The sequence below is a fragment of the Kribbella sp. NPDC050281 genome, assembly GCF_040655855.1.
Taxonomy (GTDB): domain Bacteria; phylum Actinomycetota; class Actinomycetes; order Propionibacteriales; family Kribbellaceae; genus Kribbella.
Genome location: NZ_JBFAKS010000057.1, coordinates 1 through 49,770 on the forward strand (window position 1 = coordinate 1; position 49,770 = coordinate 49,770).

Below are 49,770 nucleotides of genomic sequence, written 5' to 3' on the forward strand. Positions count from 1 at the left end.
GATGCCCCGCATCGAGGACGCTTCTCCGCCTTGCGATGCACGCACCTGGACACCGCAATCGCTCAAGGGATCTCCGACGCAGGGCACTAGCTCATCGCGAGAGCGGCCAGGCCTTTGGTGAGGATGCCTTTGGTTACTTGGAGGGCGTAGGCGTTGTCGGGGCCGGTGATGGCTTGGTCGGACCAGGTGAAGACGTCTTCGAACGCTCGGACGTGGCGGTAGTAGCGGACGGCCTCGTCGTCGATGGTGTGCGGGCCGTAGCCGGTGAGGAAGGCGTCGAGGTGTTCGGGGTGGGTCGGGCCGACGTCGCCCATGCCGCCGAGCATGAACATCAGGTCCTGCTCGGGCGGGGCGAGGATGACGTCGTCCCAGTCGATCAGATGCAGGTCGTCGTCGACGAGAACGTTGCCTAGATGCGGGTCGCCGTGGCAGATCACCCGGGGACCGACCGGCTCCGGCGGCCGCGCGGTCAGCAGGTGCGTGATCGTGTCCTCGTGCTCCTTCCAGACCGCCCCCAACTCCTCCTCGATCTCGTCCTCCGGCGCCTGCGTGGCGAGCCGTGTCTGCAGCTTCTCGGCGATCGCCGGGACCCGCGCGTCGATGTGACTGTGCCTGGGCAACGCATCCCGCAGCCTGGGCGGCGGCTCCGCGTCATGGACCCGCCGCAGGAGTACGCCGTACTGCGTCCACTGCTCGTCGGTCAGCCCAGTCTCGGCCGCGCGTACGCCGTTGATCCACGGCGTGATCGTGAGCCGCTTCTTCGCGTGGACGCTCCACAGGCCGCTGTCCGTCGTACGGATCATCTCCGGCACGCCCGGAAGCCCGCTGTCCGCCAGGAACGCCGCCACCTGGTGGCCGGTGTTCGTGCCGGCGCCGCTCCACTTGACGGCGTACGTGTTGGTCGCCGTACTCGCCTTCCACACCTGCGCGGCGATGTCCGCCCCGTGGGCCACGGGTGAGAGTTCCACCACATCCAGCCCGAAGTCCTCGGCCAGCCATCGCCGCATCAACGTGTCTCCCACGACCGCCAGCATGCCCGGCAACCGCCCGCCGAAGCGACCCGATTACCGGGCACGACCGTCAGGCCTGTATCGCGACTGCCGGGCTGGCGTCGCGACGGTCAGGCCGGCCTCGCGACTGTCAGGCTGGTGTCTCGCTGAAGCGTGACTCGACGGCGTCGTACTCGGTCACGCGTACGACGGTGCCGACCTCGGCACCGGCTCCGCGGACGAGACCAGGCACGCCCGACTCCATCTCGACGAACAGGCCGAACGGCTTCGACGACGTGACGACGACGTCGATCTCGGCACCGGGCCTCGGGAGGGTTCCGGTCATGCGGCTCACCCCCTTCCACCACTCAGGGTGAGGCGGGCAGGCGGAGCGCACGTCCGCCGGAGGCCCTTCCGTCAAGGCAGACGCGGCGGCCCGGAACCACCCGGATCTCACCAGGGGCAATGGTAGATCCCTGCCTGCTCGCCGGTACGACGTCGTGCGGGGCGTCGTACCGCGGCGTCTTGCGGACTAAGCGGTGTACGGAGGCTCAGCGGTAGTTGACGAACTGGACGGCGAAGTCGAGGTCCTGGCCCTTGATCAGCGCCTGGACCGACTGCAGGTCGTCGCGGCTCTTGCTGGAGACCCGCAGTTCCTCGCCCTGGATCTGCGCCTTGACGCCCTTGGGGCCCTCGTCGCGGATCAGCTTGGACAGCTTCTTCGCGTTCTCCTGGGTGATGCCGGCGCTGATCGAGGCGTTGATCTTGTAGATCTTCCCCGACAACTTCGGCTCGTCCGTCTCCAGTCCCTTGAGCGAGATCTGCCGCTTGACCAGCTTGTCCTTGAACACGTCCAGTACGGCGTTCACCCGCTCCTCGGTGTTCGCCTGCATGTCGATCGCCTCACCGGACAACTTGATCCCGGCGTCCACGTTCTTGAAGTCGAACCGCTGGCTGATCTCCTTGGCCGCCTGGTTCACGGCGTTGTCCACCTCCTGACGGTCGACCTTGTTCACGATGTCGAAGGAGGACTCCGAAGCCATGGGCACATCCTTTCCGATTTGCTGTCAGGGGCACTGTCTGTTGTATCGTCTCCCACGCCGGTTCACGAACCGGCACCACCCTGGCGGGTTGCCCGAGCGGCCAAAGGGAGCAGACTGTAAATCTGTCGGCGTATGCCTACGCAGGTTCGAACCCTGCACCCGCCACCAGCACCAAAAGAGCCTCTGACCTGCGAAAACCGCAGACCAGAGGCTGCTTCGTCGTGTCCGGCTGTGTCCGGCTGGCAACGGCGACCTACGGCGGTCTGTGCGGAATCCGTGCGGAAGTTCGTCGAGCGGCGCCCGCCCGCGCTCGTAGATCCGGCCCGCTACGACGCTCGAGGTAGTCACCAGCGATCGGGTAGCTGCGGGGCGTTGCCGGTCGATCTCGTCGGCTTCACGGGCGTCTCGACGTCCCAGCAGGCAGACGGGATGGCTGGACAAATGCCGAGCGTCGCTGGTGGTGAAGCGCTCCGCCATCGCGGTCTGGGTTTCACCAAAGAAGGTCGATGAGCTCGGTGACCTGGACGCATTCGGTCGGCGTGAACCGGGCCGAAGCCGTGTTGGGCGTGGAGTCCCGCGGACCCAGGCATCAAGCCCTGATCGCTCTACGTCGTCAGGCGCGGATCGGGTCACGCCCCACCGATTGTGTGTCGATGCGGCTCAGTCCGCGGTGCTCTTACCGCGTCCTATTCGTGCGACCCCTTGGCCGAAGAAGTATCCAAGAACGAGCAGGAAGCTGTTAGATACGACCTCTGTTACGGCCGTCCCAACAAACATCGCGACGATCAATGAACCCGCTAACAGAAGAAGGAGTACGGCTCCGACGATGCTAGCTATCGATTCACGCTCCAGGAATGTATGGTAGATAGCCGTACGTCTCTCCATCATCTCCATCTGGAGCTTCTGCCGACGCTCCTCGCTCTCAACCTCTTGCTTCTCGTGGGTAAGTCGCTCTTGCTCCTTCTTCTGATCGGATACTGCGTCATCCACGACCTTGAGGAGGGAGGCGCGTGCGGTGCTATCCGGCACCCTGGCTGTAATCGCCTCTCGGATCTCTCGGATCTTCTCTGCGGGCTGCAACTGTTGGAGCCGCGTCAAAATCAACGACTTCTGGTCGAGTAGCTTTTGCGAAATCGCCAATGAGCTTGGGTCTTTTTGATGACCTTGAATTACCCAGAAAGTGAGGCCGGCAGATCGCTCAGAGGACCTTGAGGCGTCGATCAACTGGTTCACTTTCTGCAGCGATTCTTGTAACTGCTCAACTGATTGAGTAGATATCTGTTCGCTGCTCAAACCCTGGGATTGAAGAAGGGATTCAATCATGTCAGTCGAAATCCGCATCGTCATATTCCAGGTCGTGGCGGGCCGCGGATCGGGTGTCTGCGTCAAGGTTCCTCCCCAAAGTTGATCTCGGCCCAACGAGGAGTCGCCAGGACAAACACGATTCAACTGTGGCTCAGTCTGCATCAGAGGGCCAACCTCCGAACAGCCCCAGCCGCAGCCGAGGATCTCGGCGCATAAGACCAAGAACCTCAGACAGTAGCGTTTGCTGCGGTCGGCGGTCGGAGCCTCATCATGAGGGCCGCGTGAGAGACGACCTCAGGGCAGAAGATCTGACGACACCTTCGATCGCCTCGGCGCCGGCCGTCTTTCACACCCGCCCTGTCAGCAGCCAGCCCAGGTCGACCATCTGTCCGAGTTCTCACCCTGCACAGCTGAAACGCCTCTGACCTACCAGGAAGGCAGATCAGAGGCGTCAGCCCTCTTGGGGCTACCATCAGTGCCCAGTGCGGTTCATTCTGGGGGATTACGCAGTCGGTCGGTACTCGGTCGAGAGCGCTGCTTCGATCCGGTGTCGGGCAGCCTCGTCCTGGCCGTCGAGGCACTTGGCGTAGACCTTGAGCAGGACGTTGACGCTGTGCCCGGCCCACTCAGCTACCTGGGACGCTGGCACGCCTGCGTTGAGCCACAGCGACACGGCCGCGTGTCTGAGATCGTAGGGTCGTCTCGCGAGCGGCGAGGCTAGCTGTGTTTCGCCTAGCGCCTGCACGCGGGCTTTTGCCCATACTCGGGCGTAGGTGTTCGAGGACACCGGGTTGCAGTACGGCGGCGGCAGTGGGATACCGGCCTTGCCTGTGCGGCTGACGAACAACCGTCCGTCGGGTCCGAGGCGGAATTCGGCGATATGCCGGCGGAGCAGTTCGACCAGCTCAGGGCATGCCGGAACGGGACGAGTCGCCTTGTCTGGCCGGTGCTTCAGACTCCGGTCCTCGCTCGCCTCGCCATCGTCGGTCCACCCGGCTCCCGTGTGCTGAGTCGAGCCCACCAGCAGCAGCTCACCCCAGCCTTCCGTGGGGATCTTGCAGTCCGCGGCACGCAGGTGCTTCGCCTCCGATGGCCTAAGGCCGGCGAAATAGAGACAGCCGAAGGACGCCTCCAACGCGGGGTAGATCTCCCGCACAGCTCGTAGCAGTGCGCGCGCCTGGTCGGGATTTGCGACTACTCGGCGGTCAACAAGGTCGGTGGTGGCGGGCTTCGTCCACTGCACCTTGTCAATCGGATTGGCCTCGAACAGATCCAGTTCGACCGCGTATTCCAGAGCGCTATAGAACGCCGATCGCTTGCGGGTAATCGTGGCCGGAGCAGCCGCTTTCCCATCTAGCTTCACAGCGAGCGCATCCAGGGCACGTCGCATCACCGGGGCTTCGCGCAGCTTGGACAGGTCCGGCGAGTTCTCAGCGACCCACCGCAGTCGGTCGACGTCCGTATCCGGCGGGCTTGCGTCCGTGACGGAGCTTCCACCGCGGGCGGCCTTGTTGAACGACCAGTTTCGGAGGATGAAGCGAACGCGTCGGCTTTCGTCGGCTGGCCGGCTGGGCAACAACGGGTCGTCACCGTTGCGATTGCCGACCGAAGCTCGAGCCACACGCACGCTCGACGGAAACCTGATTGCGGAACCTGAGTCAGACGAGCAGGTTAGGCAGCATGCCCGGAACGTCTGCGAACTTCGACCACTTGATCGACCTCTTCTCCGACATCGAGCGGTGGATGGCCGTCTCACAGCAAGGATCGCTAGGCGGGCCTGCCCCAGGGTCTGCGCTCGCGGAGGACAATCGCCGGCTCGGGATCTATCCGGGGACACACCTGGTACTCGCCGGACTGACTGGCGCGATCGACCATCTTGATGCATTTCGACAGCTGATCGTCAAGGCTCGGGCGTTGCATCTCGTCGCTCCTGTCACCTTGCTTCGCTCGGTGCTTGAGGAAGCTGGCTTCGCTCTGTGGCTCGTTCATCCAGGGGAGCGGCAGGAGCGCCTGTTGCGGGCGCTTAGGGCTCACCACCGCGATATGAACGACCGCGCCGAATACGAGAAGGTTCGCCCTCCTGTACTCGGCCCAAAGGGCAAGACCGCCTCAGCGCGGTGCAGGCAGATACGGGAGATCGCCGCCAGCCTCGGGTTCGATCAATCGAGGGTCGCGGGCACGTTGAGCGCATCTGTTGTCATCGACCAGGCGTGTGAAGCGTTGGGCCCGGCTGGAGCGGACGGGCCCCGGCTGTGGCGCCTGTCATCTGGCCTTGCCCACGGACGGCACTGGACGGTAATGCACGGGTACGAACTTCAGGATGCTTGGGATTCCGGCGGGGGGTATGCGGCCCTGCAGGTTGCGTCGAACGAGGATCTGGTGACAGGGCTGGCAACACTCGGCCATGAGCTTGTCGGAGCGGCCGTTGAGCGCTACCAACTCCTGGCACGCAGCCATCGCTGATGTACCCGGATCGGTACCCACGATGCTTCGAACTGCATGGCACAACCTGGCATCGATGAGACGAACCGGGACGCTAACCGGCCTCGAATTCGGGTGGCACTGGAACTCTATCTGGGCGGTGAGACACCTTCCGGGCTACTCATAACCCAGAGACTGCAGTCCGCGCCGGCCAAGCGTCGGCGCACGTGCCGCTCATGACTTCGCTGCTCCCCCTCAGTCGTGAGGGACCGCGAGGTGCCCCCGCGACTAGCAAGTTTGGAAGAGCGGCAACCGCAGCGCACAGATGGTCTCGACACTCGGAAGCCCATCCCCGATGCAACCCCGTGAGCGACCATCACTGACCGCTGGCAAGGGCACGTAGAGGGCACATGCTTCTGGGCGGCTGCCGCGCCCAAGGCGTGACCCGTCGACAAAAGTGACCGGTGGGTTGGAGTGTGCCATCATCGCGCTCGTGGTCTCCATCCTTCTCGCTGCTGCCGCCCCCTGGTGGAAGGTGTCGTGGGTCGATTGGGCCCAGGTCGTCGGCGCTGCGGCTGGTCTGGTCGGACTCTGGTTTACCTGGCGCCAGGCGCGCAAGGCCCGAACAGAGGCAACGGCCGCGAAGGAATCAGCCGACGCTGCCACGGCAGCAGTCGATAGGACCCAGCGCCAATTGCGTGCTAATCAGATATTGATTCTGATCCCGCAACTCCGGTGGGTTGCTCAGGAAATGGATGCCGCAATAGCGGAGAACGATCGGGCTCTTACACGCAGGCATCTTGACAACTGGCGGTGGCAAGCAGGCCACGTGAATGGACTGCTTTTGGATGACCGCCCCTCACCTCGGAAGGTTCTGAAGTCGTTGCAGGAATCCGTATCCTTGGCTACTACATCGACAAGCTCCCTGCTGAGTGATTCGCGCCCGATTCTGGATGCCTGTGGTCAGGCGAGGGAAGCGATCCATACAGCCTGCAACCTGCTAACCGTCTTCGTTGGCCAGAGCGCATCCCAGGTGACCAAGGACGAGCAGGAGGCAAGCAAGTGAGCACTGAGAAGAGCGTTAACGATCGTCTTCATGAGCTCGCCAAGAAATCACTGGAGCGAACGCTCGCAGGCCAGATCTCATGGCGGACCACAGATGACGAGGAGGCATTTCTGTTCGCAGGTGCCAAATCATCCTTGATCGTCGACAAGTGGCGCGATAGTGACGGTGATCTGAGTTACGTGCTTCGATTGCTAAATCCTCGTGGAACCCTTGTTGAAAGTTTGCAAACGGCCTATGTGGGGGAGCCGACTAGGGCCGATGATCCATGGGCGGGAAAGACATTCGAGCCTGCCCGGTGGAACGAAACGCTCGAATTGCTGTATGACGCAGCTCGCAGGAGCGCTCTAGACATCGATGCGGTTCTTGACGCTGCACTGAACGACCTTGACATCGAGGAACCACCGTTCTGACCCAGCGATTTGCCACGTCGCCCTGATAGCTGGCCGTACGATCGATAGGTCGTCGACCCGGCAAGAGGCGAGTGGCGGAGGCGGCAGATCGGGAGGCAAACCGGGAGGCAACAACCGCGCACCGGTCCGGACACGAGTGGACGCCAGTGGACGCGAAGGAACGGCGGACAAGCTGTCCTCAACGCACGGGAAATCCATGGCATGGAAGCGGTCTGAGGACCGTGCCGGACGCTTGTTGACTGCTCGCGGAGAGCGCTCGGAAGGGCGCCCACACCTCCCGGAGAGATGTGGGCGACGCGGAACTGGTGCGGAAGTCCGACTGACTGGTGACATCCGCGCAGGTCAGACCGTTGCAGGCGCCCTCTGTAAATCTGTCGGCGTATGCCTACGCAGGTTCGAACCCTGCACCCGCCACCAGCACCAAAAGAGCCTCTGACCTGCGAAAACGCAGTCCAGGGGCTCTCGCTGTTTCCGGCCAGCACCGGCGATCTACGACTGTCTGTGTCTAATAGGTGTCGAAGTTTCTCAGCGGTCTCGCTCCGGCGCCCGTCGCCGAGCGTCAGCTCGATCTGCCGCTTGACCGCCTCGTGGGTGGCCCCGGCGGGGGACCGCGCCCCAGCGCTGCGTTCAGTCCGAGACCTTCCCATCCCACAAGAGGCCGACCCGGATGAGCCCGGGTGGCGGGCTGTCCTCCGCCGACTGATGCGCGACGCTCGTCCGCCAACTGACGCGCGACAGGTCGGGGCGCGGATCGCGGCTGGGCGTCCCTAGTGAGTCCCGAGTCGGTGACGTTCAGTTTGCGGATGCAAAGAGACCCATTGGTCCGGGGACGTGCTGAGGGTCCTGGTTGACGAATTGGGTCGCGAGCTCGCCGAGTGCGCGGCTGAGTTCTGGGTCCTCGGCGCCCCAGTCGGCGAGCTCGTCGGCCAACCACGCTTTGAGCGCGGTGATCAGCTTCTGCACCTCGAGCGCGCCAGCTTCGGTGACGGCGAGCTGGCCATCGTGCCTGCTGAGGTATCCGTTGGCGGCAGCCGCTTCGAACGCCGGCGCGAGGACGTCAGGTGGCAGGTGGTACAGCGCGGCGATCTCCGCAAGCGTAGTGGTCCTGCCGAGCCTGGATCGCAGGTAGACCTGGCCGACGCTCCAGCCGTCAGACGCGCCGAACGATGCCGCTGAACGTTCTCTGACCTTGGGCAGCTCGGTGCGCCCCTTGTTTCGGACGAGGCGCGCGATCGCGGCCTGCAGCTGTTGGTTGGCGTCTGCTGCCTCGGGCACGCCAAAGCCTTCGCCGACGTCGGGTGCTGTGTCGCGGGCCGTGCCGCGCAGCGGTGTCTGCTTGAGGAAGAGCGCGACCACGAAGGCGATGAGGGCCACCGGTATCGCAGCCAGGAACACGACGTGGATGGCATGGGCGTACGCATCGACGATCGGCGCGATCTGCGCGTCGGGGTAGGCGTGGAGGGCTTGCGGGCTGGTCACCGCGGCTGGGTCGACTCCTGGTGAAGCGGCGACCGCTGCGGGCAGCCTGTCGTTGAGGACATTCGAGTAGACCGCCCCGAAGACTGCGGCGCCGAAGGAGCTGCCCAGCGTGCGGAAGAATGTGACTCCGGAAGTGCCGACGCCGAGGTCTTGGTAGGCGACGGTGCTCTGCACCACGATGGTCAGGATCTGCATGCTCATGCCGATGCCGATGCCGAGCACCAGCATGGCGACGGCCAGCTGCCAGTACGGAGTATCCGCACCGATGCGGGACAGCAGGAACATGCCGAGCGTAATGACGGCCGTGCCGACGACCGGGAAGATCTTGTACTGACCGGTCCTGCCCACCACAGTGCCGGCGACCATGGACATCACCAGCAAGCCGGCGACCAATGGCAGGGTCTGCAGGCCGGAATCGGTGGCAGACACGCCATTGACGTACTGCAGGTAGGTCGGCAAGAACGTGATCGCGCCGAGCATGGCGAATCCGACGGTGAAGGACAGGATGACGCAGACGACGAAGACCGAGGATCGGAACAGCCGCAACGGGAGGATCGGGTCGGCAGCTCGGCGCTCCACGAGCACGAAGATCGCCAAGGAGACCAGGGAGCCGATGATCATGGCGATGATGGTCAGCGAGCTCCACGCGTACTCGGTGCCACCCCAGGACAGAGCGAGGGTCAGACCGGCCGCGCCGATGGACACGAACACGATGCCGAGGTAGTCGATCACCGGATGCAGGCCCGGACGGATACTCGGCATGGTGAACGCGGCCAGGACGATAACGACGATGCCGACCGGCACATTGACGTAGAACGCCCACCGCCAGGACAGGTGATCTGTGAACAGGCCGCCGAGCAGCGGGCCGATCACCGTCGTGACTCCGAACACGGCGCCCAACGCGCCCTGGTACTTGCCGCGTTCACGTAGTGGGATGACGTCGGCGATGACCGCCATCGAGGTGACCATCAACAACCCAGCAGCGAAGCCTTGCACGGCACGCCAGGCGATCAGCCACTGCATGCCCTGCGCGAGCCCGCAGAGTGCTGAAGCGACGACGAATGTCGCGGCAGCGACCTGGAACACCCGCTTGCGGCCGAACTGGTCACCGAACTTGCCGGCCAGCACGGTCGCGATGGTGTCGGCGAGCAGGTAGGACGAGACCACCCAGGACAGGTGCCCGGCCCCGCCGAGATCGCTCACGATCGACGGCAGTGCGGTCGACACGATCGTTTGATCGAGCGCCGCCAACAGCATCCCGAGCGCCACCGTGCTGAAGACCAAGCGCATCGTCCGCCGCTCGACCGTCCCCGGCCCTGCCGCCGACTGCGACGCGGACTGCGTCTGCTCGACCGCCATGCGCACTCCAGGAGGATGGCTTCGCCGCGAAGATCGCCGCTCAGGGCACTCTATGAGCGCCTCAGACCACCGGCAAGCGTCGCGACAACGAGCCTCCGCCGCGGACTGGTCGGCGTCGCACCGGGGTTGGCCTCACAGAGTCGCCCGCTCATCGGGCAGGAGCGGACGAGCGCGCCGTACCGTCGGTCTCCTGGACGAGGGTGTCAACCATCAGGTGGCACCGAACCGTCAAGCGTCAACTGGCATACGACAGGCGAAGGTCAGTCATGCCCTCCGTCGACTGATGTGCGACACCCCGTCCGCCGGGTGATGTGCGGCCGTCAACAAACGAATCGCGGCATGAACGGATGTCAGCGATGATGAGGCGCTCGCTCGGAGAGGGATGATCATGGGGCAACCGACGCTGTTCCTGACTGTGGGGCTCCCAGGCACCGGGAAGACCACAGCTGCGCGGCGGATCGAGGTCGAGAAGAAGGCGCTTCGTCTCACGAAGGACGAATGGGTGAAGGCTCTCTTCGGACAGGAGAACCCCCCGTCGGCCCAGAGGGTGATCGAAGGACGGCTCATCCAAGTCGGGTTGCGCGCCCTCGAACTCGGCAACAACGTCGTGATCGACTACGGGTTGTGGAGTCGAGACGAGCGCTCCACTCTCCGGCGAGCAGCGCTGGACCTCGGCGCGATGGTAGAGCTGCGCTACTTCGAACTCACCCCAACCGAGCAGCGGACTCGGCTTGATCCGCGCCTCGCCGAGGCGTCACACGTGACCTGGCACATATCCGACGAGGAACTCGTCGAGTGGGCTGCCACCATGGACATTCCAACTTCGGGTGAACTCGACGGCAGCGAACCTATTGATGAGCCTCCGGCTGGGTTCTCGACCTGGGACGAGTGGCGCGGGCATCGCTGGCCGCCGTCGGTCTTCTGACGTCTGCTCCTCTCCACGCCTGCAAGCCGCGGCTACGACCCCTGGCCGAGGGCGCGGCCCGCGACCGCTCATCGGCTATGAGCGTGCGTTGGCCGGCTGCGCTGGCAGGGCATGGCCCGGATCGGGTGGTGGCCGGAAATGCGGCGGAGGCGGGAGCACGGCGCGGCTAGCATTCGGCGCATGAGCGAGCCGCACACAGATCCTGTCGCCCACAATCGCCGCGCCTGGGACCGCGAGGTGGAGAAGGGCAACGAGTGGTCGCGGCCGGTGACACCCGAGGTGGTCGCGAAGGCGCGGGCCGGTGAGTGGTCCATCGTCCTCATGGGGTACGAGCCAGTCGACCCGGCCTGGTTTCCTCCGGACATCGCCGCCTGCGACGTGCTCTGCCTCGCCTCCGGTGGCGGGCAGCAGGGTCCGGTGCTCGCCGCGGCGGGCGCGCGGGTGACCGTCTTCGACAACTCGCCCGGCCAGCTCGCGCAGGACGAGATGGTCGCCGCGCGGGAGGGGCTCGACGTGCGTACCGTGCTCGGCGACGCTCGCGACCTGAGCGGGTTCCCGGACGCCTCGTTCGACCTGGTCGTGCACCCGGTCTCCAACCTGTTCATCCCCGAGCCGGCCCCGGTCTGGCGGGAGTGCCACCGCGTGCTGCGGCCGGGCGGCACGCTGCTGTCCGGCTTCGTCAACCCGGACGTCTACCTCTTCGACGCGGAGGCGATGGACACGCGCGGCGAGCTGGTCGTGCGGCACCGCCTGCCGTACAGCGACGTCACCCATCTGGAGCCAGGCGAGCGGGAGCGGCTGTGGGGCGCCGACTCGCCGCTGGAGTACAGCCACACGCTCACCGAGCAGATCGGCGGGCAGACCGCGGCGGGGTTCGCCATCACCGGCTTCGCCGAGGCGCCACACCACTCGGAGGTAACGGCCGGCTGGCTGCCTGGCTACTTCGCCACCAAGGCGGTCAAGGGGTCCTAGGCCCGTGTCCAGTTGTGACGTCTGTACGCCGTACTCATCCTGGCAGTCGCAGATGGTCCACGGCTGGTCGTTGCCCACGGCACGCACTCGCTAAACGCTATTTGTGCTGGATCGAATCGTTTGCCTGGTCGTCGCGGCTGGTACTAGCGTGAGCGAGAGTTGCATTGGGCAACAATATAATTGACAGGAAGGCAGATTCTGCATGAGATCGATCGGGCGAATGGTTGCGATGGGCGCGGCCGCGGTGGCCGTGGTTGCGGGCGGCGCGACGGTGGCCCAGGCGCAGACGCAGACCATCCACACCGTCACCTGTGCGAGCCAGGACGAGTGCATTCAGAAGCAGAACGTGTACCGGCACTACGGGTACGCGGTGTCCGACGTCTGGTACCGGGATCCGAACACGACCTGCGCGCCCGAGTGGCCCTGTGCTCTGGGCTGGCAGTTCCAGTGGGAGGAATGAACTGACCGTTAGGCCGGTGCGGTGACATGGCGGGTGGCATCCCCTCTCGGAGGCGGGATGCCACCCGCTGCGTAACAGAACGGGGTGGAGCGCGATTAGTAGGTCGGGGCTGGAGGGGAAGAACAACGTGGGGGGAATCATGCAGTGGTTTGAGCTGTGTCGCGCCGATCGGTCCGCGCGAGGTGTCCGATGACCGTCTGCGGGCTCACGATGCAAGAGGCTGAGCGCCTCGTGTGCGCGCTTGAGCTGTTCACCGCCGGGTTCTCCAGCGTCGACGAGGCGCTGGTGTACGCCGAGCTGTCCGGGCCGGTCACTCACGTGCTCCGGGACCGGGGTGTGCTGCTGCCACGCTGAGCGAGGGAATATGGGTGGAGCAGCCGGGAGTTGGTTGTTGAGACGGCGCATGACCCGAGGAGAGAGCAGGCGATGAAGCCCACTGAGTTCGTGAAGGTGAATGGTCAGTTCTGGGGGGAGCACCTCAAGGGGGTGGGGGAGCACCTGGCCGGGAGTCACCGGAACGAGCTGCCGGGGCCGTTGCTGTTTCCGCGGATGATGGTGCTGACGGAGACGCCGGACTGGAACATCCTGGAGCTGGTCGGGGTGAGCCGGGAGTACCGGTCGCTCGAGGTACGGCGACGGAAGGCGGCGAGCGTCGAGGAGTACTTCGGGCTCGGTGATGGTGCGCCGGTGGTCACGCTGCCGGGGGAGAACCTGTTCAAGGACGCCACCGTCGCGACCGAGGTCGGCCGGCGGGAGCTGGTGGATCGGTTCCCGGGTGCGGACAAGATGATCGGCAACGAGTTCACCGGTCCGGGCGAGCAGATCCTGCAGTTCGCGCCGGGCAACTTCTCGACTTTCGACCGGGTCCTGCTGGTGCACACCGTCGGCGCGTCGATCCGGGTCCACTGGACGTTCTTCGCGCTCGCGATCCACCGCTCCGAGCCGGCCGACAAGTACCTCGCCTTCCTGCGGAACTACGCTCAGGCCGCCGACCACCTCGACCCGATCGGCACCCTGAGCGTTCCGGTGGGCGATCTGGATCTGAAGGGCTCGCCGTTCGCGAGCACGTACCTCGGACACGGCCTGCCGGACTCGACTGTCGACCAGTTCCTCGAGGACAACGAGAGCATCCTGCTGTCGGCGTTCGATGCGACCCGGCTGATCCGCCGGCCGTTCCTCGAGCGGCAGGAGGACGGCGACGCGTTGCAGCCGGACTTCATCCTCGAGACCGCGGACGGCAACCACATCGTCGGCGACCTCGGTCTCCCGCTGCTGGAGGGCAAGAAGCACCACCGCACGACGTCGGTGCACGACGGCGCGGCCGCCCTCGCTCGGTACGCGGACTACTTCACGTCCCCAGAGCACCGTGCCTTCGCCCAGACGAAGTACGGCGTCGACGTCAGCGACCCGCGCAAGCTGCTGGTGATCGGCACCCAGGACACGGTCAACCCCGCCGACGTGACCGACGCCGCCATCGAGATCGTCGACTACGACTCCATCCTCCGCCTCCATCTGGCGGCGAACTCCTGACCGGCTAAGGTCCGGTCCCGTGGAGTACTTCGTGTACGGACGGGACCGGCTCGGTGGGTACGACGTCAAGGTGAACCTCAACGAGGAGCACTGGGCGTTCATGGATCGGTACGCCGAGGAACTCGTCGCCCGTGGTCCCACGCTGACTGCGGACGGCGAGGAAACGACCGGCAGCCTGCACATCGTCGATCTGCCGGACGACGAGGCCGTCCACACCTTCGCGTACGACGAGCCGTACTACCGCGCCGGTGCCTTCGACTCGATCGTGATCCACCGATTCCGCAAGCACGTCGGCAGCACCATGTGGGACTTCGCGAACGCCGTCGAGGGGTACAACCGCTACCTCGTCATCACCGACGACGAGCCCCGGCCGCTCACCTCACCGCACCTCATCATGTACGGCGACCTCCTCAGCCTGGACGCCGGCAAACACCTGGGCCGCGCCGCGCTCGTCGAAGCTCCCCAGCCTGAAGCGGCCGCAGTTCTGGTCGAGGCACCCGACGCCGAAGTCCTCCCGTGGGAGTTCGGCGGCCGCCGCTGACCTCACCACCTGTCGGGCAGGTGGTCCACCACGGCCTCGACGATCAGCCGGCCATCCGGTGTGTCCACGCCCAGAGAAGACGCAGCGTGGTCGAGTCCCTCGAACTCCAGACACACACAGCCGATGCCTCGGAGGACCGGCTTCAGGCGCCGGACCCGGTTGATCGCCTGGTCCGCAGTCCCGACGTACACGATCTTGGTGCCGGTGAAGCACCTGAGCTCGTGATGCCAGTCATGGGATCGGTAGGCGCGCCAGAACTCCAACGGCGGGCGGCGTAACCGAGGCTCCCGTTCCATCCGGCGCATGTCGCCGTCGGTCGGGAATCCGATCGGCGGGACTCCGCCCATGACGAGGCCCGCCGCGCGGCTCGTCGAGCGCGCGACCATCGCCGCCATGCAGGCCGGCTGGGAGAACCCCCACACCACGAACCGGTCGATGCCCTCGTGGTCGAGTACTGCCAGCACCTGCTCGGCGATGCTCCCGAAGTCGTACTCCGCCGGCCGCTCACTCGCGCCGAACCCGATCGGATGCACCTGCACGACCCGGAACCGGTCGGCGAGCCAGTCGGCCGGTCGAAAGTCCCGCGGTCGCCGGTTGTTCCGGACCAGTACGACGGCCGGCCCGTCACCGCTCACCTCGTAGGCGATCCGGGCCCCAGCGCGGATGACCCCGGGCACTCAGGCCTCGGCGACGATCTTCTGCAGGGTCGCCGCGAGGGTACGACGGTCGGCCACGGTCAGACCCGTGGTCATCGCGCCGATGCGCTCGGTGAAGCCGTTGTGGGCGTCGTGCGCAAGGGCGAGGCCGGGGGCCGTCAGCTCGATCTGGCAGGCCCGGCGGTCGGTGGGGTTGGGGATTCGGCTGACCAGGTCGCGGCGTTCGAGGCGGTCGACCATGCTCGTCAGGCTGGAGCGTTCGATGCTGAGGATGCGGCTGAGCTCGGTCATCCCGAGCGGGCCCCCCAGCAGCACGCAGAGCAGGTGGGCCTGCTGCGGGGTGAGGCCGAGCGGCCGGCTGGTCTCGGCGTACAGGTCCTGCAGCACGTGCATCGTCTGGACCAGGGCACCGGCCAGGTCCGTGTCCCGCGCTGTCGTCGTGGCCATGCCCTCATGGTAGTCCGGTCAGCAAACAGTTTGCAGATCTCATAGTTCGTAGCGCTACTATTTAGGTCTACGAACTAAAAGGAGACCTCATCATGACCCCCAAGTTCGGCTACGGCTCCCCGGCCGACGTTCACGACGCGACCGCCCTGCTGCGCCTGGCCGCGCAGGCCGACCGGTACGGGCTGGACCATGTCTCGGTCTCGGATCACCCGTACGTCGCCGATCTCCTCGACGGCTACGCGACGATCGGCGTACTCCTCGGCCGCACCCAGCGTCTGTCCGCGTTCGTCAACGTCACCAACCTCCCGCTGCGCCCGGCCCCGGTGCTTGCGCGTACGGCGACCTCCCTCGCGGCGCTGTCCGACGGGCGGTTCATCCTCGGCCTCGGCGCGGGCGGCGCCTGGGACCGGATCACCACGATGGGCGTACCGGAACTGCGGCCCGCCGAAGCGGTCGAGGCCTTCGAGGAGGCGATGCAGCTCCTCCACACGATGTCCGACGGCGGTCGCCCCGAACCGACCAAGCACTACCCGATCGGGCAGCTCAAGCCGGCGAACGTTCCCGCGCCGCTCATCTGGACCGGCTCGAACGGCCCGAAGTCGCTCGCCGCGACCGGCCGGCAGGCGGACGGCTGGATCCCGGGTCGCGCGGCGGACTGGCTGAGCGACCGCTACCGCTGGTCCCGCCCGATCATCGACGAGGCTGCGTTGTCGGTCGGCCGCAAGCCGTCCGACGTCGCCACGATCTACAACTTCCCCGGCGCACTCACCGCGTCCCCGGCTCGCCGTACCCGCGATGACGAAGGCCGCTGGATCGGTGGTTCCCCCGCGCAGTGGATCGAGGAACTCACCGGCGCGATCCTCGAGCACGGCGCTGCCGGGTTCACCTTGTTCCCGCGAGGCGCCGACGCGTACGACGTCCAGGTCGCGAGGTGGGCGCAGGAGGTTGTCCCCGCAGTGCGGGCCGCGGTCGGCTAGTCAGCCCAGCGCCGCTAGCTCGGCGGGCGACAACCGGATGGCACCGGCGGCGATGTTCTCCTCGAGGTGAGCAGGGTTCCCGGTGCCCGGGATGGCCAGGACGTTCGGACCTTGATGCAGAGTCCACGCCAGGCGGATCTGTTGAGGCGAGACGCCGTGCTGGCCGGCGATCGCCTCGACAGCGGACGAGGCCTGCGGTGTCACGCCGCTCTCACGCTCCGCGCCGGCGATCGCGAAGAACGGTACGTAGGCGATGTCCCGCTCGGCGCACAGCCGGATCAGCGCGTCCTCTTCACGGCGCAGATCGATGGCGTAGCTGTTCTGCACGCACACGACCGGCGCGATCGCCAGCGCCTCGTCCAGGTGGTCGGCGCGCACGTTCGACACCCCGAGCTGACGGATCAGGCCGGCGTCGCGCAGGTCCGCGAGCGCCCCGAACCGGTCGGCGATGGAGTCGGCGCCCGCCTTCTTCATGATGCGCAGGTTGACGACGTCGAGGCGGTCGAGGCCGAGCTGGCGCAGGTTCGTCTCGACCTGCGTCCGCAGCTCGGCCGCGGTCGTCGCGTGGTAGAAACCACGCTCAGGGTTCTCACCCGGACCGACCTTGGTCGTGATGACGAGCTCGTCCGGGTACGGCGCCAAGGCCTCCCGGATCAGCTCGTTCGCATACCGCGCCTCGCCCTCGCCGACCCGCAGCGTCCCGCCCGGCGAACAGTAGAACGCAGCCGTGTCGATGTGGTTCACGCCGAGCTCGACTGCCCGTCGCAGGACCCGGATCGCCACCTGACGATCCGGGTTCGGGGTGATCCGCATGGCTCCGAAACCCATCCGGTTGACGGTGACGTCGCCCAGCTTCCAGGTGCCTGCGGTATCCGCGGTGCTCATTCCTCGATCGCTCCTCGAACTGCGCGTAGATGTTGCCGGAAAGTCAGTGAGGGATCGGTCGCCCGCGCCGTCAGGTAGTCCGCGAACCGCACCTGCTCCCGCAACGACCGTCCAGCCCGGATCTCGGCCGCCTGCCGATGTTCGGTGTCGCGGATGGACTCGGCCAGCTCGGCCACCTCGTCGACCCGATCGGCCGGCACGAAGACCACACCGTCCTCGTCACCCAGGACGACGTCGTCCCGGCTCACCGACCAGTCCCCGATAGTTGCCGTGGACAACGCGTCGTCGGGTTGCGGATCGAGCCGCAACGGCCCGGTCGGCATCGCGCCGAGGCTGAACACCGGCAGCCCGATCGCCGTGATGTCGACCGTGTCGCGATGCAGTCCCCAGATCACGATCCCGGCGAGTCCGGCGGCCTTGGCCTCGAGCGCGACCAGGTCGCCCACGCACGCCTCGTCCCGCCGTCCGCCGTTGTCCACAACCAGTACGTCGCCGTCCTCGGCCGACTCGAACGCCTCGAAGAAGACGTCGACACTACCCACATGCTGGGCAGGCAACACCCGTCCGGCCACCCGACCTCCGACCACAGCCGTCAGCGACGCGGTCCGCACAGGCACACCGGCCCGAAGACACGCGTCCGCGACATGCGCCGTCGTCAAACCTTCGAACAGCATGCTCGATCCCTTCTCACCGTACATATGGACAGGAGGTGTTCCGCCCCCCGCGCTCCACCCGAGTCAGCCGCGCCACGCAAGTCCGGCCCAGAGGCCGACACCTCCTGTCGATCTGTACGGCTACGACAGGAACGCGACGATCTCGGCCAACGACGGATTGTAGGCCTCGCTGGAGGTGTCGACCGTCAGGGACGGGACCGGCAGATCGACCGCCTGGAAGGCGTTGTGGGTCCGCAGTCGAGCGTCGGCGCTGATCTGTGCGTCCTCGTGCGCGGTCCGTTTCGGGTCGGTCGCCGTACGTGCGGTGATCCGGGCGAGCGCAACGTCGGCGGGGACCGTGCAGTGGATGATCCGAAGGTCGGCGCGGTTGAGCAGCGGGGTCAGGCCGGGACTCCAGATCCGGTCCTGGAACGCGGCTTCGGCCACGATCGTCGTACCGCGGCCGACCAGCAGCCCGATCACGTCGAAGAAGGTGGACAGCGTCCGCATCGTCAGCGGGTCGCCCGGGCCGGGTACGAAGCCGGGCGTCGCGTGCGCCATCCCCTCCTTGATCTCGTCCCGGCAGATCGCCGGGCACCCGATCGCGGCGGCCACCTGATGAGCCAGCGTTGTCTTCCCGGTCCCTGGCGGGCCACTCACCACTACGACAAGAGGTTTGGACTGCACCGCCGCACCCTAGCCACCCCCGACGTCCGCCCGCACCAGGATTCCGGGAGACGTCACCGAAAAGTGTCCGTGCGGGCGGTTAGCGTGAGGTCCGGATGTGGCCAGAACGTCGGTGGGCAGGGGGTGACAGTGGACGGATGACGACCTATTCCGCGGTTCGTACGACGGGCATCTACTGCCGGCCCGGATGCGGGGCGAAGCCCCGGGCGGAGAACGTGCGGACCTTCGAGCTGGCGGCGGCCGCCGAGGCGGCCGGATACCGCGCCTGCCTGCGCTGCCGGCCGTACCGGGTCGCGGGGACCGTGCCGGACGAGGCGCCCGAGCTCGTCTGCCGCGCTGTTCAACTGATCATCGCCGGTGTGCTGGACGAGTCCGGCGAGGCGGCGCTCGGCGCGCGGCTCGGGCTGTCGACGCGCCACCTACGCAGGTTGTTCCACGAGCACCTCGGCGTCACGCCGGACCAGTTCGCCCGCTCGAGGCGTGCCCACTTCGCCCGCAGACTCCTCGATGACAGCGATCTGTCCATCGCGGACATCGCGTTCGGGTCCGGCTTCGGGAGTCTGCGGCAGTTCAACCGCGCGATGCGTGAGATCTTCCGGGCGTCCCCGCGCGAGCTCCGCGACCGGCGGCGCCGGACCGATCGCCTGGTCGCCGATGGTGGCCTGGCGCTGCGGTTGCCGTTCACCACGCCGTACGACTGGGAGGCGATGAGCGCGTTCCTCGCGTCGCAGGCGATCCCTGGCGTCGAGTCGGTCGAGGACGGTGTCTACCGCCGGACCATTTCTCTCGATGGCGATCCCGGTCTGCTCGAGATCGGTCCCGGCGGGCCTGATCACCTGCTGCTGCACGCACATCTCCCGTACTGGGAGGGTGTCATCCACGTCGTCGAGCGAGCCGCGCGACTCGTCGCCGTCGAGGCCGACCCGGACGTCCGCGTGCCGGGCGCGTGGGGGCCATTCGAGGTCGCGGTCCGGGCGGTGGTCCGCGATCAGCTACCGCCTGAGGACGCGTACGACGTACTGCGCAAGCTCGTCGAGGTGTACGGCGTTCCAGTCGCGGGGCTCGGCCACGGCCTCACGCACGCGTTTCCGGGTGCGGAGGCGCTGACCGAGGCCGAGCTGGTCGGGCCGCTGGCGCAAGCAGTTGCTTCAGGCAATCTTGTGCTCGACCAAGACGCCGGGATCGGCTCCTTGGAGACCGTGCCCGGCGTCAGCGCCAATGCAGCCCGCCAGATCGCGATGCGGCTGGGCGGTCAGCGGAGGAGAGAGTTGAGCTTGCCGAACTCCGCCGCGGTGGACAGCGCCTCGTAGGTGCCGCTCGTCAGTAGTTCCTTCGCCGCGGCCGTCGCCAACCCGTAGGCGCCGGCGGTGATCGCCGGGCCGACGCTGATCCGCGTCACTCCGAGCGCAGTGAGCTCGGCAACCGTGGGCGCGCCCGGGCCGACCATCACGTTGAGCGGCAACGGCGACGCCGCCACCAGTTCGCGAATCGTCGCGGCATCAACGACCCCCGGGACGAACAGCACATCCGCGCCGGCTTCGGCGTACAGCTTTGCGCGTTCGATCGTTCCGCTCCCGTCGCCGAACAGATAGGTATCCGTCCGCGCGTTGATGACGAGCTCGCGGTCAATGGCTCGCGCGGCAGCGATCCGCTCGGCCTGCAAGGCCGGGTCGATCAGCGAGCCGCCAGAGCTGTCCTCGAGGTTGATGCCGACAGCACCGGCCTCGATGACGTCGGCAACCGTTGCCTCGACATCGCCGTAGCCGGACTCGACGTCCGCGGTCACCGGCACCGACACGGCCGCGACGATCGCGCGGACCGCCGCGATCGCCGCCGTACGATCCAACCCGCCGGCATCGGCGACGCCAGCCGCCCACGAGACGCCCGCACTGGTGGTCGCGATCGCCGCGGCGCCAGCCGCCTCGATCGCCCGCGCCGACCCGGCATCCCACGCATTCGGCAACACCAACGGCGGCCGCTCATGCAAGGCGCGCAACCGCCGTGCCAACTCGACCTGGCTGCTCACAGGCTCACCAGCAGTTCATGATCGATCTCGACGAACTCCACGATCAGCCCGGCGAACTTCCCCGCGATCAGCTCCCGGTACGCCGCCGACCCGGTGTGCGCGTCGTACGCCGCCTGATCCGCGAAGTGCTCGACGAAGAGCAAATAGTCCGGGTTGGCCGGATCGCGATAGACGCGGAACGACAACGTCCCCTCCTCGGCTCCCGGCCCCACCGGCGCGAACTCCCGCACCAGTTCCTCGGCCGCCGCCTGATTGCCATCCTTCAACTTGATCGGAAACACCTTGGCCAGCACTTGGTTCCTCCTGAGTCCGACTGAACAACCCAAGCCTCACTCGTCGCCCAGCTCCAGTCTGGCCATATTCGGCCATCTCCGTGCTTCCAATATTCGAGACGATATGTCTCACGAAACAAGATTCTGGGTTAGCGTGAGAAAGTCGGCAGAGGGCAAAGGAGCCTGGGATGAACAACGTGTACACGCATGGGCATCATGAGTCGGTGTTGCGGTCGCACAGCTGGCGGACCGCGGAGAACTCGGCTGGTTACCTGCTTCCGCATCTGCGGCCGGGGATGGCGTTGCTCGACGTCGGCGCAGGTCCCGGCACCATCACCGCCGACCTCGCCCGACTGGTCGAGCCGGGACCGGCCACGGCCCTCGAAGCGACGGACGAGGCGCTCGGCATCACTCGCGCGACCTTCGCGAAGCTCGATCTCGAGGTGGAGTTCGTGGTCGGCGACGTCCATGCGCTGGACCTTCCGGACGACACGTACGACGTGGTCCATGCGCACCAGGTGCTGCAGCATGTGGCGGATCCGGTGCAGGCGCTCCGGGAGATGCGGCGGGTCTGCAAGCCGGGTGGGATCGTCGCGGTCCGGGACTCGGACTACCACGGCTTCACGTGGTATCCGGAGCTGCCCGAGCTCGACGAGTGGATGGACCTCTACCAGCGGATGGCGCGCGCGAACGGTGGCGAACCGGATGCCGGCCGGCGACTGCTGAGCTGGGCCTTGGAGGCCGGCTTCGAGAAGGTGGACGCGACGGCGAGCACCTGGACCTTCGCCGACGAAGCGGGACGCGCGTTCTGGGGAGGAATGTGGGCCGACCGCATCCTGCAGTCGGCGATGTCCGACCAGGCTCGCCGAGCCGGCGTACCGGAGAAGACGCTCAACGCGATCTCCGCGGCCTGGAAGACCTGGGCAGCCCGCCCCGACGGCTGGATCTCCATTCTCCACGGCGAACTCCTCTGCACCGCCTAGCCGGACTTGTGGCACTCACCAAGTCGGCCTGATCCGGGCGCGTCACGCTCAGGCTCGGGGGAGCGGAGGCCCGGCGATCGGGTTGGTGAGTGGGACAGGTCCGCATCTAGGGACCAGGCGAGGCCAGGACCACGAGGTAGCCGTCCGGGTCGCGGAGCCACAGCTCGTCGTGGTCTGCGTTCGGGTTGTGGTGGACGTCGGTGTGCACTGTGGCGCCGAGCACTCGAGCGCGCGCGGCGGCCGCGGTCAGGTCGTCGGTCTCGAACCACACCGCGACCCCGTTCCCCAACGGATGCGAGGCATCCCCGAAGGGCCCGTGATGGTGATCGACGTCCAGATTGTGCAGTTGCATCACCAACACGCCGTCCACTTCGAGCCGTTCGTACTCCGGACCACCATGAGCGCTCACGGCTCCCAGGACCTCGCAGTACCACGCACTGCTCTTCTCGACGTCGCTCACCGCGATCAAGGTCTGTGGTCTCATACCGGCGACGCTAGGCGCCAGGCGGCTAGGTGGTCTTGAACGAATGGGAACGCTGCCGCGACACCTCGTAGAGGACGGCTGTGGCGGCGTTGGCGGCGTTGAGTGAACTGGCTGATCCGGTGATGGGGATCCGCACCAGCTGGTCCGCGGCCTCCCGCCAGCCGGCGCTCAGGCCGTTGGTCTCGTTCCCGATCAGGAGCAGGGTCGGCTGGGTGAAGTCGAAGTCGAACACGTCCACGGACCCGTGCTCGTCGGTGCCCACGACAACGATCGGTACGTCGGCCGAGCGTCGTACCCACTCGATCACCTCACGCTGCGACGGCGCGCGTACGGCGGGGATGCCGAACAAGGATCCGGTGGTCGCGCGGACCGCCTTCGGGTCGTAGACGTCGGCGGCATGCCCGGTGACGATCACGCCGTGCGCTCCGAAGGCATCGGCGGACCGGATGATCGACCCGATGTTCCCGGGACCGGTCGGCCGGTCGAAGACCACGCCGAGGAAATCCGGTCCCACTGGAATGCGATCCAGGTCGTCCGGTGGCAGTTCGAGGACTGCGATCAGTTCGGGCGCCGCCTCGTCCTTCTCGCCGAGTTCGGCCAGCAACGCGGGTTCCATCGCGACCCGCTCGACACCGGGCAACCGCTGCAGCAACTCCTGCGCCCACCGCGACAATGGTCGCGAGGCATCCTGGATCACCGCGCGCACCGGCCAGCCGTTGTCCACGGCAAGCGAAATCGGTCGCACTCCCTGCACCAGGAACTCACCGGCCCGTTGCCGCTTGGTCCGGTTGGTCAGGGACGCCTGCCACACCTGGAACCGGGCGTTCCGCGACGAGATCCGTTGCACGCCACCACCCTACGTGGACGGCGCTCCGGTCGACTCGCGGACGATCAGCTCGGGCCGGAACAGCAGCGACTGACCTTGGGTCGGTCCGGAATCGTCCAGCCGGGCCCGGAGCTGGCTGAACGCGGCCGCCGCCATCTCGCGCATCGGCTGCCGGACCGTGGTGAGCGTCGGCGCATACAGGTCGGCGAGCACGATGTCGTCGAAGCCGACGACCGAGACGTCCTTGCCTGGCTCGAGTCCGCCGTCGCGCAGTCCGCGGCAGACGCCGAGCGCACACATGTCGTTGATGGCGACGATCGCCGTCGGCGGCTCGTCGAGCGCAACCAGCTCCGCGGCGGCCGCGCGACCCAGCTCCGAGGCCTCGACATCGCCGAAGTCGTCGGCGCCGCTCCCGGTCGGCGCCCGCAGGGCAGCCTCCGGATCGAGCCCGGCCTGCTCCAGCCCGGCGACGAAGCCGCGGTACCGCTCCTTGCGGTTCACGCTCGCCAGCGCACCCGAGACGAACGCCAGTCGGGTATGTCCGAGCTCCGTGAGGTGCTGGGTGGCGAGTTGGCTGCCGATCGCGTTGTCGACGCTGATGCTCACCAGCGACGCCGGATCGCCGGCCTGCGACGTACGGTCGAACGCCACCAGTTGGAGACCGCGTTCGACGAGCGGCATCACGTGCTCGAGCGAAGGCAGCGAGGAGCAGAGCACGACACCGTGTACGCCGTCCGCCCACAGTTCGTCGATGTAGTCGCGCTCACGGCGGGGATCGCGCTCGGAGTTGCACAGCAGCACGTGGTAGCCCTCGGCCAGGGCGGCCGACTCCAGATACCGGGCTAGTGCACCCCAGAACGGGTTGCCGACCGACGGGACGACGAGCCCGATCGTGGTGTTGCGGCCGGTGCGTAGCTGCCGGGCGGCCCGGTTCGGCCGGTAGCCGAGTTTGTCGATCGCTGTCTCGATCCGCTGCCGCGTCTCCGGCAGCATCCGGTGGTTCCGCCCGTTCAGCAGGTTCGACACCGTGCTCGGCGAGACACCTGCCTCGGTCGCGACCTGCTGGATCGTCACCTCACTCATGCCCACCCGCGCATTCTTCCTCACCGTTCGCCCCGAACCTGCCGTCTCGCAGTGCAACGATGCATCAGGACGCGCCGAAAGTCCAGCCGAGATGATTCGGCGTCGACCTCTTGACGATCACGAAGAACGCTTCCTAGCATGCGGTGCATCGTTGCACCAGTCCGCATCAGCAGCGCCGCTCCGACTGGTAGATCGTTGCACCACTCCCCTTCCGCAGCACCACGAAAGGCGCGCCATGGAGTACACCCGCAGATCAGTCCTGACGGCCCTCGGCCTCGGCGCGTTCGCCGCCGCCGCCGGGTGTTCCGCCTCGCCGTCCGGTGACGGTCAGGCGGCCGCCGACGGTCCCGCCGAGGGCGAGATCACGTTGCTCACCCCGATCTTCGAGGGCAGCACCGGCAAGCAGTTGCTGGAGGGCAAACTGCTGCCCGCGTTCAAGCAGAAGTACCCGAACGTCACCGTCAAGGTCGACTACACGACGTACGCCGCGCTGAACGAGAAGCTGACCACCGGCCTGGCCGGCGGCCTGATGCCGGACGTGGTGATGCTCGGCGTCGGCTGGATCCCGCCGTTCGCGCACAAGAAGGTGCTCGCGCCGCTGCCCGACTCGCTGGCGACCCGCTTCGACTACGAGGACCGGGTGCTCGAGCCCTCCCGGTACGACGGCAAGCTCTACGCACTGCCACTCGTGCTGGACACCCGGATCGTCACCTACCGCAAGGACATGTTCGCCGAGGCCGGCATCAAGCAGCCGCCGAAGGACTGGGCCGAACTGCGGGCGATGGCCAAGGAACTGGCCCGCACCGACGGCTCCGGCAAGCTGACCAGGGTCGGGTTCGATCCGTTCTCGATCGACCTGCGGCAGTGCTGGGAAACCTTCCTGTTCGCCAACGACGGCAACCTGTTCGACGAGTCCGGCCAGCAGGTGCGGTTCAACGACGAGCGCGGCGTCGAGGCGTTGCAGCTGTTCCTCGACGTGATCAAGGACAAGTCGGGCGACTACTCGTTCAAGTCCGCTGCCGGTCAGCCGAGCACGCTGGCGCAGGGCCGGTCCGCGATGATGATGGCGAACAACTCGCTGTGGGTGCAGCTGAAGGAGCAGAATCCCGAGTTGCTCGCGGAGGACAAGGTCGGCGCGTTCATCCTGGCCAACAAGGTGCCGGCGATGTTGCAGGGCGGGACCCTGGTGGCCCGCTCGGCCTCGACCAAGCACGCGGCGGCCGCCCAGGCGCTGGTCGAGTTCATGGGTACGCCGGAGACGATCCTGCCGACCGCGACGCAGCGCGGTTCGGTGCCCGGCGTGCAGGACCTGCGGACCTCCGACTACGTGAAGAACAACGGGTTCGTGAAGCTTGCCCTGGACAACATGAACAAGGCCCGCTCCGAGGGTGGAACGCCGGCCTGGATGGAGATCCGGGAGAAGATCAAGACCACGCTGGAGACCGCCGTGGTGGGTCAGCGGACCGCCCAGCAGGCGATCGACGAGCTGGCGAACCTGAGCAAGCAAGCGATCTCGCGCCTGTGACCGAGACCTTCAGCGGAAAGGCTCCGCCATGGCTGTGATCTCCCCACCGGTCCGGGTGCGCGACGCCGCACCCGGCCCGGCCACCACCCCGCCACCCGGCCGCTTGCTGCGCAGTCGACGACGTGCCGGCCTGCTGATGGTCGCGCCCGCGTTGCTGCACGCACTGATCTGGATCGGCATCCCGCTGGTCGCGGCGGTCGTCCTGAGCTTCACGTCGTACGACGTGCTGACGCCGCCGCGGTTCGCGGGACTGGACAACTTCCGCGACCTGCTCGGCGACGACGTGTTCCGGCGGGCGGTGCTGAACACCAGTGTCTATACGTTCTTCACCGTCCCGGTGGCGATGGCGATCGCGCTGCTGATCGCGCTGATGCTGAACGCCAAGCTGGCCGGGCGGGCGATCTTCCGGACCGCGATCTTCATCCCGCAGGTGACCGCGACGATCGCGGTCGCGCTGGTCTGGCTGTGGATCTACGATCCGCGCAGCGGCCTGGCGAACGCGATCCTGTCGTTCCTCGGCCTGGACGGCCCCAACTGGTTGTCCTCGACCAGTTGGGCGATGCCGGCGGTGATCGTGGTCGGCATCTGGCAGGGCATCGGGCTGAAGATGCTGATCTACCTGGCCGCGCTGCAGAGCCTGCCGACCGAGCTGTACGAGGCGGCGGCGGTGGACGGTGCCTCGAAGGTACGGCAGTTCTTCAGCCTGACCCTGCCGTTGCTGAAGCCGGCGACCTTCTTCGTCTTCGTCACCTCGGTGATCGGCGCGTTCCAGTCGTTCGACCAGGTGTACATCCTGACCGACGGCGGACCGGCCAACAGCACCACGATGATGACGTACGAGATCTACAAGTCCGCGTTCCGGGAGTTCCGGATGGGTTACGCCTGCGCGCAGAGCCTGGTGCTGTTCGCGCTGCTGCTCGTCCTGACCCTGGTCAACCGGCGGATCACCGGAGGCGACCGTGCCAGCCGTTGACGCGGTACGCCGGGTCCGGGCCGGCCGGATCGCGCTCTACCTGACGTTGTCCGCGATCTCCCTGGTGATGATCGTGCCGTTCGTCTGGATGCTGCTCACGTCGGTGAAGACGCCGGCCGACATCGGCGCGGTACCACCCCGGCTGTTCCCGACGAAGTGGGCCTTCGGCAACTACGCCGACGCGCTGCGGGCCGCGCCGTTCGCGACGTACGCCCGCAACAGCTTCGTGATCGCGGCCAGTCACACCGTGCTGAACGTGGTGATCGCGTCGATGGCCGGGTACGCGCTGGCGCGGCTGCGGTTCCGCGGCAGCGGACTGATCTTCCTCGGGTTCGTCGGTGCGCTGATGATCCCGACGTACACCAAGATCCTGCCGGAGTTCCTGATCGTGCGGTTCATGCCGTTGTTCGGCGGCAACGACATCACCGGCCAGGGTGGCACCGGCTGGCTGGACACCTGGTGGGCGCTCATCATCCCGGGCGCGGTCAGTCCGTTCTCGGTGTTCCTGTTCCGGCAGTTCTACCTGGACCTGCCGGTCGAGCTCGAGGAGGCCGCGCGGCTGGACGGCCTCGGTGAGCTGGGCATCTACGCCCGGATCATGACACCGCTGGTGAAACCCGCGTTCATCACCGTCGCGCTGCTCACCTTCGAGGGCTCGTGGAACAACTTCCTCTGGCCACTGCTGGTGACCAAGAGCGACAGCCTGCGGGTGATCCAGGTCGGCCTGTCGGTGTTCCGGACCGAGAACGACACCCAGTGGGCGTTCCTGATGGCCGGTACGACGCTGGCCACCGTGCCGATGGTGGTGCTGTTCCTGATCGGGCAGCGCTACTTCGTCCAAGGTTTCGCGACCGCGGGCATCAAGTGACACACAGCGAAGGAGACCAACGTATGACCGAGGAACTGCAAGGCACGCGAGCGCTGGTGACCGGCGCCGGGCACGGCATCGGCCGGGGGATCGCGCTCGGTCTGGCGGCAGCCGGGGCGGACGTCGTGGTCCACTACGGCAGGTCCGCCGGCGCAGCCGCGCAGACCGTCGCCGACATCGAGGCACTCGGCCGGAAGGCGATCGCGGTCGGTGCCGACGTCACCAGTACGGCTGACGTCGACCGGTTGCTGGACGAGACGGCCGGGTTCCTCGGTGGGCTGGACGTCCTGGTCTGCAACGCCGGCCATCTGATCGGCCGGGTCAAGGTCGAGGAGATGTCGGACGAGCACTTCCAGCAGGTCGTCGATGTGAACCTCGGCGCCACCTTCCGCACCACCCGCGCCGCGATCCCGCACCTCGCCCAGTCGGCCAACCCGCGGATCATCACGATGGCTTCGCTCGCCGCGCACAACGGCGGCGGTCCTGGCTCGGTGATCTACGCGGCCGCCAAGGCGGGGATCCGCGGGTTCACCAAGGGGCTGGCCAAGGAGCTCGGTCCGCAGGGCATCACCGTCAACGCGGTCGCGCCCGGCTACATCGCGGAGACCGCGTTCCACCAGACGTTCTCCACCGCCGAAGCCCAGGCGAACATGGTGGCCGGTACGCCGATCGGCCGCGCCGGTCAGGTCGAGGACGTCGCCAATGCGGTCCGCTTCCTCGCGCTGCCGTCGTCGGGCTACTTGACCGGGATCACCATCGACATCGACGGTGGCACATGGCCTCGATGACCGGACACCCGCCGGCCGAACGCGGCGGCTGGTGGCACCAGTACGTCTGTCCCGCGCACGGCGTCGAACTCGAGCACGAAGGGTTCGAAACCGGTGAGTTTCCGGCCGGCGGCGTGCCGTGCGCGTACGGCTGCCGCGTCGACACGGAGACAGTGCGTGGTGCCTGGCGTGTCCTCGCGCACCACTGGTGGGCCCGGCGGATCCGTCTGCTCTCGTACGACGGCGCCGGCGCCGAGTTGCTCACGTCGTACGCGCGGCTCTACCTGAAGCTGACCGAGTCCGGTGAGCATGAGCAGGCACAGGGGTGGATGCAGCGCGGACGGCTGTTCCACCAGGCGCTGACCGACGCGGTCTGGGGCGTGCCGATCGCGCATGCGATCCGCAACCTGGCCGGTCGGGCGGAGCTGGCGGAGACGCTGCCGATGCTCGACGACATGATCGACGGCGCGCGGCGGGCCCGCGACGCGATGGTTGCCCAGGACAAGTTCTCCTCGAACTACACCGCGTGGTTCAACGCGCTCGGCGTGACCGCGGGGCAGGCCGCCGCGGCGGTGCGAGGAGAGTCGTGGGACGGCGAGAAGGAGTGGCTGACCGGTGAGTACGGCCAGTTCGCGCATCTGGAGGTCGCGACCGGCGAGGACGGCTTCGAGTGGGAAGCCAGCACGTACTACCACGGCTTCGTCCTCCGGGCTTACCTGCTGAGCCTCCGTGGCGCTGACCCTGCGCAGATCCCCGATCGGCTCGACGCGATGATCGGCGCGCTCGCCGGGATCGCGACTGACGGCGGCATCCTGCCGGCCCTGCACGACGGCCCGTACCGCCGGGTGCCGCTGGCTCTGGAGTGGCTGGAGATCGTTGCCTTGGCACGCCAGTTCACCACGAACCACGGTCTCGACGCGGTGGCCACCCAGGCTCGTGCGGAGGTGGGCCCGTCGTACGACGGCCTCGAGGACAGATTCGACGGATGGTTCGCCGGACCGCCTCGCTCGGGCATGGTGCGATCGTGGCCGACGATTGAGGTGTCCAACTCGTACGCCGTGGTCCGCACCGGCGGCATCCACGCGATCCTCGACCATGGTCCGCACGGCGGCTCGCACGGGCACCACGACAAGCTCGCGCTCTACCTGTACGGCGCGACGACGCGTTGGCAGCCAGATCCCGGCCAGGTGCCGTACGGACACGCGGAATGGCGGCGCCACTACAAGTCCGCGGCCGCCCACCCGACGATCCGGATCGACCGCCTCGACCCGGACGAGGCGACCGGTGCGATCACGTACGACGAGACATCGGTGACCGCGGAGATCGCCGGTTGGTACGACGGCGTCCGGGCAACGCGGCACCTGATCGCCGGCGATGGCTACCTCGTCGACGTGGTCCGGGTGACAGTGGACCGGGAGCGGGAGATCGTGCTGCAGTTCCGGCCGGACGTCGAGCTGAGCGTGGAGGTCACGCCGAGCGAGGTGCGCACGATCTGGACAGGCGACGAGACGTTGTACGGCTACCACGTCGGCCAGGCCGTGCCGCTGGTTCGCCCCGGGCCAGGCCCGGCCGACGACCCACAGCGGACTCGGACCGGCCTGGATTGGACCGCCGTCGGAACAACGGCGACCTTCTGTTCCGTCTACTCGACCACGGTGGCTGCCGTCGAGGTGACCGACGACGCGGTCGCGGTCAACGGGCACCTGCACCGGATCGGAGATCGCTGATGCTGATCGAACACCGCCTCGACGAACTGCGTGACGGTCTCGACGGCCGGCATGCCGCTCGCTGGCGCCGGCTGCGCGAGCAGTGCGACTGGTACCGCACCCAGACCCCGCCGACCGAGCATCCGTCAGCGAGCATCACGTACCTCGGACCGGCGGCAGCCAACCTGGCCCTGGCCTACCGGATGACCGGCAACCCCGGTTACCGCGACGAGGCCGCGCGCTGGATCTCCGCGGCGATCGGGCTCCCGCACTGGGGCAAGGCGCACATGCCCGACCACGACCTGGACGCCGGCTGGCTGCTGCACGGGTTGTCGCTCGCGTCGACCTGGCTCGGCGACGACTTCGCGCTCGCCGACGAGTTGCGGGCGAAGCTGGAACTGCAGGGTTCGCGGCTGTACGAGTTCGCCGTCGAGTCCGAGGGCTCCTGGTGGAGTTCGTCGTACTGGCAGAATCACAACTGGATCTGCTACACGGGCCTGGCCGCCGCCGGCTACGCGCTCGGCAAGACCGAGTGGACCGAGCGCGCGAAAACGAACTTCGCCACGGTGATCGATCTGCTGCCTGCCGACGGGTCCGACATGGAAGGTGTCGTCTACTGGCGGTACGGCGTTCCGTGGCTGGCGACGTACCTGGATCTGCTGCAGGACCAGGAAAGTCTGGACTGGTGGGATCGCTGCCGGTTCCTGGCGAACACGTTCTCCTATCGCCTGCAGCAGTGCGCGCCGGGGTTCGAGGAGAACATCGATCACGGCGACTGCCACGACCGGCGCAGCGGGCACAGCGTCTCGCTGTACTACAAGCTCGCCTCCGCCTACCGGATCGGCGAGGCGCAGTGGCTGGCCGACCTGGTCGCCGATCGCTTCTTCTGGCGTGAGGCGTACGCGAGTGGGGTGAAGCCCGGCGTGATGCCGGAGGCCTACCTGGAGTTGCTCTGGTACGACGAATCGGTGCGACCGGTGTCGCCGGTGGAGAGCGCGCCGTTGTCGGCGTACTTCCCGGACCTCGGTCTGGTCACCGCGCGGACCGGATGGGACGACGACGCGACGATGGTGTCGTTCAAGGCCGCTCCCGGCGGCGGGCACCAGGCGTGGGAGACCTCGCACCGGCTGGACACCGAACGCGGATGGGACACCTTGAGCGCCGGGCATCACCACCCGGATGCCGGGTCGTTCGTACTGACCTCGCGCGGTGCGTTCCTGGCTGTGGACGAGGGATACAGCAACCGGAAGCGGGCCGGTGACCACAACCTGATCCTGGTCGATGGACAAGGTTTCGTGGACGAGGACCGGTATCACGTCTACCAGGGGGCGCCGTACGAGCGCCAGGCCCGGATGGTCGACGTACTCGCGGCCGATGGCGTGGCTCACGCAACGGCCCAGATCGCGGCGATGTATCCGGCCGAGTTGGAGATCACCCGGCTCGACCGCACCCTGGTGTTCACCCCCGCCGGCCGTCTCGTCCTGCTGGATCGATGCGCGGCCCGGTCACCCCGTGACTGGACGTTCTTGCTGCACGCGGACTGGCCGATCGAGTACGGCGAGGACATCGTGCTGCGATCGGGATCCGCACAAGCCTGGGTTCGACTGCACACCCCGCTGACCGTCGAGCCGGCCGTCACCGAGGTCGAGGCGAACCCGACATCGAGTACGCCGAGTCTGCGGCTGACCCGGACGATGCACACCCTGCGCGCCACCGCGGAGCGTCGTACCACCGCGACGATGCTGACCACCGTCGAGCCGACCTCGGCGTTGCGGCCGGAGTCGGCCTCCGCGCGCCGCCTCGATCTCGCCCGCGGATTCGGGATCGCCTTCGACGAGGAAACCGTTCTGTTGGCCGACGACGACGGGGTGATCGAGAGCGAAGGGTTCTCGGAGAAGGCCAAGGCCGTGATCCAGTCCGCCCACGGGAGGATCACGCTATGACCAGGCGGGCGCTGGACTGGCTGGGGTGGCTGGCGAGTCCGGTGCTGGCCGGCGCGGCGTTCTCGCTCCTCTGCCTGGGGGTCGTGACCTGGTTGCCGGCCCTCGCGGCGGTCGGGTTCGCCCTCAACCGATGGCGGACGGACGGAGACACCCGCTGCTTCACGGGCGTGTTCACCGGGTGGCGCCGGTACTGGCGTCCGCTGCTGCCGCACTCGGTCCTGATGACCGTCGCGGCAGTGATTGCCGTCAGCAACTTGTCGTTCCTGTCCGGTCGCTCGGGACCGGTCGTCGTTGCCTTGTTCATGATCCACGTCGGCCTGGTCGCGGCCGCGATCACCTACCATCTGGCACTCGCGGTCGCTGCTGGTCGTGACCCGTCCGGCTCGCCCGCCGATTGGCGTCGTACCGCCTTCCGGCTCGCCTTCACTTCCGTCCCGCGTGGCACGGCCTTGCTCGGCGCTGCCATTGCCGCACCGGTCTTCTCACTCGCCGTCCCGGCGGGCCCACTGCTTCTCGGCACCACGATTCCGGTTCTGATCGGCTTGCTCGTCGCCGACCACGCATAGTCCCCAACCGCCCCTTAGGAGGACCATCATGTCCAGAGCTGTCCCGATCCTGCTGCTCGGCGCCGACTTCGACCCCACCGCCGCCTGCTGATGGCTCGCCCCTCCCGCCGATCAGTCCTCGGTGGGGCGCTCGGTGGCGCGGTTCTCGGTGGTACGACGCTCGGCGGTCTCGCGATCGGTCGAGCCGAGGCCGCTCCGCGCCACCGTTGGGCCACCACCTGGGCCACGACCCACACCGCCCCCACCCCGACCGACCGAGACGCCACCCAAGGCTTCACCGACGCCACCATCCGCACCACGCTGCACCTGTCCGCCGGAGGCCAAGTCCGCCTGCGCTTCTCGAATGCCTTCGGAACCGCGCCGACGCTGGTCGGCCCGGTGACGGCGAACTCGAAGGCAGTGCTGTTCGGTGGCGAGCAGCAAGTTGTGCTGGCCGCCGGAGCCACGGTCATCAGCGACCCGGTAGGGCTGGTCGTGCCCGACGGTGGCGATCTCGTCGTGAGCCTGCATCTGCCGGGCCCGACCGGCCCGGTGAGCTTCCACCGGAACGTGCACGCCACCGGAGTCATCGCGGATTCCGGCGGTGAACGGGCGACGAAGTCCGCGTTCCTGCTCAGCGGTGTCGACGTCCTGACCGAGGGCAGGCGAACACTCGCCGTCCTCGGGGACTCGATCACCGAAGGTGTGGGGACGCCGGACGACGCGAACCTGCGATGGCCCGATCAGTACGCGGCGCGGTTCCGGCGGCGCCCGGCGGTGGCCAACCTCGGCATCAGTGGCAACCGCCTGCTGCTCGACGACGTACGCTTCGGCCCGAGCGGCCAGTCGCGGTTCGACCGGGATGTACTCGCACTGCCGGGACTTCAAGCGGTGCTGGTGTTTCTCGGCATCAACGACATCCAGCAACCACCGAGTCAGACCGATCCGGCCCGGCTGCTCGAAGGCTACGAACAGCTCGCCCGGCGGGCCCGCGACCACAACCTCGAGGTGCTCGGGGCAACGATCGGCCCATTCAAGGGGTGGATCCGCTACACCGACGAGGTCGACCATGTCCGCAACCAGGTGAACGACGCGCTGCGGTCCCGCCGCATCTTCGACCGGCTCGTCGACGTCGACGCCGTACTGCGGGATCCGTCCGACCCGGCACGGCTACGGCCGGCCTTCAACAGCGGCGACGGCCTGCATCCGAACGCCGCCGGGGCGAAGGCGATCGCCCTGACCCTCTGAGAGGACTCCCATGCCCGATCTCACCCTGCGCCGACGCACCGTGCTCGGCGGAATGCTCGGCTCGGCCGCAGTCCTGGCCGCACCGTCCACCACGATGGCCTGGGCGGACGAGTCGACCGACGAGCTCCGCCTCCGCTGGCAGACTCTGCTCACCGGCGGTCCGTCGGTCGACCCGTCCGATCCCGACCTCGCCGTCGCGATCGCACGCATTGACCGGCTGGCCCAGTCCGCCCTGACGACGCTCGACCGCTCGGCGAACCGGACCACGCTCTGGCCGGACCTCGCGAGCACCACACTGTCCAACCACGTCGCCTCGAACTTCCGCCGGATCAAGCAGCTCGCGGTGGCCTGGGCCACCAACGGCTCGGCGTACGAGGGCAACGCGAGCGTGGCCACCGACATTCTCGGCGCCTTCGAGTGGATGCACAACAACCGGTACAGCCCGACGCTCCCGCGCTACGACAACGACTACGACTGGGAGATCGGCGGTGCATCGGCGTTTGCGGACACCCTCGTCCTGCTGTACGACGTGATCCCCGCCGAGGTGCGGACGACGTACACGACGGCGATCAACCATTACACGCCGGATCCGAACCTCTGGCGGGCCGACCGGCAGATCGCAACCGGCGCCAACCGGGTCTGGATCGCGACGGTCGTCGCCATCCGGGCGGTCCTCGACGGCGACACGGCCGCGTTGGTGCGGGTCCGCGATGCGATCAGCGATGTCGAGGGCGACGGCGCGAACAGCGTGCTGGCGTTCAACGACGCACCGGGCCGGACGGACAACGGCACCGGTGAGGGTTTCTACAGCGACGGCTCGTTCCTCCAGCACTACAAGCACCCGTACAACGGCGGCTACGGCAAGGAACTGCTCGGCACGCTGTCGTCGCTGCTCTACCTGCTCGGCGGCACGCAGTGGACCGTGACCGACCCTGACCTCGACAACATCTACCGCTGGATCGACGACGCCTTCGACCCGTTGGTGGTGCGCGGTGACCTGATGGGTTCGGTCTGCGGTCGCGAGATCGCCCGGCCCAGCAAGCAGAACCATGCGCCGACCCAGACGATCATCGAAGGCACGCTCCGGCTCATCCCGGCGGCACCGGCCGATCGCGCGACCAAGCTGACCGCGCTGGTCAAGCAGTGGATCACCGAGGACACCTTCCGCGACTTCCTGACCGTGACCGACCCGGCGTCGCTGGTGGCGGCCCGTGCCGTTCTCGCGTCGGCCACGCCTGCGCGCGGGCCTCTCGTCGTACACCGGCAGTACCAGCGGATGGACAAGGTCGCGCATCATCGGCCCGCGTTCACCGTCGGGCTCAGCGCCTACTCCTCCCGGATCTACAACTACGAGTCGATCCAGAACGAGAACCTGCACGGCTGGCACCTGTCCGACGGCATGGTGCTGGTCTTCGACGACGACCTCGGCCACTACTCGGGCGACTACTGGCCGACGGTCGATCCGTACCGGTTGCCGGGGACAACGGTCGACACCCGCCGACTCGCGGACTCCTACGGCTTCCGCAGTACCAGTGACGCCGACTGGGTCGGAGGTACGGCGGTCCCCGGCCGGACGATCGGTGCCTACGGCATGGATCTGCGCGGCTACGGGACGAACCTCAGGGCCTTGAAGAGCTGGTTCCTGATCGACGACGTGATGGTCTGTCTCGGCTCGGACATCACCGGCGAAGGGGCGGTCGAGACGATCGTCGAGAACCGCAAGCTGCGGCAGGGCGACGAGACGTTCACCGAGGCATCCGGCTGGTGTCATCTGGCCGGCACCGGCGGCTATGTCTTCCCCGACCGGACACCCGTTCGCGTACTGAGGGAGAACCGGCCGGCGACCTGGCGCGAGATCAACATCAAGTACGGCACCGACGACCCGGTCACTCGCCCGTACCAGACCGTCTGGATCGACCACGGCACCGCGCCCGTCGCCCAGGGCTACTACTACGTGCAGTTGCCCACGGCCACCCTGGAAGCGACGAAGACCTTCGCCTGCAAGCTACCGGTACGCCGGTTGCGCGCCGACGCCACCGCGCACGCAGTACGGCTGCAAGGCGTCCTCGCCGCGAACTTCTGGACCGGGGGAACCGTGGCCGAGCTGACCGCGGACGGCGCGGCCTCGGTGGTCATGGCGGCCGGGAAGGTCGCGATCTCGGATCCGACCCAGACGCGTTCCTCGATCACCGTCGACCTCACCAAGCCCGGCCTGCGCCTGGTGTCAGCCGACGAAGGCGTTCAGGTGACCCGCCAGGGAACCGGCTGGCGCCTGGTCGTCGACACCACGAACCGCCACGGCGCGACCGCGACCGCCACCTTCCACTGAGGAGACACTCGATGCTCGTTGACATGCCCCTGGACCGGTTGCGCGAGTACCGGCCGGACCCGGAGGAGCCCGCAGACTTCGACGCGTTCTGGAAGCAGACACTCGAGGACGCGGCCGGCCACCCGATCGACACCCGGTTCAGACCGTACGCCGCACATCTGGCGACCGTGGACGTGCAGGACGTGACGTTCAGCGGGTGGAACGGGCAGCCGGTGAAGGCGTGGCTGCTCCTGCCGCGCCATCGCAGCGGACCGTTGCCCGCCGTTGTGCAGTACATCGGGTACAACGGCGGCCGAGGCATCCCGTACGAATGGCTGACCTGGAGCGCGGCCGGCTACGCCCACTTGGTGATGGACAACCGCGGCCAGGGCGGCGGCGGGAAGACGGTCGCCGACACCCCGGACGTCGCGCCGGACGGGCATGGGTCGTCGTCGCCTGGCTTCCTCACCCGAGGTATCGAGGATCCGCGCAAGCACTACTACCGACGGCTGATCACCGATGCGGTGCGTGCGGTCGACGCGGTCAAGAGCAGCCCTGACGTGGACAGCAATCGCGTTGCTGTCCTCGGTGGAAGCCAGGGCGGCGGGCTTGCCCTGGCGGTCGCCGGCCTGCGCGACGACCTGTCCGCCGCGATCGCCGACGTACCGTTCCTCTGCCACTACCGGCGGGCGTCGCAGATCACGGACAACGGTCCGTACGCCGAGATCGCGCGCTGGCTCAAGGGTCACCGGTTCGAGGTCGAGACAGCGATCAGCACGCTGTCCTACTTCGACGCCGTGAACTTCGCCGCCCGGGCGGTCTGCCCGGCGTGGTTCTCGGTCGCCCTGATGGACAACGTCTGCCCGCCGTCCACGGTGTTCGCGGCGTACCACCGCTACGCCGGTCCCGCGGAGCTGGAGATCTTCGCCTACAACGGGCACGAGGGCGGCGCGGAGTACGACCTGCCGCGCAAGCTCAGTGCGCTCGCCTCGGTCTTCGGCGCCGCCTGAACCGGACCAGGCACCACAGGATCAGGGCCGGCAGCCAGAGCACCAGCAACCACGGTCCACGCCACCAGCCGGAGCCGTCATCGCGCTCCGGCTGGTCGCCGGCCACGATGGGTCGTGCCGACGCGGACCAAGCGAGGAACGCATCCCCGATCGGCAGCGCGCCGAACAGGTACCGCTTGGTCTTCAGGCCGCTGATCGGCAGCCCGAGCAGATCGCCTTCCCGGCCGAGCCGATCGGCGAGCGGATCGTGCTGGACCTGGGCGGCGCCCATCGTGACCACGGTTGCGGACAGGCTGATGCCGAGGATCAACGGGCCGGAGTCGACATCCGCAACACCGTCGACGCCATCCGGATACTCCCGTACGCCGATCCCACCGACGAACCGGTCCCGGAAGATGTCGTACTGCGCCCGGGCGAAGACGGGATCGATCTCCACCAGGAACCGCTGGATGATGCTCTGCGACGAAGCTCGCGCACCGGTCGTCACCGGCGCGACCTGATGCGGGATGAGGCCGGTCCCCGGATCCAGCTTGGTCTTCACTGCCGCCACCCAGTTCGTCGCGATCCGGCCGAACCGCGGTGCCACCAGGTCGTCGTACAGGCGGAGGGAGGCGATCGCGACGGCCGAGTCGACCGGCCAGGCCTGACCCGGATACGCTTCCAGATAAGGGGTTTTCGCGGTCCGGAACGCGGTCGCGAGCTCGACGGATGCGCTGGTGAACTCGTCGAACTCGGCCGCGTCGGAGTGCTGGAGGGCGATCAGTCCGCCGCGCAACCAGTTCGTCCAACCCGCGTGGAAGACGCCGTACCGCGGGCGCAGGGATGCGTCGAAGACGGCGGTCCCATCCGGCGACTCCAGCCGGTTGAGCGCCCACCGTGCTTCGGTCGCCGCGTCGACGGACCGCTCCGGATCGGCGAGGCCGACCTGGACCCAGGTCAGCCCGTAGAGCACGTTGAGGAAGAAGTAGCCCTCCGGGAACTGCTTCTGGGCTGCGTGGTCCGCGCCACCTTCGATCTTGGCACGCAGGAACGCCAGCTGTTTGACCACGCCGCCGGTGGGATCGGATCGAGGAAGCACCAGGCGCGCGGTGCCCACCCCCGCCACCAGTGTGGCGATCACCGCGACGCCGATCAGGAGCTTGCGCAGCACCCGGATCAACCTAGAGGAAACGGGCAACCAAAGGCGGACCTGTGGGCGACCATCCGGTGACCGGACGGCTCAGGTACCGAGGGTCGACTCCCGCGTGACCAAGCGTGTCGGTAGCGCCATCTCGCCGGGGTGCGGTGAGCCCGCGATCGCGTCCAGCAGCAGGTTGGCGGTCCGCCGACCGAGCTCTTCCAACTCCAGGTCGACCGTGGTCAACGGCGGGCGGCTGGCGAGGGCCATGACCGACCAGTTGTCGTAGCCGGTGACCGCGATGTCGTCCGGCACCGATCGGCCGAGCTCGCGCAGGCGGTCGCTGACCCCGCGGGCAATCTGGTCGCTGCCGCACGAGACGGCATCGATCTCTGGGTTCGAACGCAGCAGTACGTCGACCGCATGCCGGCCCCACCGCTCGCTCCACTCACCGTGCATGGGTTCGCCGACGAGCGAACCGCCCGCGGTCGCGACCGCCGCGGCGGCGCGGACCTGCGCGCTGTGGTGCGTCGCCGGTCCAGTGATGTGTGCGATGCGCCGACGGCCCAACGACAGCAGGTGCTGCACTGTCGACGCAGCGCCGCCGTGGTCGTCCACGATGACCGAGACGTCGGCCGGGTCGGTCGACGGGCTGAACGCATACACGACCGGAATCGGTACGTCGATCGGTGCACGCGGCTCGGTACGTCGTCCGGTCACGATGATCCCGTCGACGCGGCGGGAGACCAGCGAGCGCAGATAGTGCTGCTCGCGCAGCGGGTCGTCCCGGGTGTCGCACAGCACCAGCGCCATCTCGCCGGCGCTGAGCGTGTCCTCGGCGCCGAGCATGATCGGGATGCTGAACCGGCCGGAGCTGTCCGTGGTGATCAGCCCGACCGTGAAACTCCGCCCGGACGACAGCGCGCGACCGCGGCTGTCCGGGGTGAACCCGAGTTGCTCGGCGGCCCGGCGTACTCGCTGTCTGGTCTCCTCGCGGAGCTGACCGGTGTCGTTCAGCGCCTTGGACGCCGTACTCGTGGAGACGCCGGCCAGCGCGGCCACATCCGTGATCCGGGGCAGCGAAGGACCGCGGGACGCCATCGGCAACTCCTTTCCGAACTTTCCGGAAACAGTACCTCATGAAGCTCGGTGTGACCGGATTTCGCCAGGTCCGAGGGGTTGACCAGGCTGCCGAAGCTCTCTAGCTTCATCAAGGAAAACGTATTCTGGATTTTCCGAGAAGCCCTCCCAGCCTCCCAGGAGTCACGCCCTATGAGCGCTACCCCGGACGCAGTCCACAGCTCCCGCAGCCCGGCCGCCGGCACCCGCGGCCGATGGCGCCCCGTCGGCCTCGCCGACGCGAAGATCACCGGCGGCTTCTGGTCGCCGCGCCAGCAGCGCAACGGCGACAGCGCCATCCCCAGCGGTCAGGACCAACTGGAGAAGGCCGGCAACCTGCAGAACCTCCGGCTCGCGGCCGGCATCGGCGAGGGCGAGGCGATCGGCCCGGTCTTCGCCGACTCCGACGTCTACAAGTGGCTCGAGGCCGCCGCCTGGGAGTACGGACGCAACCCGAGCGAGGAGTTGCTGCAGCGCCAGCGCGACCTCACCGCGATCGTGGCCGCGGCCCAGCGCGAGGACGGCTATCTCGACTCGGTCGTCCAGCTCCGGTACGGCGACGAGGGCCGCTACAAGCAACTCGTCTGGAGCCACGAGCACTACTGCGCCGGTCACCTGATCCAGGCCGCTGTCGCGCAGGTCCGCTGCACCGGCGACCGTGAACTGCTCGAGGTGGCGATCAAGCTCGCCGACCATCTGGTGGCGACGTTCGGCGATGGCAAGACCGTGGACGTGGACGGCCACCCGGTGATCGAGATGGCCCTCGTCGAGCTGTATCGGGAGACGGGGACGACGGCCTACCTCGACCTCGCCCGGTGGTTCGTCGACGCCCGCGGCCACGGCATCATCAGGAACCACGGCCACGAGCCGGCCTACTTCTCCGACCGTGTTCCGGTGCGCGAGGCAACCACCGTCGAAGGTCACTCGGTCCGCGCGGTCTACCTCGCCGCCGGGGCGACCGATGTCGCGGTCGAGACCGGCGACACCGAGTTGCTCGAGTCGCTCAAGCGGCAGTTCGCGCACATGTGGTCGACGAAGACGTACGTCACCGGCGGGCTGGGCGCGCGCTGGGAGGGGGAGGCGTTCGGCGACGAGTACGAGCTGCCCTCGGACCGCGCGTACGCCGAGACGTGCGCGGCGATCGGTGGGATCCAGTGGGCGTGGCGGATGCTGCTTGCCACCGGTGAGGCGTCGTACGCGGATGCGATCGAGCGGATGCTGTACAACGGATTCCTGGCCGGGGTGTCGCTCGCCGGGACTGAGTACTTCTATGTCAACGCACTCCAGTTGCGCGGCGGGGCGCACGCGGACAACGGCCGCAGCCCGGCACACGGCCGGCGCGGGTGGTTCGACTGCGCGTGCTGCCCGCCGAACATCATGCGCACGCTGGCCAGCCTCGACGGCTATCTCGCGAGCACCAGCGACGGCACCATCCAGATCCACCAGTACGCCGCCGGCACGCTCACCGCCGGCGATGTCACGCTGACCGTCGACACGGCGTACCCGTGGGACGGCGCGGTCGGGATCACGGCCAGTGGTCCGATCGCGGTGGAACTGCGGATCCCAGCGTGGGCGGAAGGTGCGACCGTCAACGGCAAGCCGGTGGATGCCGCCGGCTATGCACGCGTGGATGCGGCTGCTGGTGAGGTGATCGAGCTGAAGTTGCCGATGGCAACCCGCGTCGTCGGCGCAGACCCGCGCGTCGACGCGGTGCGCGGTTGCATTGCGCTGGAGCGCGGCCCGCTCGTCTATGCGGTCGAGCAGATCGACCAGCAGGCCACCGTTGACGATCTCCATCTGTTGCCCGGGGCCTCAGTTGCCGCGAGCCACGATGATCAGTTGCTCGACGGTGTCACCGTGCTGAGGACGCGCGGGCGAGCCGGCGCCGGTCATCGCGACGCCGTCTGGCCGTTCGCGACCGACAGCGCGGACGGGGTCGCCGACGAGGTCGACGTGGTCGCGGTTCCGTACTACGCGTGGGCCAACCGGGAGATCGGTGCCATGCGCGTCTGGCTGCCCAGGGCCTGACCATGTTCACCCGGCGGAAGTTCCTCGGTCTGACGGCGGCGACAGCCGCGGCCGGCGCCGTTCCGGGCTGCAGTTCTGTCCTGCCCGAACCCGACGTGCAAGCGGCCGGGTTCGGGCAGGAAGCCACCGGCACCGTGCAGGTGTGGTGCCGGGCGGCGACGCAGACCGGCCTGACCGACCTCGTGAAGAAGTTCAACGCGTCTCAGCAACGGCTCACCGTCGAGCTGACGCCGGTGCTGGACGCGCAGTACGTGACCAAGCTGGCCACCGCGATCCGCGGCCGGGGCGTGCCGGACCTGGTTGACATCGACGACATCAACTCGATGCTGTTCATCTACCGCGATGCGTTCACCGACCTGACCGAACCGCTGCAGGCGCTGGACTTCCGGGACAAGGTCAGCCCGGGGCACCTCCGGCTCGCGACCAAGGGCGACCGGGTGTTCGGAGTCCCGTACCTGGCCGACAACTCGATGTTCTGGTTCAACACCGAGCTGTGCGACCGCGCGGAGGTCGACCCGGACGAGGCGATCAAGTCCTTCGACAATCTGCTGGACGCGGCCCGGAAGCTGCGCAAGCTGGGCGACGACATCTACGCCTGGAGCTTCCCGGCGAACAGTCCGGGGGCGCTCGGGTTCGTCGTACAGCCGATGATCTGGGCGGCGGACACCGATTTGATCAAAGGCACGATCGGCGAGCAGTCCGGCAACATCGTCGGCAACGACGTGGTCCAGCGGATGCTCGAGCTGCACCGGCAGCTGTGGGTCGACGGACTGGTGCCGCGGGCGAACTTCTCCGACGATGCGTCCCGCTGGGGCAGCGACTTCCGGGCCGGCAAGGTCGGCATCTTCCCGTCGAACTACAGCGTGGTCGTGTCCGCGTCGGACGACAAGTTCCACCAGAAGGTTGCGCCCCGGTTGCTGTCCGGGCCGGACGGAGGTTCGGCGTTCTTCGACGGTGGCGACAACATGTGCATCCCGCGCGGCGCGAAGAACGCGTCCGGGGCCTGGGAGTTCGTCCGGTTCGCGCTGGACCTGCCGCAACAGATCGACCTGCCGGCGGGCGGCTACACGCCGGTCCGGTCGGATGCGAGAACGACGGAGTTCGCGAAGAAGTACCCGCTCGCGACGCTGCCGCTGGAGCGCATCTCGGAGGGCTACGCGCCGACGACGCTGTCTTACAACCTGCTCTACAACCAGCCGGACGGTCCATGGCTGCAGATGTTCCGCCGGGCCGTGTTCGACGGCGAGCTGGAGGCCGCCATGAAGGAAGCACAGCAGAACTACGACCGGATCCTGTCCCAGGGACAAGCATGAGTACGGACGTTGGAACCCGCCGTACGCACCGGCTCGACTCCGGCTCACGCAAGGCGGCCTCGGCCGGACGACGGGCCGGGCGCGGCTCACTCACCCATCCAGCCCGGACCGGCTTGCTCCTGGTGACGCCCGCCGTGCTGTTCGTCGGGGTCTTCGTGCTGGTGCCGCTGGCCTTCGCCGTGGTGATCTCGCTGACCAACTGGCCGCTGATCGGGACGGTGAAGTTCAGTGGGCTGAAGAACTACACCGCGATCGCCTCCGATGCGGCGTTCGCCAAGTCGGTCCTCTACACCCTGCTGTACACGGTCCTCGTGACCGGGCCGATTCTCGTGCTCGGGTACGCGCTCGCGGTCCTGGTACGACGTAAGCGCCGCGGCGCGACGTTGTTGCGGACGGTCTTCTTCCTGCCGTTCGTCGTCGGCCTCTCGACGTTGAGCTTCGTCACTGTGCTGGAGGCTCAGCCGGACAGCGGCGCGATCAACATCGTGCTCCGCAAGCTCGGCATCACCGACGGTACGACGGCCTGGCTGGTGGACGGACCGCTCGCGACCGGACTGATCTGCGTGCTGGTGATCTGGGGTGTCAGCGGGCTGACCATGATGCTGCTGATGGCCGGCATGCAGGCGATCCCCCGCGAGTTCTACGAGTCCTCTGAACTCGACGGCGCGACCTGGTGGCAGCAGGAGCGCGAGATCACCATCCCGGTGCTGCGCCGGACGATCGCGATGTGCGTGATCATCTCGGTGGTCGGCTCGCTGCTCGCGTTCACGCAGTTCTACATCCTGACCCGCGGCGGGCCGGGTACGGACACCACCACTGTCGTCCAGTACATCTACAACCGCGCCTTCGTCCAGCTACAGCTCGGTGCCGCGACCGCGCTGTCGATCGTGCTGGTGATCGTGGTCGGACTCGTCACCGCGGCCCAGTTCTGGCTGCTCCGGGAGAAGGACTGACGATGAGACTCAAGAACACCCTGTACGTCGTCGGCGGTGGCGGTGCCTTCCTGGTCTTCGCCGTACCGTTGCTGTGGGCCCTTTTCCGGTCGGTGCAGCCGAACGACGTGATCGTCGCGGCGCCGGATGCGTCGACGTTCTTCCACTTGACCTGGGACAACTTCCGGACCCTGATCGAAGGACCGGGCAATCTGATCCGGTCCGTCGGCAACAGTCTGATCGTCGCGTTGAGTACGGCGGTGCTGACCGCCGTACTGGCGACCTTGGCCGGGTACGGGTTCGCGCGGTTCCGCTTCCGCAGTGGGCCGTTGTTGTTCGCGCTCGTGGTGGTGTCGATGATGATCCCGTTCCAGGCGATCCTGACTCCGCTGTACCTGGAGATGAACGTCCTGCGGCTGACCGACAGCCTGCTCGGGCTGGTGCTGTTCTACACCACGGTGAACCTGCCGTTCGGCGTCTTCGTGATGCGCAACTCGTTCGCCTCGGTGCCGGTCGAGCTGGAGGACTCGGCCCACGTCGACGGCTGCGGCACCCTCCGCATGATCGGATCGGTCCTGCGGCCGCTGATCACACCAGGAGCCGCGACGGTCGCGCTGTATGCGTTCCTGGCCGCGTGGACGGAGTTCCTCGGCGCGCTGACGTTCCTCACCAAGGACGAGCTCTACACGCTGCCGGTCGCGCTGGTGAACGTCCAGGCCGGCGCGTACGGCGAGGTCAACTTCGGCTCGCTCGTCGCAGGCTCCGTCATCGCCATGATCCCCTGCGTCGTCCTGTACGTCGCCCTCCAGCGCTTCTACGTCACCGGACTGGCCTCCGGAGCCGTCAAAGGCTGACCCGCCCCGCCCGACCACAGCATCCCCGCCCGATCCAGCACACCAAGCCCGTGCCAATCCCAGCACACCAAGCCCCGCGCCGGGATTGGGATTGGGATTGGGGAGGCTGTCTGCCCGATTCGGGTGCGGGAGTCTCCCCGCTCGTGGTTGGGATCCTCCCCGAACCGGTTTGGGGAGGATTGTTGGCGGGGTGGGGTGCCGGGGCGGTTTGGGGAGGTCGTCTGCCTGAATCGGGCGCAGGAGCCTCCCCGGTTGGCGTCGAGATCCCCGGACCGGTTTGGGGAGGATCTTGGGAGGGCGGGGGTGGGTGAGGTGGGTTAGAGGCTAGGGCGGATCTTGTGGTCGGGGTGGGCGGCGGCGTGGGCGTCGGCCACCTCGCGGCACAGGGCCATCAGTTCGGTCTCGTTGCGAACCTGCTGCTTGGCCTGCGGGCCGAGGGCGGTGATGTGGTCGCGGGCCCTGAGCAGCCGCTGGAAGATCCGCTCTCGTTCGGCGGGGTCCTCGGTGTACTCCGCGTCCAGATAGGCGGTCGCGTCGCGGCGGATGTGGGCCATCGCGGTCTGGGTCCGGCCGCGGGTGCTGAACAGGGACGCGAAGATCGTGATCAGCAGGACGACCAGGATGACGACCAGGGACAGGCCGGTGCTGATCTCGACCACCTCGACGTGGTCGCCGCCGTTCACGAACGGCAGGTTGTTCTCGTGCAGCGCGTGCAGGATCAGCTTGGCGCCGATGAACGCGAGGATCGCGGCCAGCCCGAAGGACAGGTAGATCAGCCGGTCCAGCAGCCCGTCCAGCAGGAAGTACAACTGCCGCAGGCCGAGCAGGCTGAACGCGGTGGCGGTGAACACCACGAACACGTTCTGGGTCAGGCCGAAGATGGCCGGGATCGAGTCCAGCGCGAACATCAGGTCCGTGCCGCCGATCGCCAGCATCACCAGCAGCATCGGCGTCATCATCCGGCGCCCGTCGACCACGGTGGTCAGCCGGTCGCCGTCGTACTCCTCGCTGGTGCGGAACAGTTTCCGGCTCAGCCGGACCACGATGTTCTGGGCCGAGTGCGACTCCTCGGTCTCCGGTTTGAGCATGTTGCCGGCGGTCACCAGCAGTGCGATCCCGAACAGGTAGAACACCCAGGCGAACGTGTTCAGCAGCGCCGACCCGACGAAGATGAACCCGGCGCGGGCGATCAGCGACACCACGATCCCGACCAGCAGCACCTTCTGCTGGTTCTCCCGCGGCACCCGGAAGCTGGTCATGATGATCAGGAACACGAACAGGTTGTCGACCGACAGCGCCTTCTCGGTGATGTACCCGGCGAAGTACTCCGAGCCCATCGCCGTACCGCCGAAGACGAACGTCCCGAGGCCGAACAGTATGGCGATGCCGACGTACACGGTGGACCAGATCGCGGCCTCCCGCAGCGTCGGCACATGCGCCGACCGGACGTGGAAGAAGTAGTCGAACAACAACAGTGCGACGATGCCGAGCAGGGTCAGCACCCAGACCACCGGGGACACGGCCATGGGCTCAACCCAACCACGGCGGGTCCGCCTCTCAAAACCTCTCAGAAATTTGCCTAAAAGGCATCTTTGCACTTTCGGCAAACTTTGCTACCGTCGTGGACATGGCCGTCGGGTTGCGGGAGCGGAAGAAGCAGGAGACGCGGATCGCGTTGAGCTGGGCGGCCGTGCGGCTGACGGTCGAACGGGGCCTGGCCAACGTGAAGATCGAGGACATCGCGGCCGAGGCCGGGGTCTCGCTGCGGACGTTCCGGAACTACTTCTCCAGCAAGGCCGAGGCGATCGCCGCCCGGGAGGTCGACCGTAGCCTGCGGATCGCCGACGAGCTGCGCGCCCGGCCGGCCGACGAGCCGCTGTGGACCGCGATCCGGGCGTCGATCGGATCGGAGTTCGCTCTCGGCGAGACGGGTCACGGCGGCGAGCAGCCACCGGACGAGCGGTGGCTGGCCGGGATCCGGCTGATGGTGACCGAGCCGTCGTTGCAGGGTGAGCTGGCGCGGGCGTATGCCGCGGCGGGTGCGGAGTTCGCCGACGCGGTCGCGGATCGGACCGGGACGCACGGCTTGTATCCGCGCCTGGTCGCCGAAGTCGTCGGTTCAGCCCGGGCGGCGGCCATCGCCGAATGGCTGCGTGCCGATCCGCCGCGGTCGATGGCCGACCTCCTGTCGGAGGCCCTCGACCTGGTCAGCGCAGGTCTCCCCGAACCCGAACAGCACTAGGACCCACACCTCAAGAAGACCCCCGGCGCCGCCGGGGCGGTGAGTCACGCCAACTTTCCTTGGAAGGACACCTGTCATGGATGCCGATGTCGTCATCGCCGGGGCCGGACCGAACGGCCTCATGCTCGCCTCCGAACTGCGGCTGGCGGGAGTCCGGCCGATCGTGCTGGAGCGCCTACCCGAACGCAGTGAAGTGCCGCGGGCCAACGGCCTGGTCGGCCAGGTCGTCCGGATGCTCGACCGTCGTGGCCTGTACGAGCGCCTGAGCGGTCGGTCCGGCCCGCCGGAACCGCAGCCGGGCTTCGTGTTCGCCGCGATGCCGCTGCACCTCAGCCAGCTCGACGACAACCCCGTCTACTTGTTGCCGGTCCCGCAGCGCCGGATCGAGGAAGTCCTGCAGGAGCGCGCCCTGGAACTCGGTGCCGAGATCCGCCGCGGCCACGAGCTCACCGGTCTGAGCCAGGACCCGGACGCGGTCACGGTCACGGTCGAAGGTCCGGACGGCAGCTACGAACTGCGCGCCCGCTACCTCGTCGGCGCCGACGGCGGCCACAGCCTCACCCGCAAGCTCGCCGGCATCGACTTCCCCGGCGTCACCAACGACGCCATGGTCTCCCGTACGGCGAACGCCTTCGTGCCGTCGGAGTACGTCGACCCGGCCACCGGCGTACTGACGATCCCCGGGTACGGCGTGATCGCGCCGTTCATGCATCACCGCAACGAGCGCGGACTGTTCGTGTACGCGCCGTTCGCGGACCGGCTGCCCGCGATCAGCACCGGCGAGTGGGACGACGCCCCGGACGGTGAGATGACGTTCGAGGAGTTGCAGGAGAGCGTCGACCGGGTGCTCGGCGTACACCTGCCCTTGACTCCGCCGGAGGGTGACGGTCCGCGCTTGCTGCGGCGGGTCACCGGTGGGAACAGCCGGCTCGCCGACAGATTCCGCGAGGGCCGCGTGCTGCTGGTCGGGGACGCCGCCCATGTGCACTCGGCGATCGGCGGACCTGGGCTGAACCTCGGCCTGCAGGACACGATCAACCTGGGCTGGAAGCTCGCCGCCGAGCTGCAGGGCTGGGCGCCTGACGGACTGCTCGACACCTACGAGTCGGAGCGTCGGCCGGTCGGGCAGCGGGTGGTCATGCAGACGCAGGCGCAGTCCGCGCTGATTGCCCCGGGCAACGAAGTGACCGCGTTGCGAGAGCTGTTCGGTGAGCTGTTGTCCGAGCCGCGGAACGTGCAGCGGATCGCGGACCTGATCACCGGCGCGGACATCCGCTACCACGACGGCCCGCATCCATTGGCCGGTCGGTGGGCGCCGGACCTGCGGGTGGATGGCACCCGGCTTGCCGAGTTGACCCGGACCGGTCGTCCGCTGTTGCTCGATCTCACCGAGGGTGCGTCCTTCGCCGCGACGGTGAGCACGGATCGGATCGAGGTCGTCACCGGTCGCGGTGAGTCGCTGATCGCCTTGCTGATCAGGCCGGACGGGTACGTCGCCTGGGCCGCGGACCACGACGGTGTCGCGGAGCAGGAGGGCCTGCGTACGGCGCTGGCCCGGTGGTTCGGCGTACGCGCGGATCAGGAGCGGCCGTTGACCAGCGCGACCAGATAGCGGCAGGGATCCGTCGCCGGGTTGTGGAACTTGGTCGGCGTCGGCGGCCCGAGCTGGAGGCAGTCGCCGGTGTGCAGGTCGTGGATCACCGGGCCTTCGTGGAAGCGGAGATGGCCGTCGAGGATCCAGAGTTGCTGGTACTTGAAGATGTAGGCGTCGGGCGGATACGAGACCGAGGCGCCGGGCGGCAGCTCGACCTCCACCAGCTCGAGTGGGCTGTCGGTGATCGGCGACACCGCGCGGCGGCGGTATCCGGTCGCCGGGTCTGTCCACACCGGTTGGTCGGCGGCGCGGCGGAGTAGGTCGTCGGTGTTCTCGGCGCGGGCGACCAGCTCGGACAGCGTCATACCGAGGGCGCCGGACAGCCGGCCGAGCAGGACCGCGGTCGGCTGGGCCTCGCCGCGCTCGATCTTGCCGATCATCGCGCGGGACACCCCGGATCGATCGGCCAGCGCGTTCACGGACAGGTCCTGCGCGACCCGGGCAGCCTGCACGGTCGCGGCGAGCGAAGCGGAGAGTTCGTCAATCACCTTGCCACTATAGCGGCAGTTGTGGCTACTATCGTGACATGCCAAAGATCAGAGACGCCTCCGAGCTCGACGGCCCTGCCTGTGCGGCGATCTACACGCCGTACGTCACCGACACCGCCATCACCTTCGAGACCGAACCGCCGACGGCCGCCGACATGGTCGACCGGATCGCGAGGGCACAGGCGACCCACGCCTGGCTGGTGCTCGAGGAGGAAGGCGACGTGACCGGGTACGCGTACGCCGGTCCGATGAAGCCGCGCGCGGCGTACCGCTGGTCCTGTGAGGTGAGCGTCTATCTCGAGCTCGGCCGGCGCCGGACGGGTGGCGGCCGAGCACTCTACGAAGCGTTGTTCGAGCGGCTGACCGAGCGTGGATTCCGGACGGCGGTCGCCGGGATGACGCTGCCGAACGACGCCAGCGTCGGACTGCACAAGGCCATGGGCTTCGAGGAGATCGGTACCTATCGGCGGATCGGCTGGAAGCTCGGCGGCTGGCACGACGTGCACTGGCGGCAGCGCCCCCTCGCCATCCTCCCGGACCCGCCGGCGGAGACCCGCTAGTTGTACCCGGTCATGAGGTTGGTTGCAGTCTGGTGATGGGTGGTCGGCCGCCGAGTGCGGTGTGTGGGCGTTGAGTGTTGTAGTGGTTGAG

General features: G+C 67.6%; 50 protein-coding genes and 1 tRNA gene. 30 read left to right on the forward strand and 21 right to left on the reverse strand.

The annotated features are described in order from the left end of the window. Positions 1 to 86: 86 nt before the first annotated feature. The 3 genes from AB0I34_RS39945 to AB0I34_RS39955 form a co-directional block, all read right to left on the reverse strand. Positions 87 to 1,022 (reverse strand): phosphotransferase, encoded by a 936-nt coding sequence (locus AB0I34_RS39945; RefSeq protein ID WP_360456425.1) that lies wholly within the window; start codon positions 1,020 to 1,022, stop codon positions 87 to 89. A 118-nt stretch (positions 1,023 to 1,140) separates the two neighbouring features. Further along, positions 1,141 to 1,335, reverse strand: coding sequence for a hypothetical protein (locus AB0I34_RS39950; protein WP_360456428.1), 195 nt, complete (start codon positions 1,333 to 1,335; stop codon positions 1,141 to 1,143). Between the two features lie 205 nt (positions 1,336 to 1,540). Then, a complete protein-coding gene (locus AB0I34_RS39955; RefSeq protein ID WP_131361200.1) occupies positions 1,541 to 2,032 on the reverse strand; it encodes a YajQ family cyclic di-GMP-binding protein in 492 nt (163 codons plus the stop codon). 82 nt (positions 2,033 to 2,114) lie between these two features. On the opposite strand from AB0I34_RS39955, the gene AB0I34_RS39960 reads away from it, so the two are divergent. Beyond that, positions 2,115 to 2,200: transfer RNA gene (locus AB0I34_RS39960), tRNA-Tyr, on the forward strand. A gap of 492 nt (positions 2,201 to 2,692) precedes the next feature. Here the strand turns inward: AB0I34_RS39960 and AB0I34_RS39965 are convergent. Both AB0I34_RS39965 and AB0I34_RS39970 read right to left on the reverse strand, forming a co-directional pair. After that, a complete protein-coding gene (locus tag AB0I34_RS39965; protein WP_360456432.1) occupies positions 2,693 to 3,421 on the reverse strand; it encodes a hypothetical protein in 729 nt (242 codons plus the stop codon). A 418-nt stretch (positions 3,422 to 3,839) separates the two neighbouring features. Then, a complete protein-coding gene (locus AB0I34_RS39970; RefSeq protein WP_360456439.1) occupies positions 3,840 to 4,958 on the reverse strand; it encodes a tyrosine-type recombinase/integrase in 1,119 nt (372 codons plus the stop codon). 59 nt (positions 4,959 to 5,017) lie between these two features. Between AB0I34_RS39970 and AB0I34_RS39975 the strand changes: the two genes are divergently transcribed. The 3 genes from AB0I34_RS39975 (at position 5,018) to AB0I34_RS39985 (ending at position 7,234) form a co-directional block, all read left to right on the forward strand. Beyond that, the gene (locus AB0I34_RS39975; protein ID WP_360456442.1) at positions 5,018 to 5,800 is read left to right on the forward strand and encodes a hypothetical protein; all 783 of its coding nucleotides are present in this window, start codon (positions 5,018 to 5,020) and stop codon (positions 5,798 to 5,800) included. Positions 5,801 to 6,251: 451 nt separating this feature from the next. Beyond that, positions 6,252 to 6,824, forward strand: coding sequence for a hypothetical protein (locus AB0I34_RS39980; protein WP_360456445.1), 573 nt, complete (start codon positions 6,252 to 6,254; stop codon positions 6,822 to 6,824). After that, positions 6,821 to 7,234, forward strand: a complete 414-nt coding sequence (locus tag AB0I34_RS39985; protein WP_360456448.1) for a hypothetical protein — start codon at positions 6,821 to 6,823, stop codon at positions 7,232 to 7,234. Before AB0I34_RS39980 ends, AB0I34_RS39985 begins: the two co-directional genes overlap by 4 nt. Positions 7,235 to 8,026: 792 nt before the next feature. On the opposite strand, the gene AB0I34_RS39990 is transcribed toward AB0I34_RS39985, so the two are convergent. Then, a complete protein-coding gene (locus tag AB0I34_RS39990) occupies positions 8,027 to 10,072 on the reverse strand; it encodes an MDR family MFS transporter (protein WP_360456451.1) in 2,046 nt (681 codons plus the stop codon). A gap of 388 nt (positions 10,073 to 10,460) precedes the next feature. Between AB0I34_RS39990 and AB0I34_RS39995 the strand changes: the two genes are divergently transcribed. From AB0I34_RS39995 to AB0I34_RS40020, 6 genes are all read left to right on the forward strand, one after another. Next, positions 10,461 to 10,997, forward strand: a complete 537-nt coding sequence (locus tag AB0I34_RS39995; RefSeq protein WP_360456455.1) for an ATP-binding protein — start codon at positions 10,461 to 10,463, stop codon at positions 10,995 to 10,997. 180 nt (positions 10,998 to 11,177) lie between these two features. Beyond that, positions 11,178 to 11,969, forward strand: coding sequence for a class I SAM-dependent methyltransferase (locus AB0I34_RS40000; RefSeq protein WP_360456457.1), 792 nt, complete (start codon positions 11,178 to 11,180; stop codon positions 11,967 to 11,969). 202 nt (positions 11,970 to 12,171) lie between these two features. Continuing rightward, the gene (locus tag AB0I34_RS40005) at positions 12,172 to 12,429 is read left to right on the forward strand and encodes a hypothetical protein (RefSeq protein ID WP_360456460.1); all 258 of its coding nucleotides are present in this window, start codon (positions 12,172 to 12,174) and stop codon (positions 12,427 to 12,429) included. A gap of 189 nt (positions 12,430 to 12,618) precedes the next feature. Beyond that, the gene (locus AB0I34_RS40010) at positions 12,619 to 12,783 is read left to right on the forward strand and encodes a hypothetical protein (protein WP_360456463.1); all 165 of its coding nucleotides are present in this window, start codon (positions 12,619 to 12,621) and stop codon (positions 12,781 to 12,783) included. 72 nt (positions 12,784 to 12,855) lie between these two features. Then, a complete protein-coding gene (locus AB0I34_RS40015; RefSeq protein WP_360456466.1) occupies positions 12,856 to 13,959 on the forward strand; it encodes a hypothetical protein in 1,104 nt (367 codons plus the stop codon). A 19-nt stretch (positions 13,960 to 13,978) separates the two neighbouring features. Next, positions 13,979 to 14,500 (forward strand): YciI family protein, encoded by a 522-nt coding sequence (locus AB0I34_RS40020; RefSeq protein ID WP_360456469.1) that lies wholly within the window; start codon positions 13,979 to 13,981, stop codon positions 14,498 to 14,500. A gap of 2 nt (positions 14,501 to 14,502) precedes the next feature. Here the strand turns inward: AB0I34_RS40020 and AB0I34_RS40025 are convergent, their stop codons facing one another. Both AB0I34_RS40025 and AB0I34_RS40030 read right to left on the reverse strand, forming a co-directional pair. After that, on the reverse strand, positions 14,503 to 15,177 hold the full coding sequence (locus AB0I34_RS40025) for an alpha/beta fold hydrolase (protein WP_360456472.1): 675 nt from the start codon (positions 15,175 to 15,177) through the stop codon (positions 14,503 to 14,505). Continuing rightward, entirely contained in the window at positions 15,178 to 15,603 is a 426-nt protein-coding gene (locus AB0I34_RS40030; protein ID WP_360456475.1) for a MarR family transcriptional regulator, read from the reverse strand. Positions 15,604 to 15,695: 92 nt separating this feature from the next. On the opposite strand from AB0I34_RS40030, the gene AB0I34_RS40035 reads away from it, so the two are divergent. Further along, positions 15,696 to 16,580: an LLM class flavin-dependent oxidoreductase gene (locus AB0I34_RS40035; protein WP_360456478.1), complete on the forward strand. Its 885-nt coding sequence runs from the start codon at positions 15,696 to 15,698 to the stop codon at positions 16,578 to 16,580. Here the strand turns inward: AB0I34_RS40035 and AB0I34_RS40040 are convergent, their stop codons facing one another. The 3 genes from AB0I34_RS40040 to AB0I34_RS40050 all read right to left on the reverse strand — a co-directional run bounded on the left by AB0I34_RS40040 (position 16,581) and on the right by AB0I34_RS40050 (position 18,805). Next, positions 16,581 to 17,465, reverse strand: a complete 885-nt coding sequence (locus AB0I34_RS40040; RefSeq protein ID WP_360456481.1) for an aldo/keto reductase — start codon at positions 17,463 to 17,465, stop codon at positions 16,581 to 16,583. Continuing rightward, complete coding sequence (locus AB0I34_RS40045; protein WP_360456484.1) at positions 17,462 to 18,139, reverse strand: RraA family protein; 678 nt, start codon at positions 18,137 to 18,139, stop codon at positions 17,462 to 17,464. Before AB0I34_RS40045 ends, AB0I34_RS40040 begins: the two co-directional genes overlap by 4 nt. A gap of 120 nt (positions 18,140 to 18,259) precedes the next feature. Further along, positions 18,260 to 18,805 (reverse strand): AAA family ATPase, encoded by a 546-nt coding sequence (locus AB0I34_RS40050; RefSeq protein WP_360456487.1) that lies wholly within the window; start codon positions 18,803 to 18,805, stop codon positions 18,260 to 18,262. A gap of 137 nt (positions 18,806 to 18,942) precedes the next feature. Here AB0I34_RS40050 and AB0I34_RS40055 point away from each other — a divergent pair, with 137 nt between their 5' ends. After that, positions 18,943 to 20,115 (forward strand): helix-turn-helix domain-containing protein, encoded by a 1,173-nt coding sequence (locus AB0I34_RS40055; protein WP_360456490.1) that lies wholly within the window; start codon positions 18,943 to 18,945, stop codon positions 20,113 to 20,115. Here the strand turns inward: AB0I34_RS40055 and AB0I34_RS40060 are convergent. Together AB0I34_RS40060 and AB0I34_RS40065 are read right to left on the reverse strand one after the other, a co-directional pair. Beyond that, a complete protein-coding gene (locus tag AB0I34_RS40060) occupies positions 20,058 to 20,831 on the reverse strand; it encodes an isocitrate lyase/phosphoenolpyruvate mutase family protein (protein ID WP_360456493.1) in 774 nt (257 codons plus the stop codon). The two genes, AB0I34_RS40055 and AB0I34_RS40060, sit on opposite strands and share 58 nt — an antisense overlap. Then, the gene (locus tag AB0I34_RS40065; RefSeq protein ID WP_360456495.1) at positions 20,828 to 21,124 is read right to left on the reverse strand and encodes a putative quinol monooxygenase; all 297 of its coding nucleotides are present in this window, start codon (positions 21,122 to 21,124) and stop codon (positions 20,828 to 20,830) included. Before AB0I34_RS40065 ends, AB0I34_RS40060 begins: the two co-directional genes overlap by 4 nt. Before the next feature lie 167 nt (positions 21,125 to 21,291). Between AB0I34_RS40065 and AB0I34_RS40070 the strand changes: the two genes are divergently transcribed. Continuing rightward, a complete protein-coding gene (locus AB0I34_RS40070; protein WP_360456498.1) occupies positions 21,292 to 22,086 on the forward strand; it encodes a methyltransferase domain-containing protein in 795 nt (264 codons plus the stop codon). Between the two features lie 106 nt (positions 22,087 to 22,192). Here AB0I34_RS40070 and AB0I34_RS40075 read toward each other — a convergent pair whose 3' ends face one another. Genes AB0I34_RS40075 through AB0I34_RS40085 form a run of 3 tightly spaced genes read right to left on the reverse strand, consistent with a single transcriptional unit; the run spans position 22,193 to position 24,479 of the window. Next, positions 22,193 to 22,570 (reverse strand): VOC family protein, encoded by a 378-nt coding sequence (locus tag AB0I34_RS40075; RefSeq protein ID WP_360456500.1) that lies wholly within the window; start codon positions 22,568 to 22,570, stop codon positions 22,193 to 22,195. A 25-nt stretch (positions 22,571 to 22,595) separates the two neighbouring features. Then, complete coding sequence (locus AB0I34_RS40080) at positions 22,596 to 23,417, reverse strand: TrmH family RNA methyltransferase (RefSeq protein WP_360456503.1); 822 nt, start codon at positions 23,415 to 23,417, stop codon at positions 22,596 to 22,598. A gap of 9 nt (positions 23,418 to 23,426) precedes the next feature. Next, the gene (locus tag AB0I34_RS40085) at positions 23,427 to 24,479 is read right to left on the reverse strand and encodes a LacI family DNA-binding transcriptional regulator (RefSeq protein WP_360456505.1); all 1,053 of its coding nucleotides are present in this window, start codon (positions 24,477 to 24,479) and stop codon (positions 23,427 to 23,429) included. Positions 24,480 to 24,714: 235 nt separating this feature from the next. On the opposite strand from AB0I34_RS40085, the gene AB0I34_RS40090 reads away from it, so the two are divergent. The 10 genes from AB0I34_RS40090 (at position 24,715) to AB0I34_RS40135 (ending at position 37,372) form a co-directional block, all read left to right on the forward strand. Further along, on the forward strand, positions 24,715 to 26,004 hold the full coding sequence (locus AB0I34_RS40090; protein WP_360456508.1) for an ABC transporter substrate-binding protein: 1,290 nt from the start codon (positions 24,715 to 24,717) through the stop codon (positions 26,002 to 26,004). A 28-nt stretch (positions 26,005 to 26,032) separates the two neighbouring features. Then, positions 26,033 to 26,977, forward strand: coding sequence for a sugar ABC transporter permease (locus tag AB0I34_RS40095; protein ID WP_360456511.1), 945 nt, complete (start codon positions 26,033 to 26,035; stop codon positions 26,975 to 26,977). Then, positions 26,964 to 27,845: a carbohydrate ABC transporter permease gene (locus tag AB0I34_RS40100; protein WP_360456514.1), complete on the forward strand. Its 882-nt coding sequence runs from the start codon at positions 26,964 to 26,966 to the stop codon at positions 27,843 to 27,845. The genes AB0I34_RS40095 and AB0I34_RS40100 overlap by 14 nt, the downstream gene beginning before the upstream one ends. A gap of 23 nt (positions 27,846 to 27,868) precedes the next feature. Beyond that, on the forward strand, positions 27,869 to 28,633 hold the full coding sequence (locus AB0I34_RS40105; RefSeq protein WP_360456517.1) for an SDR family oxidoreductase: 765 nt from the start codon (positions 27,869 to 27,871) through the stop codon (positions 28,631 to 28,633). Beyond that, positions 28,621 to 30,339, forward strand: coding sequence for a heparinase II/III family protein (locus AB0I34_RS40110; RefSeq protein ID WP_360456520.1), 1,719 nt, complete (start codon positions 28,621 to 28,623; stop codon positions 30,337 to 30,339). The genes AB0I34_RS40105 and AB0I34_RS40110 overlap by 13 nt, the downstream gene beginning before the upstream one ends. Beyond that, entirely contained in the window at positions 30,339 to 32,261 is a 1,923-nt protein-coding gene (locus AB0I34_RS40115; protein WP_360456523.1) for a hypothetical protein, read from the forward strand. The genes AB0I34_RS40110 and AB0I34_RS40115 overlap by 1 nt, the downstream gene beginning before the upstream one ends. Beyond that, positions 32,258 to 32,827 (forward strand): DUF624 domain-containing protein, encoded by a 570-nt coding sequence (locus AB0I34_RS40120; RefSeq protein ID WP_360456526.1) that lies wholly within the window; start codon positions 32,258 to 32,260, stop codon positions 32,825 to 32,827. Before AB0I34_RS40115 ends, AB0I34_RS40120 begins: the two co-directional genes overlap by 4 nt. A 90-nt stretch (positions 32,828 to 32,917) precedes the next feature. Then, entirely contained in the window at positions 32,918 to 34,054 is a 1,137-nt protein-coding gene (locus AB0I34_RS40125; RefSeq protein ID WP_360456529.1) for a GDSL-type esterase/lipase family protein, read from the forward strand. 10 nt (positions 34,055 to 34,064) lie between these two features. Beyond that, positions 34,065 to 36,383: a polysaccharide lyase 8 family protein gene (locus AB0I34_RS40130; protein WP_360456532.1), complete on the forward strand. Its 2,319-nt coding sequence runs from the start codon at positions 34,065 to 34,067 to the stop codon at positions 36,381 to 36,383. Between the two features lie 11 nt (positions 36,384 to 36,394). Further along, positions 36,395 to 37,372 (forward strand): acetylxylan esterase, encoded by a 978-nt coding sequence (locus AB0I34_RS40135; protein WP_360456535.1) that lies wholly within the window; start codon positions 36,395 to 36,397, stop codon positions 37,370 to 37,372. Here the strand turns inward: AB0I34_RS40135 and AB0I34_RS40140 are convergent. Continuing rightward, on the reverse strand, positions 37,338 to 38,522 hold the full coding sequence (locus tag AB0I34_RS40140) for a hypothetical protein (protein ID WP_360456538.1): 1,185 nt from the start codon (positions 38,520 to 38,522) through the stop codon (positions 37,338 to 37,340). The two genes, AB0I34_RS40135 and AB0I34_RS40140, sit on opposite strands and share 35 nt — an antisense overlap. Positions 38,523 to 38,591: 69 nt before the next feature. Beyond that, on the reverse strand, positions 38,592 to 39,590 hold the full coding sequence (locus AB0I34_RS40145; RefSeq protein WP_360456541.1) for a LacI family DNA-binding transcriptional regulator: 999 nt from the start codon (positions 39,588 to 39,590) through the stop codon (positions 38,592 to 38,594). Between the two features lie 171 nt (positions 39,591 to 39,761). Here AB0I34_RS40145 and AB0I34_RS40150 point away from each other — a divergent pair, with 171 nt between their 5' ends. The 4 genes from AB0I34_RS40150 to AB0I34_RS40165 are packed head-to-tail and all read left to right on the forward strand — an operon-like array spanning position 39,762 to position 44,735. Further along, a complete protein-coding gene (locus tag AB0I34_RS40150; protein ID WP_360456544.1) occupies positions 39,762 to 41,636 on the forward strand; it encodes a beta-L-arabinofuranosidase domain-containing protein in 1,875 nt (624 codons plus the stop codon). 2 nt (positions 41,637 to 41,638) lie between these two features. Continuing rightward, complete coding sequence (locus AB0I34_RS40155) at positions 41,639 to 42,949, forward strand: extracellular solute-binding protein (RefSeq protein WP_360456547.1); 1,311 nt, start codon at positions 41,639 to 41,641, stop codon at positions 42,947 to 42,949. Beyond that, the gene (locus AB0I34_RS40160; RefSeq protein ID WP_360456550.1) at positions 42,946 to 43,902 is read left to right on the forward strand and encodes a sugar ABC transporter permease; all 957 of its coding nucleotides are present in this window, start codon (positions 42,946 to 42,948) and stop codon (positions 43,900 to 43,902) included. Before AB0I34_RS40155 ends, AB0I34_RS40160 begins: the two co-directional genes overlap by 4 nt. Before the next feature lie 2 nt (positions 43,903 to 43,904). After that, positions 43,905 to 44,735 (forward strand): carbohydrate ABC transporter permease, encoded by an 831-nt coding sequence (locus AB0I34_RS40165; RefSeq protein ID WP_131361139.1) that lies wholly within the window; start codon positions 43,905 to 43,907, stop codon positions 44,733 to 44,735. Between the two features lie 317 nt (positions 44,736 to 45,052). Here the strand turns inward: AB0I34_RS40165 and AB0I34_RS40170 are convergent, their stop codons facing one another. Further along, a complete protein-coding gene (locus tag AB0I34_RS40170) occupies positions 45,053 to 46,261 on the reverse strand; it encodes a TerC family protein (protein WP_360456554.1) in 1,209 nt (402 codons plus the stop codon). A 101-nt stretch (positions 46,262 to 46,362) separates the two neighbouring features. Here AB0I34_RS40170 and AB0I34_RS40175 point away from each other — a divergent pair, with 101 nt between their 5' ends. Both AB0I34_RS40175 and AB0I34_RS40180 read left to right on the forward strand, forming a co-directional pair. Further along, positions 46,363 to 46,977: a TetR family transcriptional regulator gene (locus AB0I34_RS40175; RefSeq protein WP_360456557.1), complete on the forward strand. Its 615-nt coding sequence runs from the start codon at positions 46,363 to 46,365 to the stop codon at positions 46,975 to 46,977. 76 nt (positions 46,978 to 47,053) lie between these two features. Next, positions 47,054 to 48,589 (forward strand): FAD-dependent monooxygenase, encoded by a 1,536-nt coding sequence (locus AB0I34_RS40180; RefSeq protein ID WP_360456560.1) that lies wholly within the window; start codon positions 47,054 to 47,056, stop codon positions 48,587 to 48,589. On the opposite strand, the gene AB0I34_RS40185 is transcribed toward AB0I34_RS40180, so the two are convergent. Then, positions 48,556 to 49,119, reverse strand: coding sequence for an XRE family transcriptional regulator (locus AB0I34_RS40185; RefSeq protein WP_360456563.1), 564 nt, complete (start codon positions 49,117 to 49,119; stop codon positions 48,556 to 48,558). The two genes, AB0I34_RS40180 and AB0I34_RS40185, sit on opposite strands and share 34 nt — an antisense overlap. A gap of 38 nt (positions 49,120 to 49,157) precedes the next feature. Between AB0I34_RS40185 and AB0I34_RS40190 the strand changes: the two genes are divergently transcribed. Beyond that, entirely contained in the window at positions 49,158 to 49,679 is a 522-nt protein-coding gene (locus AB0I34_RS40190; RefSeq protein WP_360456566.1) for an N-acetyltransferase family protein, read from the forward strand. Positions 49,680 to 49,689: 10 nt separating this feature from the next. Here AB0I34_RS40190 and AB0I34_RS40195 read toward each other — a convergent pair. Continuing rightward, positions 49,690 to 49,770 (reverse strand): integrase core domain-containing protein (locus tag AB0I34_RS40195; RefSeq protein WP_360448981.1); only part of this gene is annotated, 81 nt, incomplete at its 5' end.

Coding starts and splice junctions, on each gene's coding strand:
- AB0I34_RS39950 (WP_360456428.1), bottom strand. CDS start 1,335: ATGACCGGAACCCTCCCGAGGCCCGGTGCCGAGATCGACGTCGTCGTC.
- AB0I34_RS39955 (WP_131361200.1), bottom strand. CDS start 2,032: ATGGCTTCGGAGTCCTCCTTCGACATCGTGAACAAGGTCGACCGTCAG.
- AB0I34_RS39975 (WP_360456442.1), top strand. CDS start 5,018: ATGCCCGGAACGTCTGCGAACTTCGACCACTTGATCGACCTCTTCTCC.
- AB0I34_RS39990 (WP_360456451.1), bottom strand. CDS start 10,072: ATGGCGGTCGAGCAGACGCAGTCCGCGTCGCAGTCGGCGGCAGGGCCG.
- AB0I34_RS39995 (WP_360456455.1), top strand. CDS start 10,461: ATGGGGCAACCGACGCTGTTCCTGACTGTGGGGCTCCCAGGCACCGGG.
- AB0I34_RS40000 (WP_360456457.1), top strand. CDS start 11,178: ATGAGCGAGCCGCACACAGATCCTGTCGCCCACAATCGCCGCGCCTGG.
- AB0I34_RS40005 (WP_360456460.1), top strand. CDS start 12,172: ATGAGATCGATCGGGCGAATGGTTGCGATGGGCGCGGCCGCGGTGGCC.
- AB0I34_RS40010 (WP_360456463.1), top strand. CDS start 12,619: ATGACCGTCTGCGGGCTCACGATGCAAGAGGCTGAGCGCCTCGTGTGC.
- AB0I34_RS40015 (WP_360456466.1), top strand. CDS start 12,856: ATGAAGCCCACTGAGTTCGTGAAGGTGAATGGTCAGTTCTGGGGGGAG.
- AB0I34_RS40030 (WP_360456475.1), bottom strand. CDS start 15,603: ATGGCCACGACGACAGCGCGGGACACGGACCTGGCCGGTGCCCTGGTC.
- AB0I34_RS40035 (WP_360456478.1), top strand. CDS start 15,696: ATGACCCCCAAGTTCGGCTACGGCTCCCCGGCCGACGTTCACGACGCG.
- AB0I34_RS40040 (WP_360456481.1), bottom strand. CDS start 17,465: ATGAGCACCGCGGATACCGCAGGCACCTGGAAGCTGGGCGACGTCACC.
- AB0I34_RS40045 (WP_360456484.1), bottom strand. CDS start 18,139: ATGCTGTTCGAAGGTTTGACGACGGCGCATGTCGCGGACGCGTGTCTT.
- AB0I34_RS40055 (WP_360456490.1), top strand. CDS start 18,943: ATGACGACCTATTCCGCGGTTCGTACGACGGGCATCTACTGCCGGCCC.
- AB0I34_RS40070 (WP_360456498.1), top strand. CDS start 21,292: ATGAACAACGTGTACACGCATGGGCATCATGAGTCGGTGTTGCGGTCG.
- AB0I34_RS40075 (WP_360456500.1), bottom strand. CDS start 22,570: ATGAGACCACAGACCTTGATCGCGGTGAGCGACGTCGAGAAGAGCAGT.
- AB0I34_RS40085 (WP_360456505.1), bottom strand. CDS start 24,479: ATGAGTGAGGTGACGATCCAGCAGGTCGCGACCGAGGCAGGTGTCTCG.
- AB0I34_RS40090 (WP_360456508.1), top strand. CDS start 24,715: ATGGAGTACACCCGCAGATCAGTCCTGACGGCCCTCGGCCTCGGCGCG.
- AB0I34_RS40095 (WP_360456511.1), top strand. CDS start 26,033: ATGGCTGTGATCTCCCCACCGGTCCGGGTGCGCGACGCCGCACCCGGC.
- AB0I34_RS40105 (WP_360456517.1), top strand. CDS start 27,869: ATGACCGAGGAACTGCAAGGCACGCGAGCGCTGGTGACCGGCGCCGGG.
- AB0I34_RS40110 (WP_360456520.1), top strand. CDS start 28,621: ATGGCCTCGATGACCGGACACCCGCCGGCCGAACGCGGCGGCTGGTGG.
- AB0I34_RS40115 (WP_360456523.1), top strand. CDS start 30,339: ATGCTGATCGAACACCGCCTCGACGAACTGCGTGACGGTCTCGACGGC.
- AB0I34_RS40120 (WP_360456526.1), top strand. CDS start 32,258: ATGACCAGGCGGGCGCTGGACTGGCTGGGGTGGCTGGCGAGTCCGGTG.
- AB0I34_RS40125 (WP_360456529.1), top strand. CDS start 32,918: ATGGCTCGCCCCTCCCGCCGATCAGTCCTCGGTGGGGCGCTCGGTGGC.
- AB0I34_RS40130 (WP_360456532.1), top strand. CDS start 34,065: ATGCCCGATCTCACCCTGCGCCGACGCACCGTGCTCGGCGGAATGCTC.
- AB0I34_RS40135 (WP_360456535.1), top strand. CDS start 36,395: ATGCTCGTTGACATGCCCCTGGACCGGTTGCGCGAGTACCGGCCGGAC.
- AB0I34_RS40145 (WP_360456541.1), bottom strand. CDS start 39,590: ATGGCGTCCCGCGGTCCTTCGCTGCCCCGGATCACGGATGTGGCCGCG.
- AB0I34_RS40150 (WP_360456544.1), top strand. CDS start 39,762: ATGAGCGCTACCCCGGACGCAGTCCACAGCTCCCGCAGCCCGGCCGCC.
- AB0I34_RS40155 (WP_360456547.1), top strand. CDS start 41,639: ATGTTCACCCGGCGGAAGTTCCTCGGTCTGACGGCGGCGACAGCCGCG.
- AB0I34_RS40160 (WP_360456550.1), top strand. CDS start 42,946: ATGAGTACGGACGTTGGAACCCGCCGTACGCACCGGCTCGACTCCGGC.
- AB0I34_RS40165 (WP_131361139.1), top strand. CDS start 43,905: ATGAGACTCAAGAACACCCTGTACGTCGTCGGCGGTGGCGGTGCCTTC.
- AB0I34_RS40170 (WP_360456554.1), bottom strand. CDS start 46,261: ATGGCCGTGTCCCCGGTGGTCTGGGTGCTGACCCTGCTCGGCATCGTC.
- AB0I34_RS40175 (WP_360456557.1), top strand. CDS start 46,363: ATGGCCGTCGGGTTGCGGGAGCGGAAGAAGCAGGAGACGCGGATCGCG.
- AB0I34_RS40180 (WP_360456560.1), top strand. CDS start 47,054: ATGGATGCCGATGTCGTCATCGCCGGGGCCGGACCGAACGGCCTCATG.
- AB0I34_RS40190 (WP_360456566.1), top strand. CDS start 49,158: ATGCCAAAGATCAGAGACGCCTCCGAGCTCGACGGCCCTGCCTGTGCG.